The organism is Acidimicrobiales bacterium (genome assembly GCA_041394245.1).
Classification (GTDB): domain Bacteria; phylum Actinomycetota; class Acidimicrobiia; order Acidimicrobiales; family Aldehydirespiratoraceae; genus JAJRXC01.
Window position 1 is genome coordinate 1,657,192 of sequence record JAWKIR010000002.1, and the last position, 56,092, is coordinate 1,713,283.

At 68.3% G+C, this 56,092-nt stretch carries 59 protein-coding genes and 1 pseudogene (2 of these 60 running past the window's edge); 16 read left to right on the forward strand and 44 right to left on the reverse strand.

Translation table 11 applies throughout. From position 1 onward, the window contains the following. The 5 genes in view from R2707_08355 to R2707_08375 are tightly spaced (at most 22 nt apart) and all read right to left on the reverse strand, a layout consistent with a single transcriptional unit that may run on beyond the window. Positions 1-440: the start of a competence/damage-inducible protein A gene (locus R2707_08355; protein ID MEZ5245091.1), read on the reverse strand. 808 nt of this gene lie to the left of the window's left edge; 440 of the gene's 1,248 nt are visible here — the first part of the coding sequence; it begins with the start codon at positions 438-440; its stop codon lies off the left edge, out of view. 22 nt (positions 441-462) lie between these two features. After that, positions 463-1,041 carry a CDP-alcohol phosphatidyltransferase family protein gene (locus R2707_08360; GenBank protein ID MEZ5245092.1) on the reverse strand — a complete coding sequence of 193 codons (579 nt, stop codon included), beginning with the start codon at positions 1,039-1,041 and terminating at the stop codon, positions 463-465. Next, positions 1,034-2,323, reverse strand: coding sequence for a 30S ribosomal protein S12 methylthiotransferase RimO (gene rimO / locus R2707_08365; GenBank protein ID MEZ5245093.1), 1,290 nt, complete (start codon positions 2,321-2,323; stop codon positions 1,034-1,036). The genes R2707_08360 and rimO overlap by 8 nt, the downstream gene beginning before the upstream one ends. Positions 2,324-2,332: 9 nt before the next feature. Further along, a complete protein-coding gene (locus R2707_08370; GenBank protein MEZ5245094.1) occupies positions 2,333-3,694 on the reverse strand; it encodes a HAMP domain-containing sensor histidine kinase in 1,362 nt (453 codons plus the stop codon). Continuing rightward, a complete protein-coding gene (locus R2707_08375; protein ID MEZ5245095.1) occupies positions 3,691-4,359 on the reverse strand; it encodes a response regulator transcription factor in 669 nt (222 codons plus the stop codon). Before R2707_08375 ends, R2707_08370 begins: the two co-directional genes overlap by 4 nt. A gap of 160 nt (positions 4,360-4,519) precedes the next feature. Here R2707_08375 and R2707_08380 point away from each other — a divergent pair, with 160 nt between their 5' ends. Genes R2707_08380 through R2707_08395 form a run of 4 tightly spaced genes read left to right on the forward strand, consistent with a single transcriptional unit; the run spans position 4,520 to position 7,448 of the window. Then, positions 4,520-5,215: a hypothetical protein gene (locus R2707_08380; GenBank protein MEZ5245096.1), complete on the forward strand. Its 696-nt coding sequence runs from the start codon at positions 4,520-4,522 to the stop codon at positions 5,213-5,215. Further along, the gene (locus R2707_08385) at positions 5,172-5,966 is read left to right on the forward strand and encodes a hypothetical protein (GenBank protein ID MEZ5245097.1); all 795 of its coding nucleotides are present in this window, start codon (positions 5,172-5,174) and stop codon (positions 5,964-5,966) included. The genes R2707_08380 and R2707_08385 overlap by 44 nt, the downstream gene beginning before the upstream one ends. Next, positions 5,956-6,888: an FAD:protein FMN transferase gene (locus tag R2707_08390; GenBank protein MEZ5245098.1), complete on the forward strand. Its 933-nt coding sequence runs from the start codon at positions 5,956-5,958 to the stop codon at positions 6,886-6,888. Before R2707_08385 ends, R2707_08390 begins: the two co-directional genes overlap by 11 nt. After that, positions 6,885-7,448, forward strand: coding sequence for a ferric reductase-like transmembrane domain-containing protein (locus tag R2707_08395; GenBank protein MEZ5245099.1), 564 nt, complete (start codon positions 6,885-6,887; stop codon positions 7,446-7,448). Before R2707_08390 ends, R2707_08395 begins: the two co-directional genes overlap by 4 nt. Here the strand turns inward: R2707_08395 and R2707_08400 are convergent. The 7 genes from R2707_08400 to R2707_08430 all read right to left on the reverse strand — a co-directional run bounded on the left by R2707_08400 (position 7,426) and on the right by R2707_08430 (position 15,347). After that, on the reverse strand, positions 7,426-8,370 hold the full coding sequence (locus R2707_08400; GenBank protein ID MEZ5245100.1) for a calcium/sodium antiporter: 945 nt from the start codon (positions 8,368-8,370) through the stop codon (positions 7,426-7,428). The genes R2707_08395 and R2707_08400 overlap by 23 nt on opposite strands. A 24-nt stretch (positions 8,371-8,394) precedes the next feature. Then, a complete protein-coding gene (locus tag R2707_08405; GenBank protein ID MEZ5245101.1) occupies positions 8,395-10,788 on the reverse strand; it encodes a DNA translocase FtsK 4TM domain-containing protein in 2,394 nt (797 codons plus the stop codon). Between the two features lie 208 nt (positions 10,789-10,996). After that, positions 10,997-12,673, reverse strand: coding sequence for a ribonuclease J (locus tag R2707_08410; protein MEZ5245102.1), 1,677 nt, complete (start codon positions 12,671-12,673; stop codon positions 10,997-10,999). A 1-nt stretch (position 12,674) separates the two neighbouring features. Continuing rightward, complete coding sequence (gene dapA / locus R2707_08415; GenBank protein ID MEZ5245103.1) at positions 12,675-13,565, reverse strand: 4-hydroxy-tetrahydrodipicolinate synthase; 891 nt, start codon at positions 13,563-13,565, stop codon at positions 12,675-12,677. 45 nt (positions 13,566-13,610) lie between these two features. Then, complete coding sequence (locus R2707_08420) at positions 13,611-14,060, reverse strand: copper chaperone PCu(A)C (GenBank protein MEZ5245104.1); 450 nt, start codon at positions 14,058-14,060, stop codon at positions 13,611-13,613. A gap of 5 nt (positions 14,061-14,065) precedes the next feature. After that, a complete protein-coding gene (locus tag R2707_08425; GenBank protein MEZ5245105.1) occupies positions 14,066-14,713 on the reverse strand; it encodes an SCO family protein in 648 nt (215 codons plus the stop codon). Beyond that, a complete protein-coding gene (locus R2707_08430) occupies positions 14,706-15,347 on the reverse strand; it encodes a hypothetical protein (protein ID MEZ5245106.1) in 642 nt (213 codons plus the stop codon). The genes R2707_08425 and R2707_08430 overlap by 8 nt, the downstream gene beginning before the upstream one ends. Positions 15,348-15,398: 51 nt before the next feature. Between R2707_08430 and R2707_08435 the strand changes: the two genes are divergently transcribed. Next, entirely contained in the window at positions 15,399-15,815 is a 417-nt protein-coding gene (locus R2707_08435; GenBank protein MEZ5245107.1) for a hypothetical protein, read from the forward strand. Positions 15,816-15,847: 32 nt separating this feature from the next. Here the strand turns inward: R2707_08435 and R2707_08440 are convergent, their stop codons facing one another. From R2707_08440 to R2707_08455, 4 genes are read right to left on the reverse strand one after another with little or no spacing between them, the layout of a single operon-like run. After that, positions 15,848-18,031, reverse strand: coding sequence for a cytochrome b N-terminal domain-containing protein (locus R2707_08440; protein ID MEZ5245108.1), 2,184 nt, complete (start codon positions 18,029-18,031; stop codon positions 15,848-15,850). A 13-nt stretch (positions 18,032-18,044) separates the two neighbouring features. Then, on the reverse strand, positions 18,045-19,742 hold the full coding sequence (locus R2707_08445; GenBank protein ID MEZ5245109.1) for a b(o/a)3-type cytochrome-c oxidase subunit 1: 1,698 nt from the start codon (positions 19,740-19,742) through the stop codon (positions 18,045-18,047). After that, a complete protein-coding gene (locus tag R2707_08450) occupies positions 19,739-20,326 on the reverse strand; it encodes a cytochrome c oxidase subunit II (protein MEZ5245110.1) in 588 nt (195 codons plus the stop codon). The genes R2707_08445 and R2707_08450 overlap by 4 nt, the downstream gene beginning before the upstream one ends. Next, on the reverse strand, positions 20,323-20,487 hold the full coding sequence (locus R2707_08455) for a cytochrome c oxidase subunit 2A (protein ID MEZ5245111.1): 165 nt from the start codon (positions 20,485-20,487) through the stop codon (positions 20,323-20,325). Before R2707_08455 ends, R2707_08450 begins: the two co-directional genes overlap by 4 nt. Positions 20,488-20,629: 142 nt before the next feature. Here R2707_08455 and R2707_08460 point away from each other — a divergent pair, with 142 nt between their 5' ends. The 6 genes from R2707_08460 to R2707_08485 are packed head-to-tail and all read left to right on the forward strand — an operon-like array spanning position 20,630 to position 25,513. Next, a complete protein-coding gene (locus tag R2707_08460; protein ID MEZ5245112.1) occupies positions 20,630-21,451 on the forward strand; it encodes a cytochrome c in 822 nt (273 codons plus the stop codon). Continuing rightward, entirely contained in the window at positions 21,451-23,229 is a 1,779-nt protein-coding gene (locus tag R2707_08465) for an FAD-dependent oxidoreductase (protein MEZ5245113.1), read from the forward strand. The genes R2707_08460 and R2707_08465 overlap by 1 nt, the downstream gene beginning before the upstream one ends. Continuing rightward, positions 23,220-24,017: a cytochrome b N-terminal domain-containing protein gene (locus tag R2707_08470; protein ID MEZ5245114.1), complete on the forward strand. Its 798-nt coding sequence runs from the start codon at positions 23,220-23,222 to the stop codon at positions 24,015-24,017. The genes R2707_08465 and R2707_08470 overlap by 10 nt, the downstream gene beginning before the upstream one ends. Further along, the gene (locus tag R2707_08475; protein ID MEZ5245115.1) at positions 24,010-24,555 is read left to right on the forward strand and encodes a hypothetical protein; all 546 of its coding nucleotides are present in this window, start codon (positions 24,010-24,012) and stop codon (positions 24,553-24,555) included. Before R2707_08470 ends, R2707_08475 begins: the two co-directional genes overlap by 8 nt. After that, positions 24,552-25,061, forward strand: a complete 510-nt coding sequence (locus R2707_08480; GenBank protein MEZ5245116.1) for a ubiquinol-cytochrome c reductase iron-sulfur subunit — start codon at positions 24,552-24,554, stop codon at positions 25,059-25,061. Before R2707_08475 ends, R2707_08480 begins: the two co-directional genes overlap by 4 nt. Next, complete coding sequence (locus R2707_08485; GenBank protein ID MEZ5245117.1) at positions 25,058-25,513, forward strand: cytochrome c; 456 nt, start codon at positions 25,058-25,060, stop codon at positions 25,511-25,513. Before R2707_08480 ends, R2707_08485 begins: the two co-directional genes overlap by 4 nt. A gap of 11 nt (positions 25,514-25,524) precedes the next feature. On the opposite strand, the gene R2707_08490 is transcribed toward R2707_08485, so the two are convergent. From R2707_08490 to R2707_08550, 13 genes are all read right to left on the reverse strand, one after another. Further along, positions 25,525-26,082 carry a hypothetical protein gene (locus tag R2707_08490; protein MEZ5245118.1) on the reverse strand — a complete coding sequence of 186 codons (558 nt, stop codon included), beginning with the start codon at positions 26,080-26,082 and terminating at the stop codon, positions 25,525-25,527. Further along, on the reverse strand, positions 26,079-26,801 hold the full coding sequence (locus tag R2707_08495; GenBank protein MEZ5245119.1) for an SURF1 family protein: 723 nt from the start codon (positions 26,799-26,801) through the stop codon (positions 26,079-26,081). Before R2707_08495 ends, R2707_08490 begins: the two co-directional genes overlap by 4 nt. An 8-nt stretch (positions 26,802-26,809) precedes the next feature. Continuing rightward, a complete protein-coding gene (gene dapB, locus R2707_08500) occupies positions 26,810-27,538 on the reverse strand; it encodes a 4-hydroxy-tetrahydrodipicolinate reductase (protein ID MEZ5245120.1) in 729 nt (242 codons plus the stop codon). A gap of 51 nt (positions 27,539-27,589) precedes the next feature. After that, the gene (katG, locus tag R2707_08505) at positions 27,590-29,797 is read right to left on the reverse strand and encodes a catalase/peroxidase HPI (GenBank protein ID MEZ5245121.1); all 2,208 of its coding nucleotides are present in this window, start codon (positions 29,795-29,797) and stop codon (positions 27,590-27,592) included. Next, positions 29,794-30,252 (reverse strand): Fur family transcriptional regulator, encoded by a 459-nt coding sequence (locus tag R2707_08510; protein ID MEZ5245122.1) that lies wholly within the window; start codon positions 30,250-30,252, stop codon positions 29,794-29,796. Before R2707_08510 ends, katG begins: the two co-directional genes overlap by 4 nt. Before the next feature lie 56 nt (positions 30,253-30,308). Beyond that, positions 30,309-31,541 (reverse strand): pitrilysin family protein, encoded by a 1,233-nt coding sequence (locus R2707_08515; GenBank protein ID MEZ5245123.1) that lies wholly within the window; start codon positions 31,539-31,541, stop codon positions 30,309-30,311. A gap of 29 nt (positions 31,542-31,570) precedes the next feature. After that, positions 31,571-33,982, reverse strand: coding sequence for a polyribonucleotide nucleotidyltransferase (locus tag R2707_08520; GenBank protein ID MEZ5245124.1), 2,412 nt, complete (start codon positions 33,980-33,982; stop codon positions 31,571-31,573). Positions 33,983-34,187: 205 nt separating this feature from the next. Then, positions 34,188-34,469 (reverse strand): 30S ribosomal protein S15, encoded by a 282-nt coding sequence (gene rpsO / locus R2707_08525; protein MEZ5245125.1) that lies wholly within the window; start codon positions 34,467-34,469, stop codon positions 34,188-34,190. Between the two features lie 120 nt (positions 34,470-34,589). Beyond that, positions 34,590-35,090: a hypothetical protein gene (locus tag R2707_08530; GenBank protein ID MEZ5245126.1), complete on the reverse strand. Its 501-nt coding sequence runs from the start codon at positions 35,088-35,090 to the stop codon at positions 34,590-34,592. Continuing rightward, entirely contained in the window at positions 35,075-35,719 is a 645-nt protein-coding gene (locus tag R2707_08535) for a lysoplasmalogenase (GenBank protein MEZ5245127.1), read from the reverse strand. Before R2707_08535 ends, R2707_08530 begins: the two co-directional genes overlap by 16 nt. A 23-nt stretch (positions 35,720-35,742) precedes the next feature. Then, positions 35,743-36,951 (reverse strand): FAD-dependent oxidoreductase, encoded by a 1,209-nt coding sequence (locus tag R2707_08540; protein MEZ5245128.1) that lies wholly within the window; start codon positions 36,949-36,951, stop codon positions 35,743-35,745. Continuing rightward, entirely contained in the window at positions 36,948-37,139 is a 192-nt protein-coding gene (locus tag R2707_08545; protein ID MEZ5245129.1) for a ferredoxin, read from the reverse strand. The genes R2707_08540 and R2707_08545 overlap by 4 nt, the downstream gene beginning before the upstream one ends. Before the next feature lie 81 nt (positions 37,140-37,220). Then, a complete protein-coding gene (locus R2707_08550; protein ID MEZ5245130.1) occupies positions 37,221-38,171 on the reverse strand; it encodes an oxidoreductase in 951 nt (316 codons plus the stop codon). Positions 38,172-38,280: 109 nt separating this feature from the next. Here R2707_08550 and R2707_08555 point away from each other — a divergent pair, with 109 nt between their 5' ends. Together R2707_08555 and R2707_08560 are read left to right on the forward strand one after the other, a co-directional pair. Continuing rightward, entirely contained in the window at positions 38,281-39,429 is a 1,149-nt protein-coding gene (locus R2707_08555) for a phosphotransferase family protein (GenBank protein MEZ5245131.1), read from the forward strand. A gap of 27 nt (positions 39,430-39,456) precedes the next feature. Continuing rightward, the gene (locus R2707_08560; GenBank protein ID MEZ5245132.1) at positions 39,457-39,819 is read left to right on the forward strand and encodes a hypothetical protein; all 363 of its coding nucleotides are present in this window, start codon (positions 39,457-39,459) and stop codon (positions 39,817-39,819) included. Here the strand turns inward: R2707_08560 and R2707_08565 are convergent. The 11 genes and pseudogenes from R2707_08565 to rsmD all read right to left on the reverse strand — a co-directional run bounded on the left by R2707_08565 (position 39,803) and on the right by rsmD (position 49,557). Next, positions 39,803-40,645, reverse strand: a complete 843-nt coding sequence (locus R2707_08565; protein ID MEZ5245133.1) for an LLM class F420-dependent oxidoreductase — start codon at positions 40,643-40,645, stop codon at positions 39,803-39,805. The genes R2707_08560 and R2707_08565 overlap by 17 nt on opposite strands. Further along, the gene (gene smc, locus R2707_08570) at positions 40,645-44,121 is read right to left on the reverse strand and encodes a chromosome segregation protein SMC (GenBank protein ID MEZ5245134.1); all 3,477 of its coding nucleotides are present in this window, start codon (positions 44,119-44,121) and stop codon (positions 40,645-40,647) included. The genes R2707_08565 and smc overlap by 1 nt, the downstream gene beginning before the upstream one ends. 86 nt (positions 44,122-44,207) lie before the next feature. Further along, entirely contained in the window at positions 44,208-45,041 is an 834-nt protein-coding gene (locus R2707_08575) for a DNA-formamidopyrimidine glycosylase family protein (GenBank protein MEZ5245135.1), read from the reverse strand. Next, the gene (rnc, locus tag R2707_08580; GenBank protein MEZ5245136.1) at positions 45,034-45,816 is read right to left on the reverse strand and encodes a ribonuclease III; all 783 of its coding nucleotides are present in this window, start codon (positions 45,814-45,816) and stop codon (positions 45,034-45,036) included. The genes R2707_08575 and rnc overlap by 8 nt, the downstream gene beginning before the upstream one ends. Further along, a complete protein-coding gene (locus R2707_08585; GenBank protein ID MEZ5245137.1) occupies positions 45,749-46,039 on the reverse strand; it encodes a phosphopantetheine-binding protein in 291 nt (96 codons plus the stop codon). Before R2707_08585 ends, rnc begins: the two co-directional genes overlap by 68 nt. A gap of 94 nt (positions 46,040-46,133) precedes the next feature. Then, the gene (gene plsX, locus R2707_08590) at positions 46,134-47,126 is read right to left on the reverse strand and encodes a phosphate acyltransferase PlsX (GenBank protein MEZ5245138.1); all 993 of its coding nucleotides are present in this window, start codon (positions 47,124-47,126) and stop codon (positions 46,134-46,136) included. 4 nt (positions 47,127-47,130) lie between these two features. Beyond that, complete coding sequence (gene rpmF, locus R2707_08595) at positions 47,131-47,310, reverse strand: 50S ribosomal protein L32 (GenBank protein MEZ5245139.1); 180 nt, start codon at positions 47,308-47,310, stop codon at positions 47,131-47,133. A 91-nt stretch (positions 47,311-47,401) separates the two neighbouring features. Next, a complete protein-coding gene (locus tag R2707_08600; protein MEZ5245140.1) occupies positions 47,402-47,938 on the reverse strand; it encodes a DUF177 domain-containing protein in 537 nt (178 codons plus the stop codon). Further along, positions 47,938-48,537: a hypothetical protein gene (locus tag R2707_08605; protein ID MEZ5245141.1), complete on the reverse strand. Its 600-nt coding sequence runs from the start codon at positions 48,535-48,537 to the stop codon at positions 47,938-47,940. Before R2707_08605 ends, R2707_08600 begins: the two co-directional genes overlap by 1 nt. Beyond that, on the reverse strand, positions 48,534-49,007 hold the full coding sequence (coaD, locus tag R2707_08610; GenBank protein ID MEZ5245142.1) for a pantetheine-phosphate adenylyltransferase: 474 nt from the start codon (positions 49,005-49,007) through the stop codon (positions 48,534-48,536). Before coaD ends, R2707_08605 begins: the two co-directional genes overlap by 4 nt. Before the next feature lie 16 nt (positions 49,008-49,023). Continuing rightward, positions 49,024-49,557 (reverse strand): annotated as a pseudogene (rsmD, locus tag R2707_08615) (16S rRNA (guanine(966)-N(2))-methyltransferase RsmD). Positions 49,558-49,603: 46 nt separating this feature from the next. Here rsmD and R2707_08620 point away from each other — a divergent pair. Together R2707_08620 and R2707_08625 are read left to right on the forward strand one after the other, a co-directional pair. Continuing rightward, positions 49,604-49,783: a hypothetical protein gene (locus R2707_08620; protein ID MEZ5245143.1), complete on the forward strand. Its 180-nt coding sequence runs from the start codon at positions 49,604-49,606 to the stop codon at positions 49,781-49,783. Next, positions 49,780-50,562, forward strand: coding sequence for a class I SAM-dependent methyltransferase (locus tag R2707_08625; GenBank protein MEZ5245144.1), 783 nt, complete (start codon positions 49,780-49,782; stop codon positions 50,560-50,562). The genes R2707_08620 and R2707_08625 overlap by 4 nt, the downstream gene beginning before the upstream one ends. Positions 50,563-50,566: 4 nt before the next feature. On the opposite strand, the gene recG is transcribed toward R2707_08625, so the two are convergent. Together recG and R2707_08635 are read right to left on the reverse strand one after the other, a co-directional pair. After that, entirely contained in the window at positions 50,567-52,705 is a 2,139-nt protein-coding gene (recG, locus tag R2707_08630; GenBank protein MEZ5245145.1) for an ATP-dependent DNA helicase RecG, read from the reverse strand. Positions 52,706-52,711: 6 nt separating this feature from the next. Next, a complete protein-coding gene (locus R2707_08635; GenBank protein ID MEZ5245146.1) occupies positions 52,712-54,343 on the reverse strand; it encodes a DAK2 domain-containing protein in 1,632 nt (543 codons plus the stop codon). Positions 54,344-54,405: 62 nt separating this feature from the next. Between R2707_08635 and R2707_08640 the strand changes: the two genes are divergently transcribed. Then, positions 54,406-54,627 (forward strand): hypothetical protein, encoded by a 222-nt coding sequence (locus R2707_08640; GenBank protein ID MEZ5245147.1) that lies wholly within the window; start codon positions 54,406-54,408, stop codon positions 54,625-54,627. A 96-nt stretch (positions 54,628-54,723) separates the two neighbouring features. On the opposite strand, the gene R2707_08645 is transcribed toward R2707_08640, so the two are convergent. Next, positions 54,724-55,629: a type IV toxin-antitoxin system AbiEi family antitoxin domain-containing protein gene (locus tag R2707_08645; GenBank protein ID MEZ5245148.1), complete on the reverse strand. Its 906-nt coding sequence runs from the start codon at positions 55,627-55,629 to the stop codon at positions 54,724-54,726. Between the two features lie 119 nt (positions 55,630-55,748). Further along, positions 55,749-56,092, reverse strand: partial view of a phosphoenolpyruvate carboxykinase (ATP) gene (locus R2707_08650; GenBank protein ID MEZ5245149.1) — the final stretch only. It continues 1,321 nt past the right edge of the window; only the last 344 of its 1,665 coding nucleotides appear in the window; the start codon falls outside the window, past its right edge; its stop codon occupies positions 55,749-55,751.

Here is a 56,092-nt window from a genome sequence, read left to right on the forward strand (position 1 = left end):
CCCGCGTCGGCGCCGCTGAGGGGACACATGAGCCCCGGTGCGGTGCCCGGCATCGCCGGGTTGAGCGTGGCACCGACGGGCACGTCGGCCTGCAGGAGGTTGTTGTCGGGCATCTCGCGACCACGACCGCCGAACATGGCCTGGATCTTCTCGACGATCGCCTGGTCGCGCACGAGCTCGACACCCATCACCTCGGCGATGGCGCTGCGGGTGATGTCGTCCTGGGTGGGCCCCAGGCCACCGCACACGATCACGGCGTCGCTGCGGTCGACCGCGAGGCGCAGCACTTCGACCATCCGGTCCAGATTGTCGCCGACCTTGGTCTGGTAGTGACTGTCGATGCCGACCAGGGCGAGCTGCTCACCGATCCACGACGAATTCGTGTCGACGATCTGCCCGAGCAGCAGTTCGGTCCCGACCGCAACGACTTCACACTTCATGTTTCCTCCGGGAGAATTCGGCTCAGTCGCCGCGGGGACTCAGGGCGTTCTGCCCGTCGACCAGATACTGGATACCGGTGACGACCGTCCAGACGACCGCGATCCACAACAACACGGTGATGGCGGTGTCCTGGTTCTCGAGTGTCGGCATGACCGCTGCGGCGAGAGCGATGCCCTGCACGAACGTCTTGTACTTCGCCGACCTCCGGGCCGGGAGCGCGAGCCCCTCGCGCGCCCATCGACTCCTCCAGGCCGTGATCCCGAGCTCGCGCGCCGCCATGATCGTCACCGGCACCCACCAGTAGCGCTCCACGGCGACGAGACAGAAGCCCGACCCGAGGACGACCACCTTGTCGGCCAGCGGATCGAGGAAGGCGCCACTGCGGCTCACGACGTTGGCCCGACGAGCGACCCTGCCATCGAAGAAATCGGTGCTGGCCAACGCGATGCCGAGCCCGAACGCGGCCCACGACACGCCGCGGCTGGCCTCGGCGTCGAGCACCAGCCAGAACAACAGGGGGGCGAAGACGAGTCGGGTGATGGTCAGCAGGTTCGCGGGATGGGTGATGCCGGCCTGGCGCGGTTCGATCAGCTCAGTCACGAGCCACCTCGGCCTCGAGATCCGGGCCCATCGCCCCGATGATCTCGACGGTCGCGAACTCCCCCATGGCGAGAGTCTGGGGCACCGAGACGATTCCGTCGATCTCGGGCGCCTCGCGATGGGTTCGTCCGACACCGATCTCGTCCACGAGCACTTCGACCGTCCGGCCGATCAGTTCGTCACGTTTCTCGGCCGTGATCGCATCCTGGAGCTCGCGGAGCTCGGCCAGGCGATCGGATCGCAGTTCGGCGTCGACGGTGCCGTCGAGATCGGCGGCGTAGGTCCCGGCCTCCGTCGAATAGGCGAAGAAGCCGCACCAGTCGAGTCGCGCCGACTCGACGAAATCGAGGAGCTGATCGTGATCGTCCTCGGTCTCACCCGGGTAACCGACGATGAAGTTCGAGCGGAACGCCGCCTCCGGCTCGCGCGACCGGATGGTCTCGATGCGTTCGAGGAATCGGTCGCCGTCGCCCCACCGCCGCATCCGACGCATCAACGGCGGCGACACGTGTTGGAGGCTCAGATCGAAGTAGGGCACGCCGGTGGCGATGATCGTGTCGATGAGCCGTTCGTCGAGATCGGACGGATAGAGGTAGAGCAGACGCACCCGATCCACACGGGCGGCCACCTGCTCGACGAGCGGCACGATGCTCCGCTCGCCGATGCCCTGGTCGCGGCCGAACGCGGCGAGATCCTGGGCGACGAGCACGATCTCCTTCGCCCCGAGCTGTTCGACCTCGTCGAGGATCTGCTCGATCGATCGACTCCGCTGTGGACCACGGAAGGTCGGGATCGCGCAGAACCCGCAGGCCCGGTCGCAGCCCTCGGCGATCTTCACGTAGGCCCAGGGCCGGCTCGACGCCGGACGGGGAAGGTTGAGCAGGTCGAAGTCGGGCGCCCGTCGCGTCGCTCCGAGCGAGACCGCCACCGAAGAGGTCCCGGTTGCGCCACCCGTGAGGGCCGCGCCGAACGGGGCGACGAGGTCGATCTCGGACAGTTCCGCCGCCAGTTCGGCGCCGTGACGCTCGGCCATGCAGCCGGTGACGACGAGCTGCGCCCCCGGACGGCGCTGTGCGGCGACCGCCAGGATCGTGTCGATCGACTCGGCCCGCGCCTCCTCGATGAAGGCACAGGTGTTGACGACCACGACGTCGGCCGCGTCGACATCGTCGACGGCAACCATCCCGTCCGCGACGAGGGTTCCCTCGAGCTTGTCGGAGTCGACCTCGTTCTTCGGACAGCCGAGCGTCGTCAGGTGGTAGGTCTGGGGCGGGCCGGACACCGCTGCAGCCTAGAGGGGGACGGTGAAGGAGGCGGTCAGGCCGGTCGGCTCGTTGTCCTCGAGGACGAACGCCCCGCCCGAGGCGAGGACGAGTTGGACCACGATCGCCAGCCCGAGCCCGGTTCCCTCCGTCGTCGGATCGCCCCGCCAGAACCGGTCCGTCGCGACGTCCTTCTCCTCGTCGGTGAGTCCGGGTCCCTCGTCGCTGACGTCGACGCGCGCGAACCCGAACGCCCGGCGGACCCGCACGCGGATCACGCTCGCTGCCGGCGACACCCTGATCGCGTTCTCCAACAGATTGTCGAGGATCTGTTCGAGGGCACCCGGCGCCATCAGACAGGACAGTTCGCCGTCCTCGAACACGGCATCGAGCGCCACTTCGCTCTCCTCGGCGATCGCCGTCCACGTGTCGACCCGGTCGCGGACGATGCCCGAGAGGTCGATCCGTTCGGCATCTCGGGGCTGGTTGGCCGTCGCGAGCCGCAGGAGGTCCTGGATGAGCCGTGCCAACCGGTCGGTCTCGTCGATCGCTCGCCCCAACTCCTCGGCATCGCCATCGAGACCGCTGGCCTGCACCCCCGCTTCGACGTTCTCCAGCCGCAGCCGCAGGGCCGTGAGCGGGGTCCGCAGCTGGTGCGACGCATCGGCGACGAATCGCCGCTGCCGCTGGATCAGATTGTCGAGTTCCGCGGCCATCGTGTTCATCGCCGTCTCGAGCGCCGCCAGTTCGGGGAGTTTCTCGCTCGGCGTCGTCGTCGCGAGATCGCCTGCGGCGAACCGTTCGGCCGTGCCCTGCAGTTCGCGGAGCGGGCGCGAGATCGACCTCGCCATGACCCAACCTGCCCCGGCCACGGCGACGATGACCACGGCAGAGGTCGCGCCCAGGCCCCACCAGAACCGATTGACCCGCTGCCGCACCTGGTCGGATTCGAACGTGACGCGCACCGCGCCGAAGACCACGCCGCCGGACGCGACCGGCACTGCCGCGAATGCCAGTTCGGTGTCGAGCGATGTCGAGAAGCGCGAGCCGGTCGCGTGGACCCCGGCGAGTGCCTCCTCGATCTCGGGCCGCGTACCCAGATCCCGGTCTTCGGCCGCCTCCGTGTCGATGATCGAGATGCCCGCGTCGTCGACCACCACGACCCGGGCTCCGGTCCGGTCCTGGTAGTCGAGGGCCGGTTGCGGGTCGGCGACCAGATCATCCTGGAGGGCATCCTCGTAGATCGTCGCCAGCACGGTGGCATCACGCTCGAGATCGGTCATGAGCCCGTCGATCTGCTGGCGTTCGAAGAAGACCCCGAGCGGAATGCCCAGAATCGCGAGCACGAAGGTGGTGATGGCGAGATAGCCGACGACGAGCCGTCGGGTCATTCGTCGCCGTCGGGGTCGACGACCCGGAACCCGACCCCCCGCACGGTCTCGATCGTCTGGGCGCCGATCTTCTTGCGCAGCGAGGCGACGTGCACGTCGAGGGTCTTCGTCGACCCCCACCAGTTCTCGTCCCACACATCGTGAATGATCTCGTCGCGCGAGAACACCGCGCCGGGATCGGCCGTGAGGTACACGAGCAGATCGAACTCGCGTGGCGTGAGCGCAACCGGCGTCCCGTGTCGCTCCACCCGCCGCGACTTGGGATCGACGAGCAGCCCGCCGATCGCCCTGGCCTCGTTGTCGGGTGTCGGCGCCGCCGCCACCCGACGCAACACCGCCCGGATCCGGGCGACCAGCTCCCGGAATCCATAGGGCTTCACCATGAAGTCGTCGGCACCGGCCTCGAGCAACGTCACCCGCTCGATCTCGTCGCCCCGCGCCGTGACGATGATGATGGGGACCGAGGACCGTGCACGAAGCTCCCGGCACACGACGCGTCCGTCGAGGTCCGGCAGGCCCAGATCGAGCAAGACGAGGTCGGGGATCTCCGCTGCAAGCGCCTCGGCGGCCGTGGCCGCGATCTCGACATCGAACCCCTCGCGGGTCAACCCGGTACGCAAGGGACCCGAGATCGACTCGTCGTCCTCGACGACCAGCAGTTTCATGTCGCAAGGGTGACACACCCGGACGCCGGTTCCGGGCCACATCGGTGCCCCACCGTCGATCTTTGCCGTTTCCTAACCTTTTGATGGAACGACGTTGGATCAACCGTGCGTACGTTCAGGTCGAAGCTCCTCACAGCCACACAGCCCTGGAGGCCCCCCGATGATCACCCGTCCCGTTCTCACCGCCGCCGCATCGGTCGTCGGCGTCCTCGTCGCCGGCACCGCCGCCGTCGGCGCCAACATCGGCATCCTCACGGCCGCCGACTCGAGCGAGGTCGGCGAGCTCTCCGCCGCCGTCGATTCCCCGCTCGACAGCACCGCTCCGGTCGGTGTGGAGGTCGTCGACGTCTACCTCGACGATCTCGATGCGCTCCTCGCCACCACCACGGTCCCCGGCCATCTCGCCGCCGGAACGAATTGGTCGCCGGCATCGTCCGGCACGAGCGGCGGCTCCGACGCCGGAGAGTCGTCGACCTACGAGGCGTTCGCGGTCGATACGGCCGGCGAGGTCGTCATCGAGAACTACGGGGATCGCATCGAGATCGAGTCGGTCAGCCCCGCTTCGGGCTACTCCTACACCACCTCGACGCAGTCCGCTCGTTCGCTGACGGTCACCTTCGACGGGGTTTCGACTCTCGTGTTCCACGCGGTCCTCAACGCCGACGGCACGATCACCGCCTCGGTCGAGGCCCTCCCCGCCGTCACGACTCCTGCCCCTGTGCCCACGACCACCGCGGCACCGGCCTACCACGACGACGACGACGACCACGAGTACGACGATCACGACGACGATCACGACGACGATCACGACGATGATCACGACGACGAGCACGAAGGCCGCGACGACGATGACTGATCCGACCGGTATGGACCAGGCGGCGCTCGACCGAATCGCCCGACTCCAACAGCGTCGCCAGCCCCGCAACGCCGCCGCCCCGGCGGCCGCCACCCCGGCCGCACCCGCAGCGGGAGCTCGGCCGGGCCGTCGCCGTCGCCGCCACCCCGCCGCCAGCGGCAGGGTGCTCGCCGCCGGTCTCGGCGCCACCACGATGTTCGGCATCACGGCAGCGCTCACAGTCGAGGCCACGGCCGACACCGGAGGAACGTCCGCATCGGCACCAGCAGTACCCGCCGACACCCTGCCTGCCAACACCCTGCCCTCCAACACCCTGGCTGCCGACACCCCGTCGGTCACCGAAGACGGCGCCCTGCCCTTCGAGGGTGAGCTCCCGCCGGGATTCACGGTGGACGACATCGACGTCGCCTCTATCCCGGAGGGTGGAGTCCTCACCGGCGAAGTATCCGAGGACGGCCCCCCCGTCGTCGTGGTGTTCCACCCGCGGACCGTGCCCGGCGAGACGGTCGCCGCCGATGTGGCGACCGGCGCGCCGGCCGCGTCATCCACCCCGGCCCCGGCTGCGAGCGCGTCGCCGGCACCGGCCATTGCCGCACCGGCACCATTGACCCCGACCCCGGTCGTCACCGCGGCGCCGGCCCCCGTCGTCACCGCCGCCCCGACGCCGGTCGTCACCGCGGCACCGACCCCGGTCGTGACCGCGGCGCCGGCGCCGGCTCCGGCGCCGACCCCCACGACCAGTGGAAGCTGAACACCATCAGTTCCGGGTGATGGGGTGCGACGCGCACGTCGTCCTCGTCGACCCGTCCCCCACTGCGATGACGGCGGCGGTCGAGCATCTTCACGATCTCGACCGTCGCTGGAGTCGGTTCCGCCACGACAGTGAACTGTCGATGCTCAACACGGCCCAGGGCGACTGGGTCGAGGTGTCGGTCGCCACGATGGTGCTGGTGACCACCATGCAACGGGCAGCGGCCGACACCGCCGCCTGGTTCGATCCGACCTTTCTCTTCGAGGTCCTCGAGACCGGCTATGTGCACAGCGCCGACGACCCTGGCCGTCGGTCCGTCGTCGTCGATCTGCCGTGTCCCGGTCTGAGCATCGACGACGCCGAGATCGACACCTCGCGCTCTCGCATCCGCCTACCCGGCGGCCTGGCCGTCGATGCCGGCGGGATCGGCAAGGGGCTCGCAGCCGATCTGACCGTCGAGATGCTGCTCGCCGGTGGCACCGCCGGCGCTCTGGTCAGCATCGGGGGCGACATGACCGCCGCTGGTCGCGCACCGGACGAATCGGGGTGGACCATCGACGTCGAGCATCCCCTCGAACCGGGCACGATCTGCACCCGACTCACCCTCTCCGGTGGTGGGGTGGCCACATCGAGCACCCGCAAGCGCCGCTCCGTTTCGGACGGCGTCTCGCGTCATCACACCATCGACCCCAGGACGAGGCAGAGCGCGGCGACCGACCTCGCCGCGGTCACCGTCATCGCGCCGACCGGGTGGCAGGCCGAAGCCCACGCCACAGCGCTGCTCCTCAACGGCAGCGCCCTCGCCGATGCCTACGCCGCCGAACGGTCTCTCAGCGGCTTCGCCATGACCAACGACGGCGCAGAAGTCCGGTTCGGCTCGCTCGCGTCCCCCTCGAACGCTCTCACGGAGGCCGTGCGATGAATCCCCAGTTCTGGTGGTACCTCTCCCGGGCGTCCGGGATCGTCGCATGGCTGATCCTCACGGCATCGGTGCTGTGGGGCATCGTGCTCGCCACCGATCTCTTCTCGGAGAGCCGCCGGCCGGCCTGGCTGCTCGACCTGCACCGTTGGCTCGGCGGCCTGGCCGTCGGGTTCACGGCAATCCACATCGCCGCGCTCGTGGCCGACAGCTACATCGAGTTCTCCGTCGCCGACCTGACGGTGCCGTTCGCGTCGGACTACAAGACCGGCGCGGTCGCGTGGGGGGTGCTCGCGATGTGGCTGCTGGTCGTGGTCGAGGTCACCTCGCTGGCGATGAAGCGGATCCCCCGCCGGATCTGGCGCGGCATCCATCGGACGAGTGCGGCGACCTTCTGGATGGCCAGTCTCCACGGCACCTACTCCGGCACCGACGCCAACAACCGTCTCTACGCCATCACGTCGATCGTCGCGGCGGTCGTGATGATGGTGGCGCTGGCCTACCGGATGTTCAGCCATGTGCTCGCGGCCGAAGCGCAGGTCAGCCGCCAGAAAGCAGGATGACGCTGCCGACCCACAGGGCCAGCAGCACCACGCCCTCACGGCGGGTGACACGCGAACCGGTGATCATCATCAGCCAGCTCACCACCACGATGACGACCATCATCACCGAGCCCCACTCGGCGAGCCGGGTGTCGAGGACGGGTCCGGGTCCGACGAGCCCGATCACACCGCCGACGGCGAGGCTGTTGAACACGTTGGAGCCGAGCAGGTTGCCGATCAGGAGATCGGTTTCTCGCTGACGGGCGGCTGCCATCGCGGTGACGAGCTCGGGCGCCGAGGTGCCCACCGCGACGAGCGTGAACCCGACGAATCCGCCGGACAGATCGAGCTCGTCGGCGATCAGGGTGGCGCCCTCCACGATGAACCAGGCCGACGCGATGACGAGCACGAGGCCGGTCACGGTGCGAAACGTCTCGAGCTTCGTCGAGTGTTCCTCGTCGCCCACCAACTCCTCGACGTCGGTTGCGAGCGGGTCACCGCGCCGCGCTGAACGCAGCACCGACACGAGCACCAGCATCAGCAGGGCACCGAGCGCAGCGCCCTCCCAGCGGCTCAGGTCACCCTGGATCAGGCCGGCGAACACCAGCACGGCAGCCACCGAGATGGGCGCCTCCCGACGGACGGTCTGCGAGCTGACCGGGATCACGGTGATGAACGATGCCAGTGCCAGCACCAACGAGATGTTGGCCACATTGGACCCGACGACATTGCCGACACCGATGTCGAGGTTGCCGTCGACCGCGGCCAGCCCGGACACCACCATCTCGGGCGCGCTGGTCCCGAAACCGATGACGACGGCACCGACGATGACGGGCGCAACGTTGAACACGGTGGCAAGCCGCGCCGCGCCCTTGACGAACTGATCCGATGCCAGCGTCAGAACCGACAGGCCACCGATGGCGAAGACGAGACCGAGCAGCATGTGGTGCCAGATTCTACGGGCGAATCAGCCTTCGCCTCGACGCTCGGCGAGCTCCTCGGGAGAAATCAGCACGTCGCGGGCCTTCGAGCCCGTCGAGGGTCCTACGACCCCCTTCTCTTCGAGCAGGTCCATGATGCGACCGGCGCGGGCGAACCCGACACGGAGCTTGCGTTGCAGCATCGATGTCGACCCGAGTTGTGTCTGCACCACGAGTTCCATGGCCTGGACGAGGAGATCGTCGCCGTCGTCGTCGGCTTCGGGGGGCGCGGCGGTGATCGTGTCGAGCGACGGCGGCGTGTTGGTCACGCCACCGGGCAGCGAGGGCGCAAGCGTGCTCTGCTCGCCGCCATGCTCACCACCGCCCTTGGTCTCGAGCGCCACGGTCTGGTCCTCGGTGAACTCCGGCGCCTGGTCGCGCCAGTGCTTGACGATGGCGCGAACCTCGTCTTCTTCGACCCAGCATCCCTGCACGCGATGCGGAGACGACGACGACGGCCCGAGCATCAGGAGGTCGCCCTTGCCCACGAGGCGCTCCGCCCCGGGCTGATCGAGGATGACCCGTGAATCGGTGAGACTGGAGACCGCGAAGGCGAGACGGGCGGGGACGTTGGCCTTGATCACCCCGGTGATGACGTTGACCGACGGGCGCTGCGTCGCGATCACGAGGTGGATGCCGACGGCGCGTGCCATCTGGGCGATGCGGGCGATGGAATCCTCGACGTCTCGCGCCGCGACCATCATGAGGTCGGCGAGCTCGTCGACCACCACGAGGATGAACGGGAGCCGGCGGTATTTCAGCGGCTCTCCGTGCTCGTCGACCTCGCCGAGCCCGACCTCGAGGGTGTCGGCGTCGACCGCGTTGTTGTAGCCGGTGATGTCGCGGAAGCCGACCTTGTGCAAGAGGTCGTAGCGCCGCTCCATCTCGCGCACTGCCCACGCGAGGGCGTTGGCCGCCTTACGCGGATCGGTCACCGGTGCGGTGAGCAGGTGCGGCGCCTTGTCGTACTGCCCCATCTCGACCCGTTTCGGGTCGACGAGGATCAGGCGGACCTGATCGGGAGTCGAACGCATCAGGATCGAGGTCAACAACGAGTTGAGGCACGACGACTTGCCGGCGCCGGTGGCACCGGCGATGAGGACGTGGGGCATCGTTGCCAGGTTGACCATCATGTTGCGGCCGTTGATGTCGCGACCGATCGCCACTTCGAGCGGATGGGATGCCTGGCGGGCTTCCTTCGAGCCGAGGATGTCGCCGACGGTGATGATCTCGCGGCTGCTGTTGGGCACCTCCACACCGATCGCCCGGCGACCCGGGATCGGCGCGAGGATTCGCACGTCGGGCGAGGCCATCGCGTAGGCGATGTCTTTCCGGAGGCTCTCGAGCTTGCTGACCTTGACGCCCTCACCCAACTCGAGCACATAACGGGTGACGGTCGGACCGACGACGGGTTCGAGCAGTGTGGTCTCGACGCCGAACTGGGCGAGCGCCGCGTGCAGGAGCTTGCCCCGCTCGGCGACCTCCACCGCATCGATCTCCTGCTTGTCGCTGCGGGCCAGCATCGACAGCGGCGGCAGCGTCCAGTCGCCGGGATCCATCATCGGCAGCGCCTGCTGCTCCTGCTCCTTCACCGGTTCGGCTGTGGCCTTCGCCTTGCGTGAGATCTTGGCCGCCGGCTCGTCGGGCTCGGGGTCCGGCTCCGGTTCGGGTTGCGGCGCCGGTTGCGGCGCCGCAGCGTCGTCTCGAAGGTCGATGACCTCCGAGTTGGGATCGGCGAACAGCCCGCGGAACGTGCGGGTGACTGCGCCGGCGGCCGGACCGACCACCTTCGCGATCCCCCCACCGACTTCACGCGCCGTCGAGCCGGTCAGCACCATCACCCCGACGAGGGCGACCGCGATCAGGATGAGAACGCTGCCGGCGAGCGCGAGCAGGCCATGGAGGGGGCCGCCGATCGCCATCCCGAGGATGCCGCCGGCCGCCCCGATCTCGCTGACCGGATCATCGATGCCGGGACGACCGCGCAGCACGTGGAGCAGCCCCGCGAGGGCCACGACGATGAGCGCACCACCGACGGCGACACGCGCGAGCCGCTCCGCTTCGGAATCGTCGACGTCGTCGCCCCGGATGAGGGCGACGCCGAGCCCGACGAGTCCGATCGGGATGATCACCCGCAACAGGCCGAGCCCGAGCGCGAGCGCATCGTCGAATCCCTCGCCGACGACGCCCGCGGCGCCGATCCAGACGCTGGCCGCCGCAAGGAGGCCGAGAAGGATCGCACCGACGCCCCAGAGGTCGGCCTGATGGCCCGAGAGCACGGATCCGACCGCTTGGCGGGACGCGGAGGGACCCTTTGCGGGCCGCTTCGCCGCCGGCTTCCTGGCCGGGGCGCGCTTCTTGGAGTTCGTCTTGGTGGCCACGATGTCTTCGAACCTACCAGCGCGGGGTGCCGGCCCCGGGGCACCCCACTCGCGCGGTTCGCGCGTGCGGTCGCGCGATGTGCGCCGCCAGCTCCGACACGACGAAGTGGAAATCGAGCCGGGAGGTGGTCATCTCCGACCTCATCGTGCTCGGCGTGATCTCGTCGTCGTTTCGGCGAAAACGAGGCCGACCGGGTAGGGCAGCGGATCAGCCCTCGCGCACCATGGGCACGATCATGGGGCGACGGCGGGTACGGTCGCTGACCGTCTGACCGGCCGAGCGACGAGTGATCTGGCTGAGCTTCTCCAGATCGTTCTCGCCAGCCTTCAGTGCCTTGCGCAGATCACGCTCCACTGCGTCGGCCACTGCGGTCTCGTGGGCGAGCAGCGCCGGCTTCTCGACCCACCCGCGGGTGACGACGTCGGGGCCGGCGATGATCTCACCACGCTCCAGATCGACGTGCACCACGATCGTGACGAAGCCGTCGTCGCCGAGCACGCGGCGGTCGCCGAGCACGGCGTTGCCGAGGTCGCCGACCATGCCGTCGACGTACACGCGGTCGGTGCCGATCGATCCGAGATGGGTGATGCCGTCGTCGCTGAGTTCGATCTGGTCACCGTCCTCGCAGAAGACGACGCGGTCGTGCGGCATTCCCATCTTGTAGGCGAGATCCCGATGGGCGACGAGGTGGGCGTATTCGCCGTGGACGGGCACGAACCATTCGGGCACGGCAACGGAGTGGAGGGTGGCCAATTCCTGTTGCTTGCCGTGGCCGCTGGTGTGGACGTCGACCTGGCCGCTGTGGAGCACCTTCGCGCCGAGGCGGGCGAGTCCGTTGCGCACCGACGCGACCGCCGCCTCGTTGCCCGGGATCGGGTGGGAACTGAAGACGACGGTGTCGTTGTCGTCGAGCTTCATCCAGCGGCTCTCCCCGATCGACATCTGTGTCAGGGCCGCCCGTGGCTCGCCCTGGGACCCCGTACAGACCACGACGACGCGTTCTGGTTCGAGATCGCCGATGTCCTCGATGTCTCGGATGTGGGCGTCGGGAATGCGGAGGATCCCCACGTCTCGCGCGAGCTTCACGTTGCGTCGCATCGACAGCCCGAGCGTGACGAGCACCCGCCCGGTCTCGACCGCCGCGTCGGCGATCTGCTGGATCCGATGGATATGGCTGGCGAACGACGCGATGATCACGCGCCGACCCTCCTCGCCCCGGATGACGGCGCTCAACGCCGCGCCGACGTCCTTTTCCGAACGCGACGCACCGGGCTGATCGGCGTTGGTCGAGTCGGCCAGCAGCAGGCGGATTCCCGGGTCCCAGGCGAGCGCGCCGATACGGGAGAGATCGGTGCGGCGTCCGTCGACCGGCGTGAGGTCGAGCTTGAAGTCGCTCGAATGCAAGATGACGCCCTGGTCGGTGTGGAAGGCGGTGATGTTGCCCGACGGGATCGAGTGGGTGACCGGGAGGAACTCACAGTCGAAGGGCCCCACCATCCCGCGGTCGCCGTCCTTGATCTCGCGGAGCTGCGCCCGGTCCAAGAGTCGGACCTCTTTGAGCTTGTGCTGGATGAGCCCCAGGGTGAAAGCCGACCCGTAGATCGGAACCGAGAGGTGCGCCATCAGGTACGGGAGCGCCCCGATGTGGTCCTCGTGCGCATGCGTGGCGATGATCGCCTCCACCCGATCGGCGTTGTCGATCAGATAGCTGAGGTCCGGCAGGACCGCGTCGACGCCGGGCAGATCATCGCCCGCGAACATCTGACCGCAGTCGAGGACGACGATGCGTCCCTCGGTCTCGATGGCGGCGCAGTTGCGACCGATCTGGCCGAGGCCGCCGAGGAAGGTGATGCGAACGGGTGCGGCCGGCTTTCCGGATCCCATCTCAGGCTCGACCGAGTTCGGCGAGCACGGCCTTGGCGTCGTCCTCGACGAACGCCGGTTCGGGGCCCATCGGCATCCGCGTGGGCCCGCCCGGGAGACCGAGGAGTCGCAGCATGGCCTTGGTCGGCACCGGGTTGGGCGCGAGATCGCCCGTCTCGAACTCGTAGGACGGGATGAGGCGTCGGTTGATCTCGGCGGCCTTGTGGACGTCGCCGCCGAAGAAGGCATTCATCATCTCGGAGGTCTCATTGCCCACCCAATGGGTCGCGACACCGATGGTGCCGACACCGCCGATCGCCATCAGCGCCAGGGTGAGACCGTCGTCGCCGCTGTAGACCTCGGTGCCCTCCGGGGCGAGCGACAGCATCCGGGCCGTCTCGGCCGGGCTGCCGGCCGCGTCTTTCACGCCGACGATGTTGTCGACGTCGGTGAAGAGGTCGACCATCGTCTCGGTCGCGATCTTGCGCCCGGTGCGGACGGGGATGTCGTAGAGGAGGATCGGGAGGTCGGTCGCCGCCGCGCAGGCACGGAAGTGCTCGCTCAGGCCGGCCTGCGACGGCCGGTTGTAGTAGCCGGCCACGTGGAGAATGCCGTGGGCGCCGGCCGCGGTCGCCCGCCGGGTCAACTCGACGGCCGCTCTGGTGTCGTTGCTGCCCGCACCCGCGACCACCGGGGTCTCGGTCGCCTCGACGACGGCGCGGATCAGATCGATCTGCTCGTCGTGGGTCAGCGTCGGGCTCTCACCGGTCGTGCCGGCGATGACCAGACCGTCGTTGCCGCCGACCGTCGTCAGATGAGCGGCGAGTTCCTGCGCACCGTCGAGGTCGAGGGATCCGTCGGCGTTGAAGGGCGTCACCATGGCAGTGAGTACCCGTCCGAAGCGTGGTTCCATCCCGCAATGGTGCCACGTGCGGCGCGGAATCCCGCGCCGATTCAGTCAGCGATCTTCGACCGCGGCCGTCACGTCGACGCCCCCTGCCATCTCGAACGTCAGCCGAAGGTCGATGTCGGCGCCCTCGGTGAGTGGCGTGACCAGGCCCAGACACATCACGTGGAGGCCGCCGGGCTCGAAGGCCAACCGCCCCTGCGGCTCGAGCGTGAGTTCCTCGGCAGATGTCGGCTCCATGCTCGTGACCCCGTCGTCGACCGTCGAGCGGTGCACCATGGTCGAGAGGCACGCCGACGACGTCGCCCCGAGTAGACGATCCGCTTGCGTGCCGGTGTTCTCGACCGCGAAGTAGAACGCCGCGGTCGGCGCGCCCGGTGCCGTCGGTCGGGCCCACACATCGCGCACCGAGAGCGCTCCCGCGGTGTCGGCCGGCCCGGTGTCGTCGCCGCAACCGGCGAAGAGCAGGGTCGCGACCGCGACCCCGACGAAGGGCCGCATCCCCCTCATCCGAGCAGCTCCTCGAGGTCGGATCGCAACGGGTCGGCTTCGACGTCGGGGTTCCAGATCACCTTCAGGTTCCCCTGCCGGTCGATGCCGAGCAGCGTGGCGGTGTGGTCGACCTCGTAGAACCCGTCGTCCTCGGGTGGCTGCGGCTCGAAGAACACGCCATAGCTGGCCGCCACGTCGGCCACCGCGGCGACGTCACCGCCGACGCCGATGAATCGTTCGTCGAAGAACCGGAGGTACTCGCCGAGACGCTCGAGGGTGTCGCGGGCCGGGTCGACGGAGATCATGAACAGCTGGACGTCGTCGCCTCGATCTCCGAGACCGTCGATGGCCCGGGCGGCCCGGCTCAGCGTGAGAGGGCACACATCGGGGCACGACGTGTAGCCGAAGTAGACGACGACCACCTTCCCCTCGTAGCGGTCGAGGTCCGCAGGTTCTCCGGAATCGAAGGAGAGGCCGGTGAAGTCCGGTGCCGGATCCGGATCGGCGAACGCGGTGCCGCTCCACGAGTGGGGCGCGACCTCGCGCACCACGAACACGAGCACGATCGCTCCGGCGGCGATCGCCAGCAGCATCGGCACGACCGTCCGCAGCAGACGGATCCAGAGCGGACGGGGATCGGCCACACCGGGAGCATCAGCCATAGCAGGAGAAGAGGTGCGCGGCTTCGTAGGCGAGCCCGGCCGCGCCGGTGGAATGCCGCAGTTCCACACCCAGCGAGTCGATCTGGTTGACCATCTTCTCGGCGTCCTCGGCGAGCGTGCGATAGCGGTATTCGCCCCGGATGATGCCACTCCCGTCGACGAGCGCATAGCCGGGATCGAAGTCGACCTCGCCATTGTCGGACAGGTCGAAGTACTGACGGAATCCGGCACCGACGACGGTGCGCACACGATCGAGCGGCCCCCCGACCCAGATCCACTCCTCGCCGTCGGCACCACTGGCCTCGGCCGCCGCGCCGAGGGCATCGGCGGTGGGGGCATCGGCCAACGCGATCGTGACGACGCGGAAGTCGACCTCACCGAGATCCACCTCGTCGGCAACCCTCGTCCTCACGTCGGCGAGGGTCGCGAAGATGTCGTCGCAACGCCGACCGCAGTCGAGGGGAGTGAACGAATACAGCGTCACCGTGCCCCTCGTGGTCTCGCTCGTGAACGTCGCGCCGGTCTGGTCGGTCATCGCGTAGCCGGGAGCGACCCGGATCCGGGGCAACACCTTGATCGGCTGGAGGATCGCGAACGCGAGCGCGGCGCCGGCGATCACACCGCCGACCCACATCAGGACCTTGGTCCACAGAGGGAACCGTCGACGATGACTACCGTCGGGGCCATGCGCCGCACCGTCACGCTCCTGGTCACCGCCCTGGTCCTCGCCGCCGTACCCGTCGCCACCGGATGCTCCGAACCCGGCACCGCTGTCGTCGACGGCGAGGGCATCCTCGGCACCTACACCGTCAACGGCATCGACGTCCGTGGCGAGGAGTACTCCGGAACCGTCGTGATCGATGCCACCGAGGTCGGCGACGAGTACCTCGTGCGCTGGCTGATCACCGGCACCCTCCAGGAGGGCATCGGTACCCTCACGGGCAACGAGTTCGAGGTCGAGTGGACGACCATCTCCGCGCCCGGCGGCGATGCGTCCGGCACCGCCCGCTACGTCCTGGCCGACAACGGCGACTTCATCGGTACCCGCACCATCGACGGCGTCGACGGGGTCGGGACCGAGACCATCTTCCAGAAGGCCTGAGCGCTCGGCGGGCTGGGTGTCGGGGCGCGTCGTCACGAGCTTCCCTCCAGCGTCAGCAGATACTCGACCAGCGAATCGATCTGGTACTCCGTGAGCCGCTCACCGTAGACAGGGAGCATCTGCCCGGCCGGCCACCCCTCGACCACATGGGCGTCGGGGTCGACGATCGACTCCCGGAGGTACTCCGCCGCGGTCATGCCCTCGACGGTGGAGCCGGCACGATCGGCCACGCCGTAGAGGGACGGGCCGACGTCGTCCACGCCGCGGTCGGTCGAGTGACAGATCGTGCAGCCACCGATCCTCGCCTCGGTGAACACGGTGCGGCCGGCGGCGACGCCGGGCGGAGGCGGTACGTCGACGGCCGGCACGAGAAGTCGCTGCCCGGCGACGAGCTCGACGGCGTCGTCGAAGAGCACCGACCGGTCGTCGCCCTCGATGAGCACCACCTCGATGTCGTGACGGCCCGGCTCGAGCGTCGCGTCGACCGCGCCGGTCGCTACGCCGTCCCATTCGGCGAGACCGGCCCTGCGGACCTCGGCGCCGTCGACGGAGATCGACACCTCGGCGAGGTCCGCGCCGGCGCCCGACGCACCGTCCTGCCCTTCGAGTTGTGCGCCGGGACGGTGCGACACGACGACCCGCACACCGGCGCGCTCACCATCGCCACCGAACGGCAGCAGGGTTGCGGCGCCCACGAGAAGGAGCGACACAGCGACGACTGCGGCGCCCACGAGTCGGGCCCGCCGCGATCCCGGCAGCTCCGACGCATCCGGGTCGGGCGCGGCGGCGGGCAACTGGGCACCGCGGAGCGCACCGAGCTCGACATAGGTCTCGGTGGCGAGGCCGAGGTCCCGACGGGCCACATGCGGCGCCCGCTGTCCTTGCAGGCGTTCGTGGGTCAGCCGGTTCCCGATGCCGTAGCCGCACTCGCCCGGCGCGCAGCCGACGACGTCGACGGACACCGCACCGCGGGTCGTGAGCTCGTGAACGGCGGACGGATGCATCGCCCCGGTGCACTCGACCTCGACGATGACCCCCTCGGGGCCGCCGCCACCGGTGTGGCGCGCCTGACGACGACAGGTGACGACGACCGCACGTCCGGCACAGTCGACGGCGGCCGGCTCGGGCTGCCCCGGCATGGAGATGGCCCCGAACGAGCACGATCCGAGGCAGATGCCGCAGGCGACGCACGCGGCCGGATCGAGACGGGCCACCGACCGACCATCGGCGTTCTCGACCATCTCGAGGGCCAGATAGGGACAGTCGACGACACACAGGTCGCACCCCGTGCACGCGGCTTCGTCGATCGCCACGACGATGCCGGGCCGGTCGCGCAGCACCCACGGAATCGCGGCGACGGCGCCGCCCAGGAGCACCATTGCGGCGAGCACCAACTCCCCCGCCGCCGAGCGCAGCGGTGGCAGCAGGAACAGCATGAACGGGTCGAGCGACATGTCCGGCAGGAGGCGGGCCGGGTCGGCCCTGCCGAGAAGATCGGCGGGCACGATCAGCGAAAGGGCGAGAAGGCCGACAGCCATGGCGACCATCCAGTGGCGCGGTGGCACGATCGCCTGGCGACTCCGCCGCAGATGACGCCAGATCGCCCAGCCGATGACGGCGGTGAGCCCGAGGTGGAGGAACCAGACGAAGAGGAAGAGTCCGGAGCCACCGGTGCCCTCGGCAGAGTCGAGCATCGCCTGCCCGACTCGTGACGCCCCCCATCCCGTCCGCTCGATCAGGTTGGCGACGGCGCCGCCGATGGCCTGCGCCCGCTGGTCGCCGACGAGGGCGTACCCCGTGACACCGGCCAGCCACACCAGACCGAGGGCGGCGACGCCGGTCAGCCACCGGAACCTCCGGCCGGCGGTGAATCGGCCGGCCACGAAGGTCCGCCATGCGTGGACGGCCGTGGTGGCCACCAGGGCGGCCGACGAGTACCGGTGCACGGAGCGGACCACCCGTTGCACGGGATGGTCGGTGAGACGCTGGACCGACTCGAACGACTCGACGAATCCGAACTCGAAGAACAGCGTGATGTAGACGCCCGACAGCACGACCACGACGAGCAGGAAGACACTGATGGTTCCGGCGTGGAGGAGCGGGTTCGCCCGGGCCGACCCGGTGGCGCGCCGCATCGCCGCGTCGGCCCGCGCGTCGAGCCGTTCGACGACTCGGCGGGCGGGTGACTCGTCGGGGGATGCGAGGCGGGACGACATCGAGACGACGTCGCTACCAGGGGGTGAAGTCGGTGCCGGGGGCGTTCAGGTTCATGTTGAGGATCTGGTCGACGAGTTGGGGTCCGTAGGCGAACACCAGCAGGGCTGCGGCCGCGATCAGCCACGGCTTGAACCGGTCGAGCCAGTCCGGCGTGAGCTGTGGGCTCCGGATCGATTCGGCGATCGGGACCGTGGGCACGAGTTCGGCGGCGACCTTCGGTCCTCGCACCGTCTTGATCACGATGGTCACGTAGGTCAGCACGGAGACGAGCAGGATCGCCCCACCGATCGACACCCGCATCAGGTGGCCGTCCCACGACTCCGGAACGTAGGGAGCGTCGCCGAGCGCCGTGCGGCGGGGCGCTCCCAGCAACCCGAGCATGTGCATCGCGTTGGAGAAGATGATCATGCCGACGAACCACGTCCATGCCTGGAACAGGGCCACCTTCGGGCTCCACAGCTCCTTCCCGGTCAGGTAGGGGATCATCCAGTAGGTGATGCCGATGAACGACAGCGTCACGGCCGTTGCCACGGTCAGATGGAAGTGACCGGGCACCCAGGCAGTGTTGTGGATCACCAGATTGAGGTTGTACGACGCGTTGGTCAGACCACCGATACCGCCGAACATGAACAGGATCGCAGCCAGCAGCTGGGCGGTGACGGACGGATCGTTCCACGGCAGCGACCGGATCCAGCCGACCAGACCGGTGCCGCCCCGCTTGCGGCCGGCGTACTCCAACGAGGCGATCACCGTGAACGCCGTGATCATCGACGGGAAGAAGACCGAGTAGGTCAGGATCGCATGGATCCACTTCCACGTCTGCGGCACGCCGGGGTCGACGAACTGGTGATGGAAGCCGACCGGCACCGACACGATCAGGAACATCCAGAACGCGAGCCGGGCCAGCGAATCGCTGAACAGCTTGCCACCGGCCTGCTTGGGCAACATGCCGTACCAGCTCACGTAGGCGGGCAGCAGCCAGAAGTAGACCAGCGGATGGCCCGTGAACCAGAAGTACGTGCGGGCGAGCTCCGGGTCGGTGCCGTCGGTGAGACCGAGCGACCACGGCAGGAGCATGGTGAGGATCTCGATCGCCACCCCCAGCGTGGCGATCTGCCACATGGCGGCGTTGATCACCCCGCCGAGCGCGATGAACGGCGACCGCACGCCGGGGTTGTCCTTCCGCCATGCGTGCAGTGTCAGGTAGAAGCCGAGCCCCTCGATCCAGCTGCCGACGACCACGAGGGTGAGGCCGAGGTAGAAGGCCCAGCTCGCCTCGAGCGGCGGGTAGAACGTGTAGAGGACGGTGGCCTTGTTGAGCAGGATCGGCGCGGCGGTCATGAGCACGCCGACGGTCATCACCCAGAACCCGATCCGGTTGATCCGCGGGTTGGCCAGGGGGCGGTTGAGCCCCTTCATCGTGGTCAGGTTGGTGAACCCGACGATGAAGAAGGTGGTCCACACGAGCGCGTTGAGCACGCCGTGGATCGTGAGTCCCTGGTAGTAGCTCTTGATGATCGGGTCGAGGTACCCGTAGAGATCGAACCCCGAATACTGGAACGACTGCAGGGGTCCGAACAGCGAGCCCACGAAGAGGGCGGAGATGGCGACCCAGATGTGACGGGCGACGAACTTCTTCTCGGCCTCGGTCAGGTCGTAGTCGCCGTCCCAGTTGCGTTCGACCTTCTGGGTCGGATCGGTGACGGTCATCCTGCGGCCTCCTCGGCGCTCGCCGGCGCTTCTGTCGTGGTGGTGGGAGCGTTCAGCGCCTCGTAGTCCTGTTGCGAGACGACATTGATCACGCCGTACATCGCCTCGTGGCCGCGACCGCAGAACTCGTGGCAGATGTAGGTGAACGCACCGAGTTCGTCGAAGGTGTACGTCAGCGTGGACACCTGCCCCGGCACGACCATCATGTTGAGGTTCGTCTCGTCGACCCGAAAGCCGTGTTGCAGGTCGGGACTGGTGAGGTTGATCGTGACCTCGGCGCCGACCGGGAGCGTGATCGACTGGGGCACGAACGCCCAGGTCTGGGCGACCACGTAGGCCTCGAAGATCCCCGGCGCGACCTCTCGCACACCCGGCTCGGACCACGGCGGCGTGTCGAGGACCGTTCGGGGGTCGACCTCCTGCTCTGCGCCGGGCACCTCGAAGCCCATGACGAGACCACCGATGGTGATCGTCGCGGCGAAGGTGACGAGCAGAAGGATCGACAACCGCATCCAGTTGCGTTCGTAGGGGTCGATCCCCATCGACTGACGGGGCGCCTCCCCGGTCACCGGTTCATCGCTCATCCCGTCGCTCCCCGACTCAGCAGGATCAGGTACACCGTGACCCACAAGAGGATCAGCATGGCGATGAAACAGCCGAGCAGGAAGATGGTCCCCGTCGGCTTGAACTCCTCTTCGTGATCGACGCTCGCGCTCGCCGCGGCATCTCCTTCACTCGCGCTCACGCGCACCCTCCCGGTTCGAAACGACCCTCGAATGCTGCGATCGGAGCCCGGTCCGGGAACAGGGACCAAAGGCCCTATTCCCGATTGCCGTCGTCACCGGATGATCGCCGGGACCGACACCGGACCTGGACTCTCCTCGGATATGGCTTCTTCCAATGCACGCGCAGCGCGACACCTTCCGCTGCCCTTCGCCTTCCTCATCGCCGCGGTGCTCGTCGTCGCCGGCGCCGGGTTCGGTGGCGTCTCGTTCGCCGCAGCGACCGAGGCACCCGCCGACACGGGAGACGGCGTACCCGCCGCCGACGACGAGGCCCAGATCGAGCTGCTGACCCGCGGCGCCGCCGTCTACAGCTCGACGTGTTCCGGCTGTCACCAGCCCGGCGGTGTCGGCCTCCCCAGCCAGTTCCCGCCCCTGCTCGACAATCCGAACGTGCAGGACGAGGTCTACCTCCGAGACGTGCTCGCCAACGGGCGACAGGGCGAGCTCGTGGTCAACGGCGTCACCTACAACGGCCGCATGCCCGCCTTCTCCACGCTGCCCGCCGACGACGTCGACGCGGTCATCGCCTATGTCCAGGGTGGCTTTCTCGCACCCGCTGCGCCCACCGCGGCCGCCGAGACCGGCGGCAGCACCGGGTCCGGTCTCCCCGACGGGGCCAACCTGGCCATGCAGATCAGCTTCCTCATCGCCGGCGCCGTCGGCCTCTTCGTCCTGCTCCCCCGCATCACGTCCGCCCACGACGGCCTCGAGATGCCGTGGCTCGACGCGTCGCTGAAGACGGCGATCATCGTGGTCGGCTTCATCGCCTTCACGGTGTTCGTGCCGAACTGGGCGCTGCAGACCGACACCGTCAACAAGCTCGACCGTCCGGTGCAGGAATTCGTGGGGACGTCGCTTTGGCTCGGCGGGCTGCTCGTGACCCTCGGCGCCGTCTGGTACGCCCATCGAGAGAAGCGCATCTGATGACCGGTGCACTCGAGTACTACGACGAGAACATCCCGTGCCTCGCCGCGTGTCCGGTCCACACCAACGCCGGCATGTACGTCGCCGCCATTGCCGACGGCCTCGACGAACTCGCCTACCTCACCGCCCGCCTCCCCAACCCGTTCGCGTCGGTGTGCGGACGGGTCTGCGCGGCCCCGTGTGAGGACGCGTGCCGTCGGGGCGCCATCGATCGACCGATCGCGATCCGGGCCCTCAAGCGGTTCGTCACGGAGAAGTACGGCCCGGAGAACGATGCCGCCAACGGCGCCCAGATCTGGGATCGCGTCGCTGCCGCAGCCGAGAACGACCGCTCGACGCGGGTCGCCATCGTCGGAGGCGGACCGGCCGGACTCGCCGCGGCCCACGACCTGCGCCGCCACGGCCACCAGGTGACGATCTACGAGGCCACCGACAAGCTCGGTGGGGCGATGTGGCTCGGCATTCCCGAGTACCGCCTCGATCGCACGGTCCTGCAGCGCGACATCGACGCGATCCTCGCGCTCGGCATCGATGTCCACTACGAGACGCAACTCGGCCGCGACATCACCCTGAACGGGCTGCGAGAGGACTTCGACGCCGTGTTCCTCGGCATCGGGGCGACCCTCGGCCGCGGCCTCGACGTGGAGGGCGGCGACGCCGACGGGGTGCTCAAGGCCATCGAGTTCCTCGTCAACATGAACCGCGGCTTCCACGTCGACGTCGGCGAGCGGGTGCTCGTGATCGGCGGTGGCGATGTCGCGATGGATGCAGCCCGCACTGCGCTGCGAGCCGACGACTACGACGAGGCCGCCGGGCGCGACCCGGTGAGCGACGCCATCGACGCGGCCCGAACCGCGGCGCGCGCCGGCGCCCGCGACATCACGGTCATGTCGCTCGAGCGCCGCGACCAGATGCCGGCCCATGAGTTCGAGGTCGAGGAGGCCGAGGCCGAGGGAGTCACATTCGAGAGCGGCCGCGGGCCGACCCGGATCCTGGTCGAGAACGGCCGCGTCACCGGTGTCGAGACCAAGGGCGTCACCCGTCTGACCGACGACGAGGGACGGTTCTCGCCCCAGTTCGACGAGACGGACCTGCGGGTCATCCCCGCCGACACGGTGATCCTCGCGGTGGGCCAGGCGATCGATCTCGAGGTCCTCGGTCCCGACGGGCCCGAAACCTCTCCACGACGCACGATCGGCGTCGACGACCTGACCGGCGCGACCTCACTCGCCGACGTCTGGGCCGGTGGCGATGCCGCCAAGGGGCCCCGGAGCCTCATCGACGCGATCGCCGACGGTCGCCGGTCGGCCGCCGACATCCACCGTGCCCTCGGCGGCGAGGCCGACGAGGCGCCGGAGGCCGGCCAGATGGTGACGCTGCAACAGTTCCACCGCCTCGACGACATCTACGACAGCTACGACCGCATCGACCCGCCGACCCTCGACACCGGCCGCCGTATCGGACTGACCGAAGTCGAGCTCGGCTTCGACGAGCTGAGCGCACGAGCCGAGGCGAGCCGCTGCCTGCGCTGCTTCGCCAACATCCAGCTCGACATCGAGAAGTGCGTGCTGTGCGCCCTGTGCGCCGACGTGTGCCCGGTCGACGTGATCTCCCTCGTCCCGGCGATCGAGATCGACGAGACCGCCCCGACCGGCGCCACCGCCCTCCTCCTCGACGAGTCGCGCTGCATCCGCTGCGCGCTCTGCATCGAACGCTGCCCACCCGACGCCCTCTCCATGGGGGTTTGGACCGGAACCGGAGTCCCCGCATGTCAGTGACCGAACGACCGCCCACCGAGGACGAGAGGGGCGCCGCACCGCTGCTGCCGGGCCGCGACCGTTTCGATCAGGTGCGCGACACCCGGGTCGGCAAGTCGATCTGGCGCGGCCCCCGCCGTCGCACGCCCCGTGACCGCGCGGCCGCACACTGGGCGAGCTTCCTGCTCCACCTCTACCCGGTGAAGATGAAGCGCGAGCAGATCGCGTTTCGCTACTCCTACTACCTCGGCGTGATCAGCACCGTCCTGCTCGGATCCCTGGTGGTCTCGGGCCTCTACCTGATGTTCTTCTACGTCCCGTCGCCCAACCAGGCCTACGGCGACATCCAGACGTTGCAGACCGAGGTCGCGTTCGGCCAGTACATCCGCAACGTCCACCGCTGGTCCGCCCATCTGATGGTCCTGGCCGTCGCCGCCCACATGTGCAAGATGTTCTACCGCGGCGCCTACAAACCCCCGCGCGAGGGCAACTGGGTGATCGGCGTGATCCTGTTGGCTCTCACCTTCCTGATGTCGTTCACCGGCTACCTGCTGCCGTGGGACCAGCTCGCCTACTGGGCCATCACGGTCGGCAGCGAGATGGCCGCCTACGTCCCGTTCATCGGCGGCAACATCCGCGAGGTCCTGCTCGGCGGACCGATCGTCGGCGCATCGACGCTCCTGCGCTTCTACGTGCTCCACGTTGCCGTGATCCCGGTGATCATGGTGTCGGTGCTCATGCTGCACCTGTGGCGCTGGCGCAAGGACAACATGCTCGAGATCCCGACCGAGGAGCCCCTCGATGTCTGAGACGATCGGCTCCGACGCCGACACGACACGCCCCGCGACCACCGCCAAGGGACAACGGGTCCTCGGCGTGGTGCCGGGAACACCGATCGGTGAACGCAAGGAACCCGAGACCGACGACCTGGTCATGGTGTGGCCGCATCTGCTGGTGCGTCACGCGGTCGCCGCGCTGTCGGTGCTGTTCTTCGTCCTGGTCATCGCGGTGCTGTTCGATGCGCCACTGCGCGACATCGCCAATCCGACGGTGACACCGAACCCGGAGAAGGCGCCCTGGTACTTCGCCGGTCTCCAGGAACTGCTCGCCCACTTCCACCCGCTGGTGGCCGGCGTGCTGATTCCCGGCGGGATCGTCATGGCCCTGGTCGCCCTCCCCTTCATCGACCGCAGCCCCTGGAAGCTGCTGCGCCACCGCAAGGTCGCGACCATCACCTTCACCACCTTCCTGGTGCTGTGGATCATCCTCACGCTGATCGGCTTCATGTTCCGAGGACCGAACTGGTCCTGGGTGTGGCCCTGGAACGAATGGCACGGAGAGCTATGACCGAGACCATGGACCGCCGACGCTTCCTGACCCGCATGTGGCTCGGGTGTGCCGGCCTCTTCGTCGGCGCCGGCATCTGGACCTCGTGGGACCTGATCAAGCCGGGGCCGGCCACCGGATTCGGCGGCAAGGTACGGACCGTCGCACCGGAGGCCGTTCCCGAGTCCGGTGTGCTCGAGATCCGGGCCGCTCGGGCCTATCTCACCCGCGACTCCGGCGGCGAGATCATCGCCCTGTCCGAGAAGTGCACCCATCTCGGCTGCCGGGTCCCGTTCTGCCAGTCGTCGGGACAGTTCGAGTGCCCGTGCCACGGCAGCATCTTCAACCGGGTCGGAGAGTTCCGGGCCGGACCTGCGCCACGCGGCCTCGACCGCTATCCGGTCGAGGTCGACAACGGCCTGCTGGTCATCGACACGGGCTCGGCGATCGAAGGGCCGCCGCCTGGCGGTGAGACGATCGACGAGCCGGCGACCGGCGGGTCCTGTGCGGAGGGAAGCCACGGATGAACTACCGATCCGACGACGACGAACTCGAACGCTCGACCAACCGGGTCATGGCCATCGGGGTCGGTCTGATGATCGCCATGGCGGCGATCTTCCCGCTGTACCGATGGTTCGAACCGGCCAACCGCGACGATGCCCGGGCCTCGCAACTGGATTCGCTCGCCCAGCAGGGTGAGGAGCTGTTCGCGCTGTCGTGCACCTCGTGTCACGGCACCGGCGGTGAGGGTGGCGTCGGTCCGGCGCTCAACTCCCAACAGTTCCTGCAATCCGCCACGAACGACCAGATCGAGTTGCTCGTCGCGGTGGGCGTGCCGGGTACGGCGATGAGCGCCTACTCCCTCGACTTCGCCGGCCCGCTCACCTCGGAGCAGATCCGAGCGATCGTCGTCTTCCTCCGTTCGTGGGAGGACACCGCACCCGATGTCCCCGACTGGCGGACTCCGGCCGTCAACTGACCCAGGTCGTCTCAGCGCTCGTCGACGCGACTGCGTCCCAACGTCGCCAGAAGATGCTCGTGCAGCTCGAACCAGATCGTGTGGACCGAGTCCAGCGACGGCGCAGCGAGCCAACGCGGATCGTCGGCCGCCGACCGCAAGGCGTCGACGAAGCGTTCCGCGTAGCGGTCGAATCGCGGCAGCGCCGCCGACAACGCTGCGAGGATCGGATCGAGGCGGCGCACCAGCGTCGCGAGCGAGGTCGGCGAAGCATCGCCGGCCAGTTCGGCGAGGAACTCCCGATTGAGCGGGAGGAAGGCCTCGTATGCGGTGACGAGATCGGCTCGTCCCACCCGTTCGGTCTCGGCTCCGAGGTGGGCGGCGAGTTCCGCGGTGCCGGCAGCCGTCAACGACCACCGTTCGTCGTCTCCTCGGCACCGGACCTGACCGAGCCGTTCGGACTCGGCCAGGAGCGCTGAGAACCCGGGCGGGTCACCGCCCAACATCGCGAACGTCACACCGATCGCGTTCGCCGGCGCCCGGCTCCTCAACCGCGCGGCGAGCAGCACGAGGACCTGGGCGTCGGTCATCCCAGGGCGAGTTCGCGCCGGCGCTTGCGCAGGATCAGCACGTAGACGACCGCGGTGCCGAGCGAGAAGAAGAACCACTGGAACGCGTAGGAGAGATGCGGACCCTCGTCGAGGCTCGGTCGCGGGACGGGAATGGGCAACTCGCCGGCCGGCGGAGCCTGGCGTTCCAGCTGCACCCAGGAGTCCTCGAGGTCGAGGTCGAGCATCTCCTCGACCTTCGCCAGGTCGATCCGGCTGATGTCGGGCAGGTCGTAGGTCGACCCGCCGCCGATGCGCCCGTCGGCCACCGACGCCTGCACACGCCCGAGTACCTCGATGCGCCCGGTGGGTGTCTCGACCACGCGGGGGTCGCTCCCCGAGGCCCAGAGCCTCGGTACCCAGCCACGGCTCACGACGATGACCCGACCGTCCTCGAGCCGCATCGGTGTCGCCAGCCAGAGGCCCGCCTGCCCGTCGAAAGAGCGGTTGGCGACCAAGAAGGACTGGTCGTCGAGGTACTCCCCCGCAGCGATCGTCGCCGTGTGGTCGGGTGGGTCGGTGCCGAGCAGCGACTCGATCGACTCGGGATCGGCCTCCATGGCCGCACGAACTTCGACATTGCGGTCCTTGCGCTCGTCGAGTCGGCTGAGCTGCCAGAAGCCGAGGTTGACCATCAGCACCACCATCGCCAGCACGAAGGCATGCGAGAGCAGCCATTTCGGGGTGAGGAAGGGCCGCACGGGTCTGTTCAGAGCCCGAGGTAACTGTCGAGACCGATGGTCAGACCCGGGAAGTCGCTGATGCGCTTGCAGGCGAGAACGACACCGGGCATGAACGAGGTGCGGTCGACCGTCTCATGACGGATCGCCAGGGTCTGTCCCATCGTGCCGAGCAGCACTTCCTGGTTGGCGACGACGCCTCGCATGCGCACGGCATGGATCCGGATGCCGGCCGGGCCTTCGCCGCCCCGAACCCCGGGGTAGACCTCGAGTGTGGTGGGATCGGGGGCCCAGTCGGACGATGCCGCGGCCATGCGTTCCGCGGTGTGGGTGGCGGTACCCGACGGCGCGTCGACCTTGCCGTCGTGGTGGTACTCGATGATCTCGGCCGTGTCGAAGAACGGCGCGGCGATCTCGGCGAAGCGGGTCATGAGCACGGCCCCGACGGCGAAGTTGGGCGCCAGAAGGCAGTTGCTCGTGGTGAAGGCCCGCCGAAACGTCTCGTGATCCGACTCGTCGAAACCCGAGGTGCCGACAACGGCATGAATGCCGTTGTCGGCGAGGAACGGGATGGTCCGGCGGGCCGAATCGACGACCGTGAAGTCGACGACGACCTCACAGCCACGCTGGACGAGCGACGCAAGGTCATCGTCGACATCGATCGAGGCGACCAGATCGAGGTCGGCATCGGCCTCGACGGCCCGACAGACCTCCTGGCCCATCCGGCCCGCAGCTCCAACCACTCCGACACGTGTCATGACCGCAGACTACGTGTCGATCGGCGGCTTTCGACGGAGGTCGCCGCGACCTCAGGCGAGATCGAAGCGGTCCAGGTTCATCACCTTGTTCCACGCAGCCACGAAGTCGGTGACGAACTTCTCGCCCGCGTCGTCGGCGGCATACACCTCGGCGATCGCCCGGAGCTGCGAATTCGAACCGAAGACCAGATCCGCTCGCGTCCCGGTCCACTTCACGTCACCGGTCGACCGGTCGCGACCTTCGAACGCGTTCTGCGTGTCGTCGGTCGCCTTCCACTCGACACCGATGTCGACCACGTTGACGAAGAAGTCGTTCGTGAGCGAGCCCTCGCGGGTGGTGAAGACACCGTGAGCCGACCGGTCGGCGTTGGCACCGAGCACGCGCAGCCCACCGACGAGCACCGTCATCTCGGGAGCGCTCAGCGTGAGGAGCTGGGCACGGTCCACGAGCAGATGCTCGGCGGCGATGTCATGCCCCTTGCCGAGATAGTTGCGGAAGCCGTCGGCCTTGGGCTCGAGCGGGGCGAAGGAGTCGGCGTCGGTCTGTTCGGCCGTCGCGTCGGTCCGGCCCGGCAGGAACGGCACGGTCACGTCGTAGCCGGCAGCCTTCGCGGCAGCCTCGACGGCGGCGGCACCACCGAGGACGATCAGATCAGCCAGCGACACCGTGCCCTCGAAGTCGTCCCGGATCCCCTCGAGCGTCGCGAGGACCCGACGGAGCTCGGGCGGATTGTTGACCTCCCAGTCGTTCTGCGGGGCCAGACGGATGCGTGCGCCGTTGGCGCCGCCCCGCTTGTCGCTGTCGCGATAGGTCGAGGCCGACGCCCACGCCGTCGTGACGAGGTCGGCGATGCTGAGGCCGGAGTCGAGGATCGTCGTCTTGAGCGCGGCGATCTCGGCCTCACCGATCAGCTCGTGATCGACTGCCGGCACCGGGTCTTGCCAGATCAGCTCCTCGGCAGGGACTTCGGGGCCGAGATAGCGCGAGACGGGCCCCATGTCGCGGTGACACAGCTTGAACCACGCCCGGGCGAAAACGTCGGCGAACTCTGCGGGGTTCTCGTGGAACCGGCGCGAGATCGGCTCATAGATCGGATCGACGCGCAGGGCCATGTCGGCCGTGGTCATCATCGGCGCATGCGTGATCGACGGGTCGTGGGCATCGGGAACCGTGGTCCTGGCCGCCGGGTCGGTCGGCGTCCACTGGTGCGCCCCCGCCGGGCTCTTGGTCAGCTCCCACTCGTACCCGAAGAGCGTGTCGAAGTAGCTGTTGTCCCAGGTGATCGGCGTCGGTGTCCACGCCCCCTCGACCCCACTGGTGGTGGTGTGGATGCCCTTGCCCGTGCCGAAGGCGTTCTTCCAGCCATGACCCATCTGTTCGAGGGGCGCAGCCTCGGGCTCGGGTCCGACGAGATCGGGGTCGCCGGCGCCGTGGGCCTTGCCGAACGTGTGACCGCCGGCGACGAGCGCAACGGTCTCCTCGTCGTTCATCGCCATTCGAGCGAATGTCTCGCGGATGTCACGGGCGGACCCGAGCGGGTCGGGGTTGCCGTTGGGACCCTCGGGGTTGACGTAGATGAGGCCCATCTGCACCGCGCCCAGCGGGTTCTCGAGTTCGCGGTCACCCCGGTAGCGCTCGTCGCCGAGCCACGTGGTCTCGGGACCCCAGTAGATGTCCTCCTCGGGGGCCCACACGTCGACCCGGCCGCCGGCGAACCCGAACGTCTCGAGGCCCATGGTCTCGAGCGCCACGTTGCCGGCGAGGATCATGAGGTCGGCCCACGAGATCTTTCGGCCGTACTTCTGCTTGATCGGCAGCAGGAGCGTGCGGGCCTTGTCGAGGTTGCCGTTGTCGGGCCAGCTGTTGAGCGGTGCGAAGCGCTGTGTGCCGTTGCCGGCACCACCTCGACCGTCCTCGATGCGGTACGTGCCCGCGCTGTGCCAGGCCATCCGGATGAAGAGGGGGCCGTAGTGGCCGTAGTCGGCGGGCCACCAGTCCTGCGAGTCGGTCATCAGGGCTGCGAGGTCGGCCTTCACCGCGGCGAGATCGAGCGACGCGAACTCCTCGGCGTAGTCGAAGTCGTCACCCATGGGGTCGGAGGCCGGCGCGTGCTGGTGGAGGATGCGCAGGTTCAGCTGGTTCGGCCACCAATGCTGGTTGGCCGTCGATCCCATGGCGTTGTGGGCGGCCTCACTTCCGTGCATGACGGGACACCGCTCCGCGGTGTCGTTGATCTCGAAGCTCGTCGTTTCGCTCATTGCTGCTCCTTCTGGGGGATCTTCTCGGATGACGGGGACGAGTCGCGGCCGAGACAGGCCGGGCAACATCCCCAATAGATGACCTCGGCCTCGTCGATCTCGAAACCGTGATGTTCGGCTGCGGTGAGACACGGGACGTCGCCGACCGCACAGTCGACGTCGAACGTGTCGCCACACTCGCGACAGATCAGGTGATGGTGATTGTCACCGACCCGATCCTCGTAGCGGGCTGCCCGTCCGGATGGCTGGATGCGCCGGATCAGGCCCTTCGTGACGAACACGCCGAGCGTGTCGTAGACCGCTTGCCGAGAGATCGCACCGATCCCGGCCTTGACGTCCTCGTGGAGTTCGTCGGCTGTCGCATGAGGGCGCCCGGCGACCGCACGCATGATCGCGATGCGTTGGGCCGTCACTTGGACGCCGGCGTCGCGCAGAGCCTGGGCGGTGTCGTTCATCGTGGTCGAGTCAACCACATATTCTGGACATAGTCAAGAATCGTATCTGATCAACTTCACCGCAGTGGTTCGACCACCGATCGAACCCGCGGCCCGGCGAGGATCGCTCCCAGCACGCGCTGGACATCGGCCGCGGTGACGGCCCGTACCTTCTCGAGATACTCGGGCACCTCGACCACTCGATCCCGCACGAGCAGATTGGTGGCCAGCTGCGCCATCCGGCTCCCGGCGTCTTCGAGCGCGAGCACGGTACCGCCCTCGAATCCGCCGCTGGCGACCTCCATCTCGCGCTCCCCCGGCCCGTTCTCGACCAGATCGGCCAGTTCGGACTCGACCACGTCGCACAGTTCGTGGAGACGCTCCGGCGATGTCCCGGCGTAGACCGAGAACGTGCCGCTGTCGACATAGCTGCCCATGGACGAATAGACCGAGTACGACATGCCCCGCTTCTCGCGGATCTCCTGGAACAGACGACTCGACCAGCCGCCCCCGATGAGCTGATTGGCCACAGCAAGGGCGAAACGGTCCTCGTCGAACTGGTGAAGACCGCGCCAGCCGAGCACCACGTGCGCCTGTTCGATGTCGCGTATCGCCGACAGCTCGGGCTCGACCTGCGCCACCGGCGGGAGCCGCTTCGGCAGCTCGCCGGCTTCGAGCGACGCCAGGCCAGCATCGACTCGGGCGACGATGTCGTCGTGGTCGATGTTGCCGACCACGGCCACGACCAGGTTGGCCCGCCGGTACCAACGGTCGTGAAACGCCCGGATGTCGTCGGCTCGCATGCCCCGCACCGACTCGGCCGAACCGAGCACCTCCCACCCGAGGGAGTGATCGGGAAAGAGCCCCAGGGCGAGGTTCTGGTGGACCACGTCGTCGGGTGTGTCGGCGCTCCAGGCGAGCTCCTCGAGGATCACCTGACGCTCGGCATCGACCTCGGCGTCGGTGAAGCCGGGATCGGACAGCACGTCGAGCAGGGTCTCGAGCCCGAAGTCGAGGTCCTTGGCCGGCACCCGGGCATGGAAGGCCGTGTACTCCTTGGACGTGAACGCGTTGAGGTCGCCGCCCACGGCGTCGATCCCTTCGGCGATGTCGCGCGCGCCGCGGGTGGAACTTCCCTTGAAGAGCAGGTGTTCGAGAAAATGCGAGGCGCCGGCGATCGCCGGCGCCTCGTCACGGTTTCCGACCCCCACCCAGGCACCGACGGCGACGGAACGAGCCGTCGGATCGTGCTGGGTGACCACGCGAAGCCCGCCGGACAGGCGGGCGACGCGGGTGATGTAGGGGGTCAACGTAGGTGCTGGATCAGCAGCCGGGTTGCTCAGCGACGCCCACGGCCACGGCCGCGCCCACCGCCACCGCCACCGGAGCGGCGGGGAGCATCAGGGCCGAGATCGCCGTACTCACCGGCGAGCTCCTCGTCGAAGGCCGCCTCGAACGAGACGACCTCGGTGTCGCCGTCGGAGGCCGGGCTGTCGTCGTCGCTGTCGCCGTCGCGGTCGCGACCACGATCACGGTCGCCGCGGGGCTCGCGGGGCTCACGACTCGACTTCTTGTCGGTGTCGGGGGCGCCCTCGGGCTTCAGGCTGATCTTGCCGTTCGGGTCGACGTCTTCGACGGTGACCGCGATCTCCTGGCCGAGTTCGAGGACATCCTCGACACGATCGATGCGCTTGCCGCCACCGATCTTCGAGATGTGCAGGAGCCCGTCTCGTCCCGGAAGGATGTTGACGAACGCACCGAACTTGGTGATGTTGACCACGCGGCCCTGATAGGTCGCGCCGACTTCGGCGGTGGGCGGATCGAGGATCAGCTGGATCTGACGCTCGGCCTCGTCCACGATGGCCTTGTCGGGCGACGCGATCGAAACGATGCCCACCATCCCGTCGTCGTCGACGGAGATGACGGCGCCGGTCTCGGCCTGGATCGAGTTGATGACCTTGCCCTTCGGGCCGATGACCTCACCGATCTTCTCGATCGGGATCTCGAACGAGACGATCTTCGGCGCGGTGTCGCGCACCTCTTCACGGGGCTCGGCGATGGCCTCGAGCATCACGTCGAGGATGTCGAGGCGGGCTTCCTTGGCCTGGCTCAGGGCGCCGGCGAGGACGTTGGCCGGGATACCGGCGATCTTCGTGTCGAGCTGGAGCGCCGTGACGAAGTCGGTGGTACCGGCGACCTTGAAGTCCATGTCGCCGAAGGCGTCCTCGGCACCGAGGATGTCGGTGAGTGTGACGTATTGCCCCTCGGCGTGGACGAGACCCATGGCGATACCGGCGACGGGCGCCTTGATCGGCACACCGGCATCCATCAGCGACAGGGTCGATCCACAGACCGACGCCATCGACGACGAACCGTTGGAGGCCATGACCTCCGAGACGGTACGCACGGTGTAGGGCCACTCCTCGAACGACGGGACCACCGGGAACACGGCGCGCTCGGCGAGGGCACCGTGACCGATCTCACGACGCTTGGGGCCACGCATGAAGCCGGTCTCGCCCGTGGAGAAGGGCGGGAAGTTGTAGTGGTGGAAGTAGCGCTTCTTGTCGATCGGCGAGAGGTCGTCGATCATCATGTCGCTGCGGCCGAGGCCGAGGGTCGTGAAGTTGAGGACCTGGGTCTCACCTCGCTGGAAGAGACCGGAACCGTGCGCGGTCGGGATGACGCCGACCTCGCTGGTGACGTGACGCAGCTCGTTGGTCTTGCGGCCGTCGATGCGGATGCCTTCTTCGACGATGCGCTTGCGCACGACCGCCTTGGTGACGGAGCGGATCGCGTTCTTGATCTGCTTGACGGCATCGGGAGTGTCGGCGAACTGGCCCTCGAGCTCGGCGACGAGGGCGGCGCTGAGCTCGCCTTCGGCGTCCTGACGCTGGGTCTTGTCGGCGATCTTCTGGGTCTCCGCGATGCGGTCGGTGCCGGCCGACTGCACGGCGGCGAGGATCTCGTCGCTGTAGTCGACGGCCACCGGCGGGGTCATCTTCTCGACGTGACCCACCGCGTCGATCGCCCGCTGCTGCAGCTCGATCATCTCGCGGATCCAGACCTTGCAGGCCTCGAGGCCGCCGGCGAGGACGTCTTCGTCGACCTTGGGGGTGCCGCTCTCGTAGAGGTTCCACGAGTTCGCGGTGCCGCCGGCCTCGACCATCATGACGGCGACGTCGCCGTCGGCCATGCGGCCGGCCACGACCATCTCGAAGGCCGATTCCTCGGACTCTTCGTAGGTGGGGAAGGGAATCCATTCACCGTCGGGCGACCAGCTCATACGAACCGCGCCGACGGGCCCGTCGAACGGGATCGGCGAGACGCTGAGGGCGAGCGACGCAGCATTGAGGGCCAGTACGTCGTAGGGGTTCTTCTGGTCGGCACCGAGCACGGTGCCCACGACGTGGACCTCGTTGCGGTAGCCGTCGGGGAAGGCCGGACGCAACGGGCGGTCGATCAGTCGACAGGTGAGGATCGCCTGCTCACCGGCACGGGCCTCACGACGGAAGAACGAGCCGGGGATCTTGCCCGCGGCGTACATGCGCTCTTCGATGTCGACGGTCAGCGGGAAGAAGTCGGCACCGTCGCGGGCCGACTTCGCACCGGTGGCGGTGACGAGCACGACGGTGTTGCCGATGCTCGCAGTCACGGAACCACCGGCGAGGGGGGCGAACCTGCCGATCTCGAAGGTGGCGTCCTTGCCTTCACCGCGCGTGAACGCGCCGGTGACGGAGTGGGTATCAGTCATATGTGTATTTCCTTGGAATTCGAACACACGACTGCCAGTACCCAGTCGCAAATCTCGAGACACGTCTCGAAACTTGCGACTAACACCAACTGCCGTCTGTTCGGTTTGTTCGCAGGACGTTCCTGCTACTGGGGTTCGTCGGGTTCACCCGGCACGCCCGGGTAAACCGAAAGGAGCGGCCCCGAAGGACCGCCCCCACATCATGTCAGCGACGCAGCCCGAGATGGGCGATCACCGATCGATACCGCTCGACGTCGTTGTCCTTGACATAGTCGAGGAGACGACGACGCTTGCCCACCAGCATCTGCAGACCCCGCCGACTGTGATGGTCCTTCTTGTGGACCTTCATGTGTTCGGTGAGGTGGGTGATGCGATCCGAGAGCAACGCGATCTGGATCTCGGGAGATCCGGTGTCGTTCTCGGCAAGATCGAACGCCTTCGCCATGCTGGCGATGGTGTCGTTCTTCGGGGGCAGGTTCACGGCCATAGTCGTTCGTTTCTTTCTGGGTTTCGTACCCGGCCACGACCCCGCGGTGCGCAGGCCGTCGCTGTCGATCCACTTCGATCGACTCCGCAAGGGTACCGGTGTTCGCTTCGAACCGGCACCTCACCCGGCGAGGCGCAGCTCCCACGCACCCGCCTCACGACCGAGGACGACGTCGAAGTCGATCGTGCGGTCACCACTGGTCGCGGCACAGGCGAAGGAACGACCGGGTTCGGCGATGATCACGACCGCAGCGCACTGGGCGGAGATCGCCTCGATCGACAGATCATCGCGCAACCGTTCCACCAGTCGATCAGCGGCTTCGGCCACGACGAACAGCGGCTCGCGCACCCCGGCGGTGGCCGCGCCGAACTCGTCGATCACGACGTCGACCGTCACCGTGTCGGCGTCGAGCACGGCGGTGCAGACGGTCGTCTGGGCGATCAGCGAGGTGTCGAGTTCCGGACATGCGACATCGGTGACGATCGACGGGTCGTCCGGCCATGCCGACGCGGGCAGTGCGGCCTCGAGCGAACCGACCTCGAGCGTCGGCGGTGCGGGCTCCGCGCACGCCGATGCGACCAGCAGCGACGCCGCCAGGACGGCGATCAGGCGGCCAGCCACAGGACCAGCCCCGCCTGACCGACGTGATAGGTGATGTGCACGAGCACCCGGCCGCCCGGTGCCGGGCCGATGAAACGGCCCCAACCGAGGAGTGCATCGGAGGTCACGAACAGTGCGCCGCCGATCGCCGTCACGAGCAGGCCGGTCCCCGCCGCCACGATGCCCATGGAGCTGACGACGACCACATAGGTCATCACCGCCACGGTGATCAGCGGCCCGTGGACGCGGACCGCAGCGAGCAGCTGTGGCACCACGCCGAACCCGATGGCAACGATCAGGATGCCGGCGATGAGACCGGGGCCGATCACGAAATCGGGAGCCAACGCGGCGATGTAGAAGATGTGGGCGACGAGGAACGCGGCCAGTCCGGCCTCGAAGCGCGCATCGGGTGTCATCAAGACGACGTCGCCGACCAGCGACGCGCCCAGCGCGGCGATGATGATGCCGCGTTCGACATTGCTCGCGCCGCCCGGCTCGATCTCGATCGCCAGCGCCACCCCGATCAGGCAGATGATGACGGCCGGTTTCGCCAGGAACTCGACCCCGAGCCGGTCGGTCGCCACCGACCACCAGTCGATGGTGGCCGCGATCGCGGCGACCGCCAGGAGCATCACCGCGGTCGTCGTCATCGTCTGAGGAATGTCATCTCGGCTCAGACGTCGGCTGCGAGCGCATCGGCGTACGACGTGCCGTTCTCGATCAACGTCTTGTACTGCATGACATGGCGGGGGCGGTTGAACCCGAGCACCCCGACCAGGCGACCGGCGCGACCGTAGAGTGCGGCGAAGCGACGTTCCTCGACGCTTCCCGTGACGATCTGCATGTCGTCATCGGGTCGGATCCGGCCCGCGAGCTGGATCTTGCGGTCGTACTGATCGCTCCAGAACCAGGGAACCGGGGTGAACGGCTCGGCTTCTTCGTCGGCCTGCAGCAGACGACGCGCCGCATGGCCACCCTGCTCGACCGCATTGTCCCAGTGCTCGACCCGCATGACCTCGTCGAAGCGTTGGTTGGGCCACCGGGCGACGTCACCGGCCGCGGTGACCCCCGGAGCCGCCAGACAGGTGGCATCGCAGACCACACCGTTGTCGATCTCGAGCCCGGAACCCTCGAGCCATTCGGTGTTGGGAATCACGCCGATGCCGACCACGACGACCTCGGCCTCGACGACGCTGTCGTCGGAGAGCACGACCCGCTCGACCCGGCCGTCGGGCCCTGCCTCGATCGACCGGACACCGACACCGACTCGCAGATCGACGCCGTGGTCGCGATGCACGTCGGCGCACACGGCACCCATCTCGTCACCCAGCACCCGGCCGAGCGGTTGGGGCAGCGCCTCGATCAGCGTCACCTCGAGGCCTCGTGCTCGTGCGGTGGCCGCGACCTCGGCACCGATGAACCCGGCGCCCACGACGACCACTCGCGACGGACCGGCGTCGAAGGCGGCCCTCAGCGACTCGGCGTCGTCGAGACCGCGGAGCACGAACACGCCGTCGATCTCCTCGGTACCGGGCAGTGTGCGGCAGCGGGCCCCGGTGGCGATGAGAAGGCCATCGACCTCGAGAGCATCGCCATCGTCGAGGGTGAGCCGGCGACTCGCCAGGTCGAACGCAGTCGCGCGGGTACCGAGCCGGAACTCGAGATCGAACTCGGCCAGCTTCTCGGGTTTGGTCAGCGCGAGCCGGTCACGATCCCACTCGCCCCCCAGGAACTGCTTCGACAGCGGCGGACGGTCGTAGGGCGCGTGGGGCTCATCGCCGATCAGCGTGATCGTTCCGTCGAATTCCTGACGCCGAAGCGACTCCGCTGCACGCAGGCCGGCGAGCGACGCGCCGACGATCGTGATGGAGCGGCGAGTCACTCCGCGATGGAGATGGCCTGCTTCGGGCAGCGCTGCACGCACTCCTCGAGGGCCTCGCGGCGGTCCTCGCCGGGCTCTTCGTTGAGCACGTAGAGGAAGTCGTCATCGCGGACCTCGAAGAGATCGGGCGCGATCTGCATGCAGATGGCGTTGCTCTCGCAGAGGTCATAGTCGACCACGATCTTCATGTGCGTCACCTTTCGTGCCAGTGGCATCGGCTCGTGCGCCCATCATGCCCCACCCGCCCACGCGGTGCGAACCTCTGCGCCCTACTTCTCCAAACCCGAGTAGTCGGCTCCGGTGAGGTCGAGCGAGACGTCCCAGAGGCGAGCGGCATCGGCGGCGTTGCGGGCCCGGGAGGTTCGCCCGACCTTCTTCGGGTGTCCCTTCATCTCCCCGCGTCCGTCGGGGCCGTAGTAGTCGTTGCCCTCCACCCCGGGGGCAACCGCTGCGTACAGCTGTGGCAGCGCCCCCATGGCGGCGGGCTGCGAGAACAGTGGTTCGGCGATCGGACGCGTCGCCTTCATCACGAAGTTGAGCACGCCCTGTCCCGTGCTCTTGTCGGCGAGCTCGGTGCGCGACCCGCCGGGGTGGGCGGCCACCGCGATCGTGGGCACCGCTGCGTCGGCCAGCCGCCGCTGCAGTTCGCTGGTGAAGAGGAGGTTGGCGAGCTTGCTCTGGAAGTAGGCGGTCCATGGTCGGTACTTCTTCTCGGCCATGAGGTCGTCGAAGTCCATCTTCCCCATGCGGTGTCCGTTGCTGCTCACGTTGACGACCCGGCTCCCGTCACCGGTCGAGATGAGCGTGGGGAGGAGAAGGGCCGTGAGCGCGAAGTGCCCGAGATGGTTGACCCCGAACTGGGACTCGAACCCCTGCGCAGTGGTGGCGTGCGGCGTCGCCATGATCCCCGCGTTGTTGATCAACACGTCGAGCCGTTCGTGGCCGGCGAGGAACAGTGCCGCGGATCCGGCGACCGAATCGAGGTCGGCCATGTCGGTCAGCAGTATCTCGACCGACCCGGAGGGGGCCAGCGCGTTGATCGACGCCTCCGCCGCCGCGGCCTTGTCAGCGTTGCGACACGCCATGACCACATGGGCACCGTGCTGAGCCAGGGCACGAGCGGTCTCGAAGCCGAGGCCGGCATTGGCACCGGTCACCAGCACCACCCGGCCGGTCTGGTCCGGGATGTCGTCTTCGGTCCACTTCGTCGAGGCGCTCATGGCCCGCAGCCTTTCACCCTTCGAAGAGGCGTGTCTCGTCGATCCGGCGGAACGCTCCGTTCCGGCCGCTGATTTCGGGCCCTGTTTCGTGCTGCTCTATGTTGCCCCCGTGAGCGAATCATCCGAGCCCGACGAAGAACTCAGCAGCGCCCCGAAGTTCCACACCGACCGCAGCCACTACGGCCTTGCGTTCGAGCGGTGGTTCGCCGATCGGTACCCGTCCCGACGCGACATCTCGGTGACCGACATCGACATCCCCGTGTCGACCGGCTTCTCCAACGAGACCGTCTTCCTCGATCTCTCGTGGACCGAGAACGGCGATGCCCAGACCCAACGCTACGTCGCCCGCATCGAGCCGACCTCCGGTGCGCTGTTCCCCGCGCAGACCGCGCACTGCAGCGTGTCGGTCGAGGTGCAGCATCGGGCCATGGAGACCGTCGGACGGCACTGCGATGCGCCGGTTCCCGAGCTCCTCGGCTACGAGGCCGACACCTCCTACATCGGCCAGCCCTTCTTCGTGATGGGCTTCACCGAAGGTCGCATCCCGGCCGATACGCCCCGCTACTCCGAGGAGGGGTTCCTGGTCGACGAAGCCACCCCCGAGGAGCGCCGCCGCATGGTGACGACCGGGCTCGAGGCAATGGGGCGGATCCACAACATCGACTGGCGATCGGCCGACCTCGACTGGCTCGACACCAGCGGCACCGGCGAGCCGTCGACGAAGGTCCAGCTCGACCTCTATCGGGCCTCGACGCTCGCCCAGCTCGACGGGCGCGAGCACCCCGTGCTCGATGCCGCGTTCGAGTGGCTCTACGCCAACGATCCGGGCGACGACCGCATCGGTCTCTCGTGGGGCGACTCCCGGCTCGGCAACGTCATCTGGCAGGACTACCGCCCCGCGGCCGTCGTGGACTGGGAGGCGTGTGCCCTCTCCCCCACCGAGGCCGATGTGGGCTGGTGGCTGATGTTCGACCGCATGTCGTTCGACGAGGTCGGCGCGGCCCGCATGGAGGGCTTCCCGACCCGCGAGGAGATGATCGAGATCTACGAGCGGGTCTCGGGGCGCGAGGTGCGTGACCCGCACTACTGGGAGGTCTTCGGCACCATGCGCTTCTGTGCGATCTTCATCGGCCTGGCCGACCGCATGGTCGCCAACGGGCTCGTGCCGGCCGAGATCAACATGTCGGTCGCCAACATGGTCACCCAGTCGCTCGCCACCCTGCTCCAGATCGACAACCCCACCCCGAGCCCCTTCTGATCAGCTTGGTGCTGCCGATGTGGACGTATGTCCCGTCGGCGACCGATTCTCGTGGCGTTGGTCATGGGCGCGCTCGTTGCGCTCATCGGCCTCTCGCTCATCACCGTCACCGGCGATGACTGGAAGACCGACCGCGTGACCGACGCCCAGTTCGATGCCAGTCGCACCCGATTGATGATCTGGACCGAGGACGGCTACAACCATCCGTCCTGCACCGAGACGGACATCGAGCTCGACACGGAGGGCGATGTCTGGCATGTGTCGATGCGCTCCCGTCGTACCTCGGAATTCTGCGAACTCGATGCTCCGATCACGGAGGACGGACACGACGCGTGGGTCGACTTCGACGAGCCCGTTCGCGAGGGCGTGACCGTCAGCTGGTCGCGCTGATGACTTCGGCGTAGGCGTCGAGCAGCGGCAACAACACGTCGGCCCCGGACGGCGGCAGACCGAAGACGAACCGGTGCACACCCGCATCGTCGTGGCGCTTCACCTCGTCGACGTCGGGCGGGGCGGCGTAGAGGGTGAGCTCGATCTCGCTCGGGTCACGGTCGTTCTTCGCGCTCTCCTCGGCCAGCACCTCGAGCTCGTCGAGCATCGACCCGCGGCCGTTGATCGGCATCCAGCCGTTGCCGTAACGGGCGGCTCGCCGCGGACCCCACGGCGACGCGCCGCCGACATGGATCGGCGGATGGGGCGTCTGCACGGGCTTGGGCTTCGACCAGATCGGGTCGAAGTCGACCATGTCGCCGTGGTACTCGGCCGGGTCGTCGGCCCAGATCGCCTTCATCGCCTCGATGCGCTCGCGCATCAGCTTCCAGCGGGTCGAGAAGTCGCCGCCGTGGTTCTCCATCTCCTCAGCGTTCCATCCGCCGCCGACGCCGAGGATGAACCGACCACCCGACACCTGGTCGATCGAGGCGACCTGCTTCGCCAGGGTGATCGGATGATGTTGCGGCACGAGGGTGATACCGGTCGCCACCTTGAGCGTGGTCGTGGCGGTCGCCGCCGCCGTGAGCGCGACGAACGGGTCCATCGTCTCGTAGTACATCTGCGGCAGCTCGGCGCCGCCCGGCCAGGGGCTCCTGCGGCTCGCGGGGATGTGGGTGTGCTCGGCCACCCACAGCGACTCGAAACCGCGCTCCTCGAGCGCGGGACCGAGCTCGGTCATCGGCATGGCGTCGGCGGACGGGAAGATCGTCACGCCGAAGTGCATCAGGCGACCTCGGCCGTGGTCCTGCTCGCCACCTTCTCGCTGACGACCCGACTCGATCCACCCGGCTTCATCGACACACCGTAGAGGCAGTCGGCGGCCTCCATGGTGCGCTTCTGGTGGCTGACGAGGAGCAGCTGCGCATCGGCCCGGAACTCCTCGACGAGCGAGAGGAACCGGTGCAGATTGACGTCGTCGAGCGCGGCCTCGACCTCGTCCATCACGTAGAACGGCGAGGGCCGGCTGCGGAACACGGCGAAGAGGAATGCGAGCGCGGTGAGCGTGCGTTCGCCGCCGCTGAGCAGTGAGAGCTTTCGCACGTTCTTGCCCGACGGGCGGGCACTGATCTCGATGCCGGTGTTGAGCAGGTCTTCGGGCGTGGTGAGCGCGAGGGATCCCTGACCACCCGGGAACAGTGTCTCGAACAGCTGCTGGAAGTTGACCGCCACATCGGCGAACGCCGACGCGAAGACCGTGACGATCTCCTCGTCGATCGACGCGATCACCTTCGACAGCTCGCGGCGGGTGCCCCGGATGTCGTCGAGCTGACCCTGGAGGAACGTGTGGCGTTCCTGCAACGACTGGTACTCCTCGAGGGCCAACGGGTTGACCGGCCCCATGATCTCGAGCTCGGACTCGAGCTGTGAGAGCCGGGCCGCCGGCTCGACCCCGTCGTCGAGGGGCGGGCACGGCGCCGACACGGCCACGTCGGGCGCGAGGTGGTGTTCGTCTCGGAGACGCTCGACCGCACCCTGGAGTCGGGTTCGCAGCTCCGCCTCCTCGACCTCGGCCCGCGCCGACTGGACCCGGAGGTTCTCCAGCTGCTTGTCGGCTTCGGCCCGCGCCCGGCGCAGCGAGTCGAGCTCGCGGGTGACCTGCTGGGCGGCCTCGGACTGCCGACGGCGCCGCTCACGCACCTCTTCGAGGCGAGCATCGACGACCGTCGTGCGAGTCGAAACGGCGGCGGCGAGCGCTTCGAGCACCGCGGCCTTGCGGTCGAGCATCTCGCGCTGCTCACCGGCAGCGGCCCGTTCGACCGCGTCTCGCTCGAGTCGGGCGTCGATCTCGGCCAGACGCTTGGTCAGGAACGTCCTGCGCTCCTCGAGCCCTGCGGCCCGCACGCCGACGTCGGTCCGCAGTGAGCCGACCGTGGCCGCACGGGCCTCGATGTCGGACCGGGCCGCAGCCAGACGGCGGCCCTTCTCGAGCGACTCGGTCTCGTCGGCCTCGAGCAGGGGCAACGAGACCTCGAGCTCCTCGACACGAGCGGACTCGCGATCGACCCGCACGGTCAGCTCGTCGAAGCGGCCCTGCAGGGCGTCGGCCTCGGTGGCGATGTCGCGCCGGTCGGCCTCGATGCGTTGCAGGGCATCGGCGGCGGCCGTCAGACCTGCATCGATACCGTCGAGACGCTCGGCCAACTCGGCCGCAGCCGCGACACGCACGGCGAGCGCCTCGCGGGCGGAGGCGACCTCCCGCTCGGCGGCGTCGCAGATCGCCCGCGTCGAGGCGGCCTTCTCCTCGGCCTCGGCCAGCGCCGCGCCGGTTGCTCCGGAACCGGTGGCACCGATGCGCCACCCGTCGGGGCCGAACCGGTCACCGGCGCGTGTGACGACCGTGCGCGACGGATCGGCGACCACTGCGTCGGCGGCCGCCCGCCAGTCGCCGTCGACCACGCCGACGTGGCCGATCAGCGCGTCGAGCAGCTGATCGACGCCCGGCTCGGTCCCTCGGACGCGGGTGCGGATGGAATCCCCTCCAGTGTCGCTCCGTCGCACCGCGCCGCCGAGGGCCAGCACGGCCCCGGTGGCATCGCCCTCGCACAGACGGTCGAGTGACCGCCGGGCCGTGTCGGGGTCGCGGACGATGACCGCCCCGAGCGCCTCGCCCACCGCAGACTCGAAAGCGATCTCCCATCCCTCGTCGACGGCAACCAGGTCGAGCAGGGTGCCGAGCACACCATCGACCTCGGCGAGGCGAGCCGCTCCCGCCTGGGCGCGGGCCTCGTCGAGCGCGAGGGTCAGGGCCTCGGCGCGGGCGACCCATCGACGATGGTCGGCCTCGGCGTCGGCGAGCGCCGCCACCCGTGAGGCCACCACATCCTCGGCGACCAGCCGAGCCGACTCGGCCGCCTCCATGGCCGACACGAGTGGTTCTTCCTCGTCGTGGAGTGCGCCGAGCTCGTTGCGGCGCTCGGCGGCATCACGGTCGAGGACGGTGCGCCGCTCCCCGAGCTCGGAGAGTCGCGTCTGCAGGCGTGCGACCTCGCTCGCTCCCCGCTCGATGGACGCCCTCAGGGCACCCAGCTCGCCGCGGACCTCGGCGGCCTGGCCGGTGGGCACGGGCACACCATCGCCCCAGTCCTCCTGGAAGCGGGCACGGTCGGCGGCCAGTTCGCGCTCGGTCGCCTCGAGACGCTCGATGTCGGGCGCCAGCTCACCGAGCTCGGATTCCACGGCTTGGAGGTCGGTCCGTGCACGCGCCGCCTCCGCCTCGAGGTTGGCGATGACGCCACGATCGGTGAACGCGGCGCGTTCGCGATCGACACCACGACGCCGCTCGGCGAGGACGGCCGAGAGGCCGCGGGCCCGCTCCCGCATGGATTCGAGCCGCACGAGGGCATCGCCGAGATCGTCGCCGCCGTGATCGGCGAGACGTTGCTCGTTGGCCGACACCTCGGCACTGAGCCGCTCGAGCTCGGCCCTGGTGGTCGCCTCGCGCTCGCCCCGTGTGCTGCGGAGTTCGCCGACGGTCTGGAGACGCACGCGCAGGTCGTCGATCTCGCGACCCGACAGATGGATGCGCAACGCGGTGAGCTCGGCGATCAGGTCGCCATGGCGACGGGCCGCCTCGGCCTGCTTCTCGAGCGGACGGAGGTTGCGTCGCACCTCCCGCATGAGGTCTTTCACGCGGGTGAGATCGGCATCGGAGGCCGTGAGGCGACGCTCGGCGCGGTCCTTGCGCTTGCGGTACTTGAGGACGCCGGCCGCTTCCTCGATGATCGCGCGGCGATCCTCGGGACGAGCGTTGAGCACCGCATCGATCTGGCCCTGCGACACGATGACGTGCTGCTGGCGGCCGACGCCGCCGTCGGACAGCAGCTCGGTGATGTCGAGCAGGCGACACGGCACACCGTTGATCGCGTATTCGGAGTCACCCGAGCGGAACAGGGTCCGGGTGATCTTGACCTCGTTGAACTCGACGGGCAGCGTGCCGGAGTGGTTGTCGATCGTGAGCGACACCTCGGCGCGGCCGAGCGCGGCCTTGCCGGTGGTGCCGGCGAAGATCACGTCGTCCATCTTCCCCGACCGCACCGCCGTGGGGGCCTGGGCGCCGAGAACCCATGCAATCGCATCGACGACGTTGGACTTGCCCGAGCCATTGGGGCCGACCACCACGGTGACACCGGGTTCGAGGTCGATCGACGCCGTGTCGGCGAAGGACTTGAAGCCCTTGAGCGTGAGGTTCTTGAGATGCATCAGGTTCGACGGTAGCAACCCGAATTACATCTGTGTAGTCCTACCCCTGTGGAAACGCTGTGGAAAGCGGGACGCGAGGCGTTGCCTCACACCTGGGTCGTGCAGTAATAGGTCCACGATCCGCCGAACTTCACGCGCTCGATGGGGAGGCGGCTGCGACCGCTGAGGTCGCCGTGCTTGCCCCAGACCTCGAGATGGTCGCCGTACTCGCCCGGCTGACCGAAGGGGTCGATGAACGGTCGGGACTCGACGGAGGTTCCGCGGTACTTGATGGCGTCGTGCAGGGTGCCGACCAGCGACCGGTGGAGCCGGCGGATCTCCTGGCTCGACAGCGAATCGCTCAACCGGTCGTGACGGAGTCCGGCATGGAAGAGGATCTCGTCGGCATAGATGTCGCCGATGCCGACCACGAACGAGGGGTCGGTGAGCAGCGTCTTGAGCTTGGCCTTGTGGCTCAGCAGCGAGCGGCCGAAGGTGGTCCACGAAATCGGTTCCTCGACCGGGTCGAGTCCGTAGCTGTCGAGCTCGGGGAGTTCGTCGGCCACGGCATCGGTGTCGACGACGAACACCTGTGAGGTCCCCTCGGCATCGAGCAGGCGCAGCTGGCCGTGCTGCGTGAACGTGATGATGATCTCGGTCGCCGGGTCGATCTCGTCCTTGTTGGCGTTGCGGCGCAGCGAACCGGTCGAGCCCAAGTCGATGACCAGGGTGGAATCGCCGTCGAGCACGATCGTGATGTAGAGACCACGCCGTTCCACGGCGTTGATCTTCATGCCCTCGAGCTGCGAGGTGAACGCCTTGCGGTTCTTGTAGCGACCAAGCGTCTTCATGCTCGTCGCGTCGGCGTCCTTCACCTTCTTCCCGGCGAGGTCACGGTCGAGATCACGACGAACGGTCTCGACTTCGGGTAGCTCAAACATCGGATGCTCCATCCTCGGGCGAGCGGGCGTCCCATGCGGCACGGGCCGCCCGTTGCTCTGCCTCTTTCTTGGACGAACCGTTGCCGGTTCCTCGCACTTCGCCGCCGATCCGCACGGTTGCCTCGAACCGTTTCAGATGGTCGGGCCCGCTCTCGGAGACCTCGTAGACCGGCGGGTGCAGCCCGTCGGACGCGGCGATCTCCTGGAGGCGGGTCTTGTAGTCGCGCGCGCCGGGTCGAGACGCTGCGGCGGAGATCCGGTCGTCGAGTTGGGCCAACACGAGCGAACGGGCCGGCTCGATTCCCCCGTCGACGAACACGGCACCGATCACGGCTTCGACCGCGTCGGCGAGAATCGACGACTTGTCGGCACCGCCCGAGGCGGCCTCGCCCTTGCCGAGCCTGAGGTCGGGTCCGAGTCCGAGCGATGCCCCGACCTCGGCGAGCGTCGCTGCGCTCACGACCGCTGCTCGCGCCTTGGCGAGTTGCCCCTCGGGCTCGTCGGGAAAGCGGGAGTAGAGCGCATCGGTGACCACCAGGCCGAGGACGGCATCGCCGAGAAACTCGAGCCGTTCGTTCGACGGCTCACCAGGGTTCTCCGAGCACCAGGATCGATGCGAGAGCGCGACCTGGAGGAGTCGGGGGTCGGCGAAGCGATACCCGATCCGCTCTTCGAGCGCGACAGCAGTGGACGATGGGGCCAGCGCCTCAACCCAGCTTGGCGACGACGTAGTCGACGGCGTCGCGCACGGTACGGAGGTCTTCGAGGTCTTCATCGTCGATACGGAAGCCCGAGGCTCGCTCTGCGAGCTCCTCCTCGAGGCCCTCGACGAGCTCGATGAGTGCGAGTGAGTCGGCATCGAGATCATCCGCGAAGGCATCACCTTCGTTGATGCTCGACGGCTCGATCTCGAGAATGTCGGCGAGCTGGTCCTTGACGATGCCGAGAACCTCTTCTCGACTGATCGGACCCTGCTCTACGTGGGTTTCTGCGGGCACTTCACCCCTCCATTGACGCGGGAACCGGAGGGAACACTAGCGGAGCCGTTTGCTTGTGCGCTTGTGAAGACTGTATTCGGTCCGACTCGGACCGTTATTCGACTTCCATGGCTGCCGTCGTCAGGTGATCGACCATCTCGACCTCGACCATTTCGGCGGCCACGCGGATGGCGTTGACCATCGCATCGGCCGAACTGGACCCGTGGGAGATCACGCACACCCCCTTCACGCCGAGCAGCAGGGCACCGCCCACCGAGTCGGGGTGGAGTTCGGAGACCATCTGATCGAGCGGGCCGGCCAGGGCCGCGCCGGCGGCACGGGTCGCATCGTCGGTGTCGATCGCCTGCAACAACCGCCCGATCAGCGCCTTCATGGCGCCCTCGAGTGTCTTCAGGGTGACGTTGCCCGTGAATCCGTCGGTGACGATCACGTCGACGTCGTTCGTCATCACATCGCGACCTTCGACATTGCCGATCCACTCGGCGCCTGCGGTCGCCGCCCAGGTGGGGTCGGAGAGCAGCTCGAAACACTGCTTCACGAACGGGCTGCCCTTCCCCGCCTCCTCCCCGATCGACAGCAAGCCGACGCGGGGGGTCTCGATGGCGAAGCGATCACGGGCGTAGACGGCGCCCATCTGAGCGAACTCCACGAGCCATTCCGGCTTGCACTCGGCGTTGGCTCCGGCATCGAGCAGGGTGGTCGGGGTGCTCCCCGGCACCGGGATCGGGGTGGCGATCGCCGGGCGACTGATGCCCTTGATACGTCCCATTCGCAACAGCGCCGACGCCATCGTGGCGCCGGTGTTGCCGGCGGACACCATCGCCGATGCCTGACCGTCGCGCACGGCCTCGGCGGCACGCACCAGCGACGAATCCTTCATCTTTCGGACGCTGGATCCCGGTTCCGCATCCATTGCGATCACTTCGCTGGCTTCGATGACCTCGAGCCCACCCGTGTCGCCGAGATCGGCCGAACGGCCTACGAGGACCACGGGAATCCCGAGCTCGTCGGCGGCGCGGCGCGCGCCGGCAACGATCTCACCCGGCGCATGATCGCCGCCCATTGCGTCGACCGCGATGGGCAGCATCGACTCAGTCGACCTCGATGGCCTGGCGACCGGCGTACCAACCACAGTTGCCACAGGCACGGTGCGGACGCTTGGTCGAACCACAACGCGGGCAGGCACTGCGAGCCGTCGCGCCGACGCGCCACGCCGATGCCTTGCGGCTCCGGCTCTTCGACTTCGACATCTTCTTCTTCGGGACAGCCATCGCGTTCCTGCTCACTCAAGATCGAACACCGAAGGTTATCGACGCGCCGCGGGGACGCCACCCACGCGCCGCCGATTCGTGGGCCCGGCGGCTACTCGTCGAAGGAGAGCTGGTCGAGCGCCGCCCATCGGGGGTCGCCGGGCGGCGCGTCGTCGGCCGAGAGGTCGACATCGGGTGCCACCGTGGCCGGGAACCGCTCGGGATCGGGTCCGGCGCAGTCGGGGCGGCACAACGGCGCCAACGGAAGTGCCAGGATCGCCGCCTCGCGCACGACCGGGCCGAGATCGATCCGATCGTCTTCGATCGGCCAGGTCTCACCCTCGGTGGGTTCACGTTCGAAGATCTCACGGACCTCGGCCTCGAATGTCTCGGAGACGGGCTCGAGGCACCGGCGGCACGGGCCGATCCACGAACCCGTGACCACGCCCTGGGCCGACACCCCCTCGGTCACGGCCTCGATCACGAGATCGATGCCGAGACGTCCGTCGCGGACGCTGAACTCACCCGCGGCGACGTCGGACAACTCGGTGACGGCACGGAACTCGCGCCGGGCGCCCGTGCGGCGCCGGATCTCGAGCGTGTCGACGAACAGCTGGGAAGGCGGCGTGATCCGGATCGCGTCGGTCACTAGACGTCCTGGTCGAAGACCATGTCGTCGGGAACCACCGGCTCGGGATCCTCGGCCTTCGGCGTGGCCGCGCCCTGCAGCCGGGCCCGACCCGAGGCGACCGTGCGCATGGTTCGCTCGAGCACGACCTCCATGCCCCCGAGCTTCTGGTCGCACCAGTCCTCGGTCTCCAGGCGGAGATTCTTCGCTCGTTCCTCCGCGTCGGCGACGACGCGCCGGGCGCGGTCTTCGGCCGCCTTGACCAACTCGGTGCGCTGCACCATCTGCTCTGCGCGCGTCCGGGCCCGGGCGATGATCTCGTCGCCCTCACGCTGGACCCGGGCGAGGAAGTCGTCGCGCTCCTTCAAGAGCCAACGGGCCGAGCGGAGCTCGTCGGGGAGACCGTCGGCCGCCGCGGTCAGGACGGCGAGCAACTCCTCCTTGTTGATCATCGAGGAGGCCGAGAGCGGCATCGGGCGCGCCTCTTCGACGATCTGGATGGCCTGGCGCAACAACGACTCCGACCGGGGTGCGCGATAGGCCGGCGCACCATCGGCTCCGGGCCGACCGGACGGCGCATGATCGACAGGGCTGCCGCCGGACTCATGGGCGTCGTTCACCCGTATTGCTCCTTGAGCCTGGCCGCGACGGGTGCCGGGACCATGCCCGAGATGTCGCCGCCGTACTTGGCGAAGTCCCGGATGAACTTCGAGGCCAGGAACGAACTGCGCGAGGCCGACGGGATGAACAGTGTGTGGATCCCCGAGGCCGCGTTGTTCATCTGTGCCATCTGGAGTTCGTTCTCGAAGTCCGAGACGGCCCGCAGGCCTTTCACGATGAAGTCGGCGCCGATGTCGCGCGCCAGATCGACGACGAGACCGCTGAACATCTCGACGCTCACGTTCACCATGTGTGCCGTGGCCTCGTTGAGCATCGCCTCGCGATCGTCGAGCCCGAAGACCCCGTCCTTGGTCGTGTTGATCATCGCCGCGACGACGACCTCGTCGAACAGCGACGCGGCGGTCTCGATGATCTCGATGTGGCCGTTGTGAACGGGATCGAAGGATCCGGGATAGAGAACGCGGGTCACGTGGGAGTCTCCACTCTCAGGGCGTCAGGGCCGAACCCGCGTGTGCGAGCGTCACCACGGTAGTCCCGTACCGGCGCGCTCGGTACGTCTCCCACCCGTCGGGGAGCTCGATCTCGCGGTCGGACTCGATCACGACGACGGCATCGTGGACCGACGAGAGCAGCTCCCCCCAGCCGTCGAACGCATACGGGGGATCGAGCAGGACGAGATCGACACCGACCGCCTGGCGCAGCGCGGTGGCCCCGTCGCCCGCCACGACGACCGACCGATCACCGAAACCGAGCGTCTCGATGTTGTCGCGAAGCGCCGAGAGCGCGCGCCGGTCGTTCTCCACGAACGTGCACTGCGCGGCGCCACGGGAGAGCGCTTCGATGCCGAGCGCGCCCGAACCGGCGAACACGTCGATCACACGGGCATCCTCGATCGCTCCGAGCGAGAACAGCGAGTTGAACATCGCCTCACGCACACGATCGGCCGTCGGCCGGGTGCCGTCGCCCTCGGGGACGATCAATCGACGGCCGCGGGCGGATCCGGCTACTACACGCATCGCGACAGTCTGGCGGGTCGGGGGCGCTGTGGCGCGCTACGGTCGGCGCGTGCCCGTCCCCGAGACCATCACCTGCGTCGACTGTGGCGGTCACTGCGGCCGCATCACCTACGAACCCGACGAGGGATTCGAGCCGGGCGACATCGTCGCCTACCGGTGCCGCGACTGCCTCGACCGTTGGGACATCGAGCTGACTGCCGACGACATCGAAGTGGAATCCCCGTCGTGACACAGGACCTGATCGAGATCGACGGCCATACGTTCGACCTACGACCGATCGAGGGCAGGCGCGGGATCGAAGGGGCGTTCACACTCAAGAAGCCCCGCTGGATGCTGGATCGCTACCTCGAACTGGCCCAGGAGTTCCAGGGCGCGAAGATCGTCGAACTCGGGTTGTGGGACGGCGGCTCGACCGCGTTCCTCACTTCGGCATTCCAGCCGGGTGCACTCGTGGGATTCGAACTGGACACGCGCCCACTGACCTCGCTCGATCGGTTTCTCGACGGTCATCCGCTCCGCGACTCGGTGCACGTACACCTCGGGGTCAACCAGGCCGACACCGCCGCACTGCGGGACGCGATCGCCCACGACGTCGACGGTCCGCTCGACGTCGTCATCGACGACGCGTCACACCTGCTGGAACCCACGTCGGCGTCGTTCGACTGCCTGTTCCCGCTCGTGCGGCCGCACGGCATCTATGTCATCGAAGACTGGTCGCACGAGCACCAGCTCGCCTACGGGATTCGTCAACAGCTCGCGGCCGGAAGCATCGACGCGGAGCATCTGGTGTCGTCGCACGGCGGCGGCATCCCCTCGACGCCGCTGAGCCGACTCATCATCGACATCATGCTCGCGACGGCCAACCCCGACGGGATCGTGGAGGAGATCAGGGTCGAACGCGGTCTTGCGGTCGTCCGACGAGGTGCCGCCGAACTCGACCCGGACGACTTCTCGCTGCGCGAACTCATCGGCGAGATCGGGCGCGAGATCTCACCGCGTCCGGAATAGGTCCTCAACTCTTCATCAGGAACTCGGCCTCGTCGTCGCCGAGCAAGAGGGCGATCTCGTCGTCGAGCTCCGGATGCTGCGCGAGTTCCGGATCCTCATCGATGATCCGACTCGCCACCTCGCGAGCGACGCCGACCCATTCCTTGTCGGTCACGAGCGACGCGAGCTTCAGATCGTTGCGACCCTTCTGCCGCTCCCCCATGATCGTGCCCTCGCCGCGCAGCTCGAGGTCGACCTCGGCGAGAGCGAAGCCGTCGGTGCTCGCGACGAGGGCCTCGATCCGCGTCTCGCCGTCGCTGGTGGTGGGATCGCCGACGAGGAAGCAGCGGCTCGCCTCGTGCCCTCGCCCTACCCGGCCCCGGAGCTGATGGAGCTGGGCGATACCGAAACGATCGGCGTCGAGCACCACCATGACGGTGGCGTTGGGGACGTCGACGCCGACCTCGATGACGGTGGTGGCGACCAACACGTCGGTCTCGCCGGCCCGGAACCGTTCCATGACCTCGGCCTTTTGCATCGACGGCATCTGTCCGTGCAGCAGATCGACCCGCAGATCGTGGAGCTCGCCGCCCGTGAGCGACTCGTGGGTCTCGGTGGCGCTGCTGACATCGAGCGCCTCGGACTCGCCGATCAGCGGACACACCACATACGCCTGGCGACCCGCGGCGACCTCGTCGCGCACTGCGTCCCACACCGCGGCCTCGTCGTCCTCGGTGCGAGCCCACGCAGTGACGATCGGTGTGCGGCCCGGAGGGAGCTCGTCGAGCACGCTGACGTCGAGATCGCCGTAGACCGTCATCGCCGCGGTGCGCGGGATCGGCGTGGCCGTCATCACGAGCACGTCGGGCGCCGCGCTCGCGTCGCCCTTGTCACGCAACGCCGCACGCTGCTCGACACCGAACCGGTGCTGCTCGTCGATCACCACCACGCCGAGCGACGAGTACTCGACCTTGTCCTGGATCAACGCGTGTGTACCGATCACGATGTCGACCCGGCCGGTCACGAGGTCGGCCAGGATCTTCCGACGATCGCCGGCGCCGACACGGTTGGTCAGCAACTCGATCCGGAGCGGGCGGTCGCCCATGAGCGTCGTCGGATCGGGGACCATCAGATCGCCGAGCATCGAGGTCACCCCGAGGTGGTGCTGCTCGGCGAGCACCTCGGTGGGGGCCATCAACGCGCCCTGATGACCCCCCTGGACCGCGGCGAGCAGCGCGGTGACGGCGACCACGGTCTTGCCCGAACCGACGTCGCCCTGCAGCAGCCGGTGCATGGGGCGTTCGAGCGCGAGGTCGGCGCCGATCTCGCGTATGGCCCGCAGTTGCGCACCGGTCAGCGGGAACGGGAGGCGCTCGTGGAACCGGGCGACGAGCTCTCCGTCGAGCGAGTGCGACAACCCGGCCGTCTCCCGTTCGATCCGACGCTTGCGCCGCACGAGCTCGAGCTGGACCCGCAACAACTCGTCGAAGACCAGGCGACGCCGGGCCTCGTCCTTTTCGTGCATCGAATCGGGGTGATGGATGCCGTTGATCGCGGCATCACGGGTGACGAAACGGAACCGATCACGGACCTCGTCCGGCAGCGGGTCGGCGAAACCGCGCACCGCAGCCCGCTTCAACGCCTCCTCGATGAACGACTGGAGGTCCCGCGTCAGCAGTCCCGACTTCTCGGACTGCGGGTAGACGGGGATGATCCGCCCCGTCTGATCTCCGACGAGATCGACGACCGGGCCGGTCATCTGGCGGTTCCCGCGGAAGAGGTCGCACTTCCCGTGGACCATCAGGGTCATGCCTGGCTGCAACTGCTTCTCGCGCCAGCGCTGGTTGAAGAACGTGAGGGTCAGCTGATGACCACCGTCGCCGATCACCACCTCGGTCAGCGTCCGCCGTCCTCGCAGCTGACGGGTACTGCTGCTGCGCACCTCGCCGAAGACCGTCGCCTCGTCGCCCTTCCCCAGATCGGCGATCTTCGCCTCTCGTGTGCGATCGAGATGGCGCCGGGGGTAGTGCTGCACGAGGTCGAGCACCGTGTGGATGTCGGCCGACGCGAGCGACTTCTCCTTCTTCTCGCCGACCCCGCGCAGCCGACTCACCGGCATCTCGGCCAGGTCCCGCAGCGTGAGCGGCGGATCGCCTGCGGGCACCGTCGGCTACTCCAACCCGAAATAGTACGGGTACAGGGGCTGACCGCCGTCGTGCACCTCGACCTCGACCTCGGGGTGATGCTCCCCGATCCAGGCTTCGATCGCCGCCGTCGCCTCGTCGTCGGCGTCCTCGCCGGCGATGACGGTCAGCAGCTCGTGTTCGTCGTCGAGGATGTGCGACAGCAGCCCCGTCGCCGCGTCGACCATCGTCGACTCCACCGCCCGGATCCCGTCGCGACAGATCCCGAGCCAGTCGCCGGTCGCGATCGGGCCGACATCGGAGGTCGACTCCCGCACCGCCTGGGTCACCTCACCGGCGACGACCGCGCTCGCCGCCTCGGTCATGTTGGCCGCATTCGTGTCGGCGCTGTCCTGAGGGTCGTACGACATGAGGCAGGCCAGCCCCTCGGCGACACCTCTGGTGGGCACGACACGAACGGTCCGACTCGTCTGCGCATCGACCTGCAGTGCCACCGGAATGATGTTCTTGTTGTTCGGGAGGATGACGACCTCCGGCGCCGGCACCGACTCGACGGCGGCAACCAGCTCAGCGGTCGACGGGTTCATCGACTGGCCACCGGCGACCACCGCGTGCACACCCATCGAGCGCAGGATCGCGACCACCCCGGCACCCACCCCGACCGCCACCACAGCGGTGGGAACGGGGTCGCCCTGCGACGCACCCATCTCGGCCTGAACCCACTCGCGCTCCTCGAGCTCTTCGAGGAGGTCGGTCACCCGGATCTTGTGCGGTCGCCCGACCGCGATGCCGCACTCGATCGCCGCGCCGATGTCGTCGCAGTGGATGTGACAGTTGAAGATGCCATCGCCGCCGACGACCACGATGGAGTCGCCCACCTCCGCCCACGCCGACTTGAAGCCCTCGATCGTCGCGTCGGGCGCGTCGAGGAGGAACATCACTTCGTAGCGGAGGTCGGCGATCGACGGCTCGTGGTCATCGCCCTCGGGGCGATGAGGTTCGACCGGCGGCGAGACCAGTGTCGGCGCGGGCATCGAGCGACCGTCGACGACATGGAGCGCGGCGTCGAGGAACAGGAGGAGGCCCGCACCACCCGCATCGACCACCCCGGCATCGGCCAGGACCTTCAGAAGCGTCGGTGTGCGTTCGAGCGACGCGCCGCCCTCGGCGCGCGCCGACTCGAGCACGCCGAGGAGATCGGCGCCGCCGGCCGCAGCGGCGACCGCAGCCGCCGACGACTCGCGTACGACGGTGAGGATCGTTCCCTCGACCGGATTACCGACCGCCGTGTAGGCCCCGTCCGCCGCCGCGGCGAGCGCATCGGCGAACGCGGTGCCGTCGATGGGCGAGCGATCGCGGACCACGCCGGCGAACCCGCGCAGGATCTGCGACATGATCACGCCACTGTTGCCACGGGCCCCCATGAGCGAGCCGTGGGCGATCGCGGTGCACACCGCGTCGATGTCGGATCCTGCGTCGACGCCGTCGAGCTCGTCGACCACCGAGGCGAGAGTGAGCGACATGTTCGTGCCGGTGTCGCCGTCGGGCACCGGGTAGACGTTGAGATTGTTGATCGCCTCGCGGTGGGCGCCGAGCGCGTCGCGGAACGCCACCACGATGGCGCGGAGAGTCTGGGCGTCGAGAGTGTCGATCGGCACAGGTGCGGATCGTACCGGCCCGACGTCGCCCGCGTGACCTCCGCGCGGATACGCTGCGGCCCATGCAGGGTGTGATCAAGAGCTACGACCCGGGCACCGGCGACGGTGTCCTGATCAACGAGGCCGACCTGGCCGACGTCGATCTCGCCGACGATGCCCTCGAGGGCTCGCTGTTCCGGATGCTCCGGCAGGGTCAGCGGGTCAACTTCGATCTCGACGAGCACGGACGGGCCACACACCTGCGTCTCGGCTCCGAGATCGACATGGGCACCCCCGACCTCTGACCCTCCCCCCCATCCCCTCCGCCTTTTGTGACGTCGCGCTCCCGCAATGCGCGACTGCGACGTCACAGATCGAGGGACGTCACAGATCGAGGGACGTCACAGATCGAGGAGGGAGCGGATCTGACGGACAACGTGATGGGGTCGGTCGCGAAGGTCACCGTGGGTGTATCGCAAGACGGTCCAGCCGAGGAGGACGAGTCCGTTCTGTCGCCTCCGGTCGCTCTCGAATCGGTCCACACGCGTGTGGGGGTCATTCCCGTCGTACTCGAGGGCGAGACGCACTTGCGGGTAGGCGAGATCGATGAACCGTGGCGCTCCGCCGATCATCACTCGGTGTTGCCGCACCGGTTCCGGGAGTCCGGCGTCGGCGAGAAGACGAAGCAGGGCGACCTCTGGCCCCGAATCGGTCTCTGCGGCGCCGGCAGGAAGCGCATCGATGGCCAGGTCCAGACTGACCAGGCCATTGCGACCGTGCTGGGAGAATCGGCGGCGCACATCGATGAGCTCGGACTTCGTCACCTTCCCGACCGCAACGCTGTGATCGACGAGCCGGCGGACCTCGTGCGCCGGGAAGACGAGGCCCGCATCTGCGAGAGTTCGTGCCGGCGAGGTGACCGGGATCTCCTCGAGGTGGGTGACGTCGCGTGGATCGAGATCGACGGAACGGTGTACGCCCACGCCATCGAGCACACGGCTCGCCGGGTAACGAATGGTCACTTCGACCTCGTCGTCGACGGTCCGCATGTCCCACAACCGCAACGCGCTCCGGTGCGACGCGGCCAGGCGGTCGTCGGCGAGGCACGCTGCTCTGACCCGCTGCCGCCAGGTGATCGGGGCGCCGGCGACCCGCACCACGCCCCGATGGACCGGGTCGAGAAGGCCGCGCGTGCACATCCGACTCTGGGCCGAACGGTCGACCCCCAACGCTCGCAGCTGCGCCGTCGTCAGGAGTCCGTCTTGTCCGGCTGCGAGCTCCACCAACTCTCGAAAGTCGGCCGACATCGGCGCCACCTCCTCGATCCATGACCCCTCAGTCGCGCAGTGCGCGACCCAGGCGTCAGAAAAGGGGGAAGGGGTGGGGTGAGGGAAGGAGCGGGGAGGTGAGGGAAGACCCCGGGGGTCTACATGGCGGGGGTGATGCCGAGGTCGGCGTAGCCCTGCTTTTCGAAGTTGGCGCGGAACATGTCGCGGAGCTTCGCAGCGGCTTCGTCGTAGGCCTCGGGATCGTCCCAGGTGTCGCGCGGGTTCAGGATCTCGTCGTCGACGCCCGCACAGGTGGTCGGCATCTTGAGACCGAGAATCGGCTGGACCTCGAGCTCCACGTCGTCGAACTCTCCGGCGAGCGCGGCGTTGAGCAGCGCACGGGTCGCCTTGAGCGACATGCGATCGCCCTTGCCGTAGGGTCCACCGGTCCAACCGGTGTTGAGGAGGATGCAGCGTGTCTCGTTCTCGGCCATGCGCTTCG

What these genes read in the sequence shown, in the direction of transcription:
- R2707_08535 (MEZ5245127.1), bottom strand. Translation starts at nt 35,719, where the DNA reads ATGACGACGACCGCGGTGATGCTCCTGGCGGTCGCCGCGATCGCGGCC.
- R2707_08450 (MEZ5245110.1), bottom strand. Translation starts at nt 20,326, where the DNA reads ATGAGCGATGAACCGGTGACCGGGGAGGCGCCCCGTCAGTCGATGGGG.
- rnc (MEZ5245136.1), bottom strand. Translation starts at nt 45,816, where the DNA reads ATGAAGACCTCGAAGACCTCCGTACCGTGCGCGACGCCGTCGACTACG.
- R2707_08575 (MEZ5245135.1), bottom strand. Translation starts at nt 45,041, where the DNA reads ATGTTTGAGCTACCCGAAGTCGAGACCGTTCGTCGTGATCTCGACCGT.
- R2707_08565 (MEZ5245133.1), bottom strand. Translation starts at nt 40,645, where the DNA reads ATGCACTTCGGCGTGACGATCTTCCCGTCCGCCGACGCCATGCCGATG.
- smc (MEZ5245134.1), bottom strand. Translation starts at nt 44,121, where the DNA reads ATGCATCTCAAGAACCTCACGCTCAAGGGCTTCAAGTCCTTCGCCGAC.
- R2707_08385 (MEZ5245097.1), top strand. Translation starts at nt 5,172, where the DNA reads ATGATCACGACGACGAGCACGAAGGCCGCGACGACGATGACTGATCCG.
- plsX (MEZ5245138.1), bottom strand. Translation starts at nt 47,126, where the DNA reads ATGCTGCCCATCGCGGTCGACGCAATGGGCGGCGATCATGCGCCGGGT.
- R2707_08435 (MEZ5245107.1), top strand. Translation starts at nt 15,399, where the DNA reads ATGCGCCGCACCGTCACGCTCCTGGTCACCGCCCTGGTCCTCGCCGCC.
- dapA (MEZ5245103.1), bottom strand. Translation starts at nt 13,565, where the DNA reads ATGGAACCACGCTTCGGACGGGTACTCACTGCCATGGTGACGCCCTTC.
- R2707_08545 (MEZ5245129.1), bottom strand. Translation starts at nt 37,139, where the DNA reads ATGAAGATCGTGGTCGACTATGACCTCTGCGAGAGCAACGCCATCTGC.
- rpsO (MEZ5245125.1), bottom strand. Translation starts at nt 34,469, where the DNA reads ATGGCCGTGAACCTGCCCCCGAAGAACGACACCATCGCCAGCATGGCG.
- R2707_08395 (MEZ5245099.1), top strand. Translation starts at nt 6,885, where the DNA reads ATGAATCCCCAGTTCTGGTGGTACCTCTCCCGGGCGTCCGGGATCGTC.
- R2707_08370 (MEZ5245094.1), bottom strand. Translation starts at nt 3,694, where the DNA reads ATGACCCGACGGCTCGTCGTCGGCTATCTCGCCATCACCACCTTCGTG.
- R2707_08430 (MEZ5245106.1), bottom strand. Translation starts at nt 15,347, where the DNA reads ATGTGGGTCGGCGGTGTGATCGCCGGCGCCGCGCTCGCGTTCGCGATC.
- R2707_08460 (MEZ5245112.1), top strand. Translation starts at nt 20,630, where the DNA reads ATGGCTTCTTCCAATGCACGCGCAGCGCGACACCTTCCGCTGCCCTTC.
- katG (MEZ5245121.1), bottom strand. Translation starts at nt 29,797, where the DNA reads ATGAGCGAAACGACGAGCTTCGAGATCAACGACACCGCGGAGCGGTGT.
- R2707_08510 (MEZ5245122.1), bottom strand. Translation starts at nt 30,252, where the DNA reads ATGAACGACACCGCCCAGGCTCTGCGCGACGCCGGCGTCCAAGTGACG.
- R2707_08425 (MEZ5245105.1), bottom strand. Translation starts at nt 14,713, where the DNA reads ATGGCTGATGCTCCCGGTGTGGCCGATCCCCGTCCGCTCTGGATCCGT.
- R2707_08485 (MEZ5245117.1), top strand. Translation starts at nt 25,058, where the DNA reads ATGAACTACCGATCCGACGACGACGAACTCGAACGCTCGACCAACCGG.
- R2707_08475 (MEZ5245115.1), top strand. Translation starts at nt 24,010, where the DNA reads ATGTCTGAGACGATCGGCTCCGACGCCGACACGACACGCCCCGCGACC.
- R2707_08645 (MEZ5245148.1), bottom strand. Translation starts at nt 55,629, where the DNA reads ATGTCGGCCGACTTTCGAGAGTTGGTGGAGCTCGCAGCCGGACAAGAC.
- rpmF (MEZ5245139.1), bottom strand. Translation starts at nt 47,310, where the DNA reads ATGGCTGTCCCGAAGAAGAAGATGTCGAAGTCGAAGAGCCGGAGCCGC.
- R2707_08380 (MEZ5245096.1), top strand. Translation starts at nt 4,520, where the DNA reads ATGATCACCCGTCCCGTTCTCACCGCCGCCGCATCGGTCGTCGGCGTC.
- R2707_08400 (MEZ5245100.1), bottom strand. Translation starts at nt 8,370, where the DNA reads ATGCTGCTCGGTCTCGTCTTCGCCATCGGTGGCCTGTCGGTTCTGACG.
- R2707_08550 (MEZ5245130.1), bottom strand. Translation starts at nt 38,171, where the DNA reads ATGAGCGCCTCGACGAAGTGGACCGAAGACGACATCCCGGACCAGACC.
- R2707_08470 (MEZ5245114.1), top strand. Translation starts at nt 23,220, where the DNA reads ATGTCAGTGACCGAACGACCGCCCACCGAGGACGAGAGGGGCGCCGCA.
- R2707_08445 (MEZ5245109.1), bottom strand. Translation starts at nt 19,742, where the DNA reads ATGACCGTCACCGATCCGACCCAGAAGGTCGAACGCAACTGGGACGGC.
- R2707_08640 (MEZ5245147.1), top strand. Translation starts at nt 54,406, where the DNA reads ATGCAGGGTGTGATCAAGAGCTACGACCCGGGCACCGGCGACGGTGTC.
- R2707_08490 (MEZ5245118.1), bottom strand. Translation starts at nt 26,082, where the DNA reads ATGACCGACGCCCAGGTCCTCGTGCTGCTCGCCGCGCGGTTGAGGAGC.
- R2707_08440 (MEZ5245108.1), bottom strand. Translation starts at nt 18,031, where the DNA reads ATGTCGTCCCGCCTCGCATCCCCCGACGAGTCACCCGCCCGCCGAGTC.
- R2707_08465 (MEZ5245113.1), top strand. Translation starts at nt 21,451, where the DNA reads ATGACCGGTGCACTCGAGTACTACGACGAGAACATCCCGTGCCTCGCC.
- dapB (MEZ5245120.1), bottom strand. Translation starts at nt 27,538, where the DNA reads ATGACACGTGTCGGAGTGGTTGGAGCTGCGGGCCGGATGGGCCAGGAG.
- R2707_08560 (MEZ5245132.1), top strand. Translation starts at nt 39,457, where the DNA reads ATGTCCCGTCGGCGACCGATTCTCGTGGCGTTGGTCATGGGCGCGCTC.
- R2707_08520 (MEZ5245124.1), bottom strand. Translation starts at nt 33,982, where the DNA reads ATGACTGATACCCACTCCGTCACCGGCGCGTTCACGCGCGGTGAAGGC.
- R2707_08480 (MEZ5245116.1), top strand. Translation starts at nt 24,552, where the DNA reads ATGACCGAGACCATGGACCGCCGACGCTTCCTGACCCGCATGTGGCTC.
- R2707_08420 (MEZ5245104.1), bottom strand. Translation starts at nt 14,060, where the DNA reads ATGCGGCCCTTCGTCGGGGTCGCGGTCGCGACCCTGCTCTTCGCCGGT.
- R2707_08410 (MEZ5245102.1), bottom strand. Translation starts at nt 12,673, where the DNA reads ATGGGATCCGGAAAGCCGGCCGCACCCGTTCGCATCACCTTCCTCGGC.
- R2707_08375 (MEZ5245095.1), bottom strand. Translation starts at nt 4,359, where the DNA reads ATGAAACTGCTGGTCGTCGAGGACGACGAGTCGATCTCGGGTCCCTTG.